This is a genomic window from Entomomonas moraniae (assembly GCF_003991975.1).
Taxonomy (GTDB): Bacteria; Pseudomonadota; Gammaproteobacteria; order Pseudomonadales; family Pseudomonadaceae; genus Entomomonas; species Entomomonas moraniae.
Map to the genome: position 1 here is coordinate 1554428 of NZ_CP029822.1, position 55360 is coordinate 1609787.

Below are 55360 nucleotides of genomic sequence, written 5' to 3' on the forward strand. Positions count from 1 at the left end.
ATTTTCAGGCCGCTTTGATGCCAACACCTACTTACTAATGACCAAAGCACTTGACTACTTTGACCCAGCATCTAAGCATCAAGGAGACCTCGCGAAAACCTTATCAGAGGTGACAGCAAATTTTTATTTAATTTCTTTTACGACCGATTGGCGCTTCTCCCCTGCACGCTCTAAAGAAATTGTCGATGCGCTTATTGCAGCTGACAAAAATGTGAGCTATATAGAAGTCGATGCACCACAAGGTCATGATGCATTCCTCATAAAAATCCCACGTTATCAAGAAGCACTCACCACTTACTTGCAACGTATTGCTATTTAAGGGAAATAAAATGCGCGCTGATTTAGAAATTATTCAAGAATGGATCCCCAAAAATAGTCGTGTTCTCGATCTAGGTTGTGGTCATGGTGATCTATTAGCCTATTTACAAAAAAATAAGGCCGTCAAAGGGTATGGCTTAGAAATTGATCCTGATAATATTAATCACTGCTTACAACAAGGTATTAATGTTATCCAACAAAACCTAAATCAAGGTCTAGCCAATTTTGCTACCCAAAGTTTTGATGTTGTAGTGATGACCCAAGCGATACAGGCCGTTCACTACCCTGACAAACTACTGCAAGAAATGCTCAGAGTTGGCAAAACCTGTATTATTACCTTCCCCAATTTTGGTCATTGGCGTTGTCGCTTATACCTAAGCATCAAGGGTAGAATGCCCGTCTCTAAGTTTATGCCCTATACATGGTATAATACACCTAATATCCATTTTTGTACTTTTAAAGATTTTGAAGCACTTACCAAACAACTGGATGCTAAAGTACTACAACGCTTAGCGGTTGATAGTCAACACCACAACAGTTCCTTAGCAAGGTTATGGCCAAACTTAATGAGTGAAATTGGTATTTATCAACTCACTTCAAACCACTGATTTATAGCGAAACTGATAATGACTAACCGCCAACCACTCGTCCTAGCAAGCCATAATAAAGCTAAACTAGCAGAACTACAAAAAATGTTAGGTGACCACTTTGAAGTGTACTCCGTGGCGGAGTTTTCTAGCATTGAACCAGAAGAAACGGGACTAAGCTTTATTGAAAATGCTATTTTAAAAGCGCGTCATGCCGCAAAAGTGTCAGGCTTACCTGCCTTAGCTGATGATTCAGGTCTTGCAGTTGATGCCTTAAAGGGAGCCCCTGGTATTTATTCAGCTCGTTATGCAGGAACTGGAGGTGATCAAGCCAATAATGAAAAACTACTTGATGCACTTAAAGACGTACCCGAGGCCCACAGAGGGGCACAGTTTATCTGTGCGCTAGCATTAGTTCGTCATGAGCTAGATCCCATTCCCATCATTTGCGAAGGTATTTGGCAAGGTAGCATCTTATTTGCCCCCCAAGGTCAAAACGGTTTTGGATATGACCCATTATTCTGGGTTGAGCGTGAACAATGCTCAAGTGCTGAATTAAACCCCGAGCAAAAAAACCAAATGAGCCACCGAGCTAAAGCCATGGCATTACTAAAACAACGTTTAGCTATTTAATGACTTACACCGTATTACCTCCTCTTTCACTGTATATTCATGTGCCTTGGTGTGTACGTAAATGTCCTTATTGTGACTTTAACTCTCATGCGCAGCAAGGTAACTTGCCAGAACAAGCTTATATCCAAGCACTATTGAATGATTTGGTTTTAGAGAAAGAAGCAGCAAACAACCGTCCTATCCAATCTATTTTTATCGGTGGAGGCACGCCTAGCTTATTGTCAGCCAAAATCTTTGAACAACTGCTTAACGGCATCAGCCAACAGCTTAATTTAGCCTCTGATATTGAAATCACCCTTGAAGCCAACCCCGGAACAGCTGAGCAGCAAAAATTTGCTGATTACTTCAAATTGGGTATTAACCGGCTCTCTATTGGTATACAGAGTTTTCACAGTACACAGCTACAAGCATTAGGGCGTATTCACTCTGCCCAAGAAGCCATCAAAGCTGCTGAAATGGCACATCAAGCAGGATTTACACGACTAAATCTCGATTTAATGCATGGTTTACCTGAACAAACGCCCGAGCAAGCACTAGCTGATCTAAAACAAGCCATTGCTTTGCAACCTGATCATCTATCATGGTATCAACTCACTATCGAACCCAATACAGCTTATTGGTCACACCCTCCTACCCTGCCAGAAGATGAAGATCTATGGCAGATACAAGAACAAGGCCAAACATTACTAGCTGCACAAGGTTTTAATCAATACGAAGTCTCCGCTTATGCAAAAACACCTAATGCACGAGCCAAGCACAATCTAAACTACTGGACATTTGGTGATTTTATCGGCATTGGAGCCGGTGCTCATGGCAAAATAACTCGCCCTGACAAAACCATTTATCGTAACTGGAAAACGCGTACGCCCAAAGACTACTTAAACCCTGATAAAACCTTTCAGGCAGGACAACGCTCATTAACAATAAACGAACTACCTATCGAGTTTATGATGAATGCCCTGCGTTTAAAAGAAGGGGTACCAACCTCTTCACTGACTGAGCGTACCTTCCTTAACCTAGCAGACATTAGTAAAGCTTGCCAACAAGCACAAAATGCTGGGCTACTAGCCAATATGGATGAACGCATCCTTGCGACACCGAAAGGCTTTTTATTTTTAAACAATCTTCTTGAATATTTTTTAGACTAGCCTATGGATACATTACTCGACTTTATTGCAACGCTCTCACGTTGGTGTGATAAGCACCTAAACCAAATTACCCTTGCCTTAGTAGCTGTTCTACTGGTGTTATTTGGTCTTACTCTGGGTAAATATATACAGCGTGTTATTGGTCATATGAATATCGTTCTTAGGGTAATTATTCTTGCCATCGTTTACATGATTGTCTTTGGGCTTATTATTAACTTCGTTCCTGATTTTATAAAACAACTACTCAGGTACTTGAACTATTACAGTTTAGCTCCTATATTACTACTCATTATCGTTTTTATTGGCATGATTGCCGACAAGCGCTAATACCAAAAACCGCTTGCAGTTACCACGTTTTCTGTTACTATATAGCGGCTTTTTTCGTGCGGTACTTAATTTTTGTATAAACTGATTAAGTGGCGGCACACCTACTCTGAGGAAAACTACATGAAACCAGATATCCACCCAAAATACGAAAGCATTAAAGCGACTTGCAGCTGCGGTAATGTAATCGATACAGCTTCAACTTTATGCAAAGACATCACCATTGATGTTTGCTCTGCTTGTCACCCATTCTATACTGGTAAACAAAAAGTATTAGACACTGGTGGTCGTATTGATCGTTTCAAACAACGTTTTGGTGGTTTCGGTAAGAAATAAACCAATCTTTGTTGGAATTTTAAAAAAGCGTCTATTAGACGCTTTTTTTATTTAAATCTGTACTATAATAATAAAATTGCTATTTCTTCTCTTAGGAGTCCTTCAAAATGTCTACCATAACACGTAGTGATTATGACCACTATATTGTACCTGTTTATGCCCCCGCTAACTTTATACCAGTACGCGGACAAGGTTCAAAAGTATGGGACCAAGAGGGGCGAGAGTACATTGACTTCACCGGTGGTATTGCAGTTAATGTATTAGGGCATGCGCACCCTGCACTAGTAGAAGCATTAAATACCCAAGCTAATAAGCTATGGCATGTTTCCAATCTATTCACTAATGAACCTGCCCTTGAACTGGCTAAAAAGCTCACCGATGCTACATTTGCAGATCGTGCATTTTTCTGTAACTCGGGTGCAGAAGCAAACGAAGCAGCACTTAAACTAGCACGTCGTTACGCTTACGATAATTTTGGTGAAGAAAAATTTGAAATTATCTCGACCCTTAATAGTTTCCATGGTCGTACCTACTTTACTGTAAGCACTGGTGGACAAGAAAAATACTCCAAGGGATTTGGCCCTAAAATCGAAGGAATTTCCCATGTTCCTTATAACGACTTAGCAGCTATGGAAGCCGCTATTTCTGAAAAGACTTGTGCCGTCATCCTTGAACCTATCCAGGGCGAAAGTGGTGTTTTACCTGCCGAACAAGCTTATCTTGAAGGTGTACGTGCACTATGTGATAAATACAACGCACTGCTCATTTTCGACGAAGTACAAACAGGCTTAGGGCGTACGGGTAAACTCTTTGCCTATATGCACTACAATGTTATCCCTGACATTTTGAGTAATGCAAAATGCTTAGGCGGTGGTTTTCCTATCGGTGCAATGCTAACCAAAGAACACATTGCCAAGCATTTCTCAACAGGAACACATGGTACAACCTATGGTGGTAATCCATTGGCCTGCGCCGTTGCTAATAAAGTAATGGACATTGTTAATACACCTACAGTACTAGAGGGTGTCGAAAAACGTCACCAACTATTTGTACAAGCATTAGAGCGTATGGGTAAACCTTATGATCTTTTCTCACAAATTCGTGGCAAAGGGTTACTCATTGGTTGTGTATTAACCCCCCAATGGAAAACTCGTACTTCAGAAATCATAAAAGCGGCCGCACAACATGGCCTGATGATATTACAAGCAGGGCCTGAAGTCATACGCCTTGCACCAAGCTTAATTATTGAAGAAACCGATATACAAGAAGGTATAAACCGCTTCGAACAAGCAATTAAACACCTTCTCTAAACAATTAAAGAGACTATTATGAACGAAACTATTACTTTATTACTCGAAGACGCTGAAGGCAAAACTCAACAAACTAACTGTAGCCGTTTTGCTATTATGCTAGAAGGAAAAGAGCTTTGGGTGCAAAACATTGGTGGTCAATTATTTATTGGTACGGATGTCGCCGAAGATGACCAAGAGTTCACCAACCTTGTACTACGCCCCTTAGCCACTAACTTAATTAGCCTACAAATTGAAATGGAAGTGATGGAAGAAGGTGCGGCAATAACTGAAGATGATGATGACTGTTGTGGTGATCATGGCTGCGGTTGTGGCGGACACTAATAAGCATTACTCTGTATAAAAAAGGCGTTTTAAAAACGCCTTTTTTCTTCAGCTATATAAACCGACTGCTATTACTTAACTCTGTGTTTACATTATCTCTGATAACGTTAAATATCCATCTTATGACATTAAAGACGACGTGGTACAGCAGCTAGTTATTCATAGTAAAGTTCTATTTTTTTGGAATAGAAAAAAGGATTTAAAGATGTCTATAAACCAAGTTTCATTAGTAATTTTCTTTTTTATCTAGCTTACACATTTTCTTTCTATCTTAGATGTGTTAAAAAAAATAAAATATGTTTCTATCACGCGTTAGCACTGCAACATTATCAATGATTCCTCTTGTTAATATTCTCTCGACCATATGAGGGTGTATATATAGATGGCATTGAAAATGGTGGCAAGCTACTATCTATGAATTAATAATATTATCACTATACTTTACAATGAAGGCTTATGGACCGACAACATTCAATATTTCTTACTGATAATATTTATAATATAAATACCAATTCTAATCATAAAAACAAATATTAAAACTAGTTAAACCACTTTGGGTACTTAAAAAACATCTTTTCTTTAGCAAAACATTAACTGTAATTACAGATAATATAAAAGAGACTTTGCATCTTGATAGTTTCTTAACGCTTTTCCTAAAATACTTATAGTTTTTTAAGCTTAATGTCTTTCGTAATTTCCTCTTAGTGTACAGTAGAATTTTATATTATTTCTTGTATACAAAATTCAGATTTAATCGCTATTTTTTAGTTTTCGGATCCATAGATAAATGATAGGTGTTGTATAAAGAGTTAATAGTTGAGATACGATAAGCCCCCCTACAATAGTAATCCCGAGAGGCTGTCTTAATTCAGCGCCAGCGCCTGAGCTTATAGCTAACGGAATAGCGGCGAAAAGTGCAGCAAGCGTAGTCATAATAATAGGCCTAAAACGAAGTAAGCAGCCTTGTCGGATAGCTTCGAGCGGTTTTTTCCCTTCTAATTCAGCTATTAGGGCAAAATCAACCATCATAATTGCATTCTTTTTCACAATGCCCATTAACATTAAAATACCAATGATACCCATGATAGAGAGACTTTGATTAAAAAATATTAACGCTAAAAGAGCACCTAAACCAGCAGAGGGTAATGTAGAAATAACCACAATGGGCAATAAGGTACTTTCATAAAGCATACCTAATATGATGTAAATAGTAAGAATAGCCGCAAGAATAAGCCATATTTGTGAACTAAGGGATTTCTGAAACTCTTGTGCACTCCCTTCAAACTTTCCTGAAATTGTGTCTGGCTTTCCTGCTTTAATCACAGCATTATTGATCGAAGTAACCGCATCACTTAAGGCATAACCTTGCTTTAAGTTAAATGAGATAGTAACCGAAGGAAATAGCCCTTGGTGGTTGATGGTGATAGGTGCCAAGTTAGAAACAAATTTTCCTAAAAGAGAGAGGGGAACCAGTTCTGTACTGGTGGATGATTTTACATAGAGATGGTTTAATGCATCAGGTGTCATCTGCCATTGTGGTGAAAGCTCTAAAATCACATAGTATTGATCCAGCTGAGTAAATAGTGTGGCTACTTGTCGTTGCCCAAACGAGTCATAGAGCGTATTGTCTATATCTTGGACAGAAACGCCTAATCGAGAGGCCATATCTCTGTCAATTTGTAATGTGATTCTATGCGCAGAGCTTTGTTGGTCTGAGGTGATGTCTTGTAATTCAGGGAGTTGTTTAAATACATCTAAGATGATTTTACTCCATTTATTAAGATCGTCCGTATTAGGTGTCTGTAAGGTATATTGGTATTGTGTCTTACTTATTTTCCCCCCTATTCGTAGATCTTGCCTTACTTGCATAAATAATTTTATCCCTGTTATTTTATCTGTTTCTTTCTGAATCCTTTGCATAATTTGGTTAGCATTAGTTGGGCGTTCACTATAAGGTTTTAGATTAATCATAAAACGCCCTTGGCTCAGTGTTGGATTTGGGCCAATCCAATAATCAACCACATCGACATCCGTATCTTTCTGGATAATATTGCCTAATACTTGCATTTTTTCTTTCATATCACTGAGAGATACATCAGGTGCTGCTTCAGCAACCCCCATAATCAGACCAGTATCTTGTTGTGGAAAAAAGCTCTTGGGAATCGCATAATACAATGAAATAGTAGCAATTAAAGTAATAATAGTGATAAGCATTGTTAAAGTACGATGCTTTAATGTGCAATTTAATGTGATTCGATAAAAGTGCAATGCTTTATTAAAGAGATCTTCCGTTTTTTGATAAAGTTTGCCGTGAACTTGTTGCTCATTACTTTTTATGATTAAACTACAAAGCATTGGTGTTATTGTGAGGGAAATAATACCTGACGCGAGAATAGCAATAGCTACCGTAATAGCGAACTCTCTAAAAACAAGCCCAATAACACCACTCATAAAAATAATAGGAATGAAGACAGCCACCAATGAAAGAGTCATTGATAGAATCGTAAATGATACCTCTGCAGCCCCTTCTATGGCTGCTTGCATTGGTTTTCTGCCCTGCTCTATATGACGCATAATATTTTCCATCACAACAATGGCGTCATCCACGACAAAGCCTACAGCAATACTGAGCCCCATAATTGATAGATTATTTAAGCTATACCCCAATAAATACATCACACCAAATGTCATGATTAAGGAAAGCGGTATCGTTATAACAGGAATAAGCGTTGCTGTTAAATTACGTAAAAATACAAAAATAACGGCAACCACCAGCAAAATAGAAATAATAAGGGTAAATTGAACCTCATCAATGGCAGACATAATAGTTTGGGTACGGTCACCCACAATTTGTACACTCACATCTTTTGGAATTTGCTCTATGATGCTAGGTAGTTTCCCTTTAATAGCTTCTGTAACGGCAAGTACGTTAAAGCCAGGTTGCTTGTGAACATCTGCAATAACGGTAGGTTGTCCCTGTAACCAAGCTGCTTGCGTTGTATCTTCTACATCATTAATGGCAGAGCCAACATCTTTAATTCGAATGGGCGCACCATCTTTATACGCAATAATCAAATCATTGTATTGGTCAGCTTGCATGATTTGATCAGTGGTATCTAAAGTAATTGTCTGGTCTTTTCTGTAAAGTGTTCCTTTAGGAATATTAACGGTACTATTATTGATAACTGAACGTATTTCCTCTAAAGTCAGTCCATGAGTTGCCAACTTATCAGGATCAATACGAACTCTAACAGCAGGACGCTGCTCGCCGTGAAAATCGATCATACCAACACCAGGAACTTCTGATAGCTGTTGTGCTATATAGTTATCTGCATAAGTATCCAATTCAGCAAGTGGTCTTGTTTTTGATGTAAGAGCGATGGATAAAAATGTTTGCTCCGCAGGATTGACCTTTTTAAAGGTGGGCGGATTCGTCATATCCTTAGGTAGTTTTCCGGATGCAGTGTTTATAGCTGTTTGTACATCTTGAGCTGCCGCATCAATATTACAAGATAAATCAAACTGCAAAGTTATTTGGGTAACGCCTAATGAGCTTGAAGAGGTCATTGAAGTGACTTGTTGTACACTCGCAAAAGCTCTTTCTAAGGGTGTGGCTACTGATGTTGCCATAGTTTCAGCACTTGCACCCGATAGTTTTGCTGTTACTTGTATCGTTGGTAAATCAACTTGAGGAAGTGGCGCAATAGGTAATTGAAAGTAAGCCACAATACCCAAAAGCATTAACCCGCAGGTGAGTAAGATTGTTGCAATGGGACGGCTGATAAAAAGATTAGAGAACTTCATTATTGACCTACCTTCACCGCAACATTATCTTGTTTTACTATGTTAACAACGCTTCCTTCTGTTAGACGGTATTGCCCAGAGGTGACGACTTGGTCAGTCAATTGAAGACCTTTTGTTACTTGCCGTAAATCCCCCATCGCTGCACCAAGCTCAACATTACGGACATGTGCCTTTTGGTCTTTATCTATCACATAAACAAATGGTCCCTCATTACCTTGCTGTATGGCTTGTGCGGGTATAATTAGTGTTTCTTTATCTGTTCTTAAGAGCAGCTTTACACTGATCAAAGTTCCCGGCCACAGATTTTGTTGTTTATTATCAAAGTTAGCTTTTAAGGTGACCTGCCCACTATTACTCGATACTTGGCTATCAATAAAGGTTAATTTACCAATGGCGATAGATTTATCGGTATTGGGTTGTAATGCAATCACTTCAACATTATTTTTTTGATTTGCTAATAAAATAGCTGCTAAATTATTTTGAGGAACAGTGAATTGAATAGAAATCGGGTCCATTTGGGTAATGGTTACGAGCCCTGTATTATCAGACGCATGAACAATACTCCCAACATCTATAAGGCGCTGCCCTGCACGTCCATCAATAGGTGATTTAATTTGTGTAAAATTAAGCTGTATCTGTGCTTCATCAATAGCTGCTTGATCTGCTTCAATGGTGGCTTTCAAAGTAGCTACTTGGGCTCTATAAGTATTAACATCTTGTGAAGGACCAGCACCCGCTTGTGCTAATTTACTGGCACGATTATAGCTAATTAATGCATTATTTAATTGAGCTTTGTCTTTTGCGGCAACCGATTTAGCTTGATCAAGTTGAGCTTGGTATATTTGCGGATCAATCTCGGCTAACAGATCACCTTTTTTGACCGTATTCCCCTCTTCAAAATAAGTTTTTTGTAACTCACCATCGGCTCTGACTTTTATCATAACAGTATTAATGGCTTTAACACTACCGATCGCTTGTAACCAGATGGGAACATCTGATGCCTTAACCTGCACTACATTGACCGGCGTCGTAGTTACGGTGGTTGCTTTAGGCGATACGTGCATTTTTAGAAAAATAAAATAGCTACTGATAATTATTATAAAAATAGTTACAAACCACTTTTTATGCTGTGTGATAGTCGTTATCATCGTATGACTGTTTTTAGTTGCCATGTACATTATTCCTAAATAGATGTATTACTATTATTAAAACCACCACCTAAGGCTCTAAAGAGATTGACGCTAGACTGTAATACTAAAAGTTTGGTTTGTAGCGCAGTGTCTTGTGATTGGTAAAGCGTACGTTCAATCGTTAAAATAGTTAAGAAATCTGTATTACCAAGTCGATACCTAATACGTGCCAAGTTAGCTGCTTCTTTGGCTGATTGTTCTGCTTGTAGATCAATATGATATGTTTGTTGTAGCTTATCTAATGCCACTAGCTGATTCTCAACATCAACCAGTGCTTCTAAGATAGTCTCTTTATAAGTTGCAACCAACTCCCTACTGTGTGCATTATCTACCTTCAATTGTCCTGTCAATGCGCCACCTTCAAAAATTGGCATAGTAAGTGTTCCAGTTAAATTCCAAAGAGGATTACCATTCATGACGTTATTACCCAATAATGAAGTCAGTGATACGTTGGGTAAAAAAGCAGCTCGAGCCACACCAATATCAAAATTGGCTGATTTTAGACGTGCCTCAGCAGCCGCAATATCAGGCCGATGTGTAATAATACCGCTTGGAATAGCAGTTTTGGGATGAGGTAAATGGATAGATGCCAACCCTTTTTGTTTTATCAAAAAAGTTTCGGGGGTTCTCCCTGTTAAAATAGCAAGTTGATAAAGTGCTTGTTGGCGTTGTTGTTGTAGCGTGGGAACGGCTGATTGGAAGGTCTGCATAGCATTTCGTTGTTGAGCAACCTCCAAGTTAGACGAAGAACCAAGAGAAGCCTGTGTTTGGATCAATGTTAATGTTTTTTCAGAATCAGAAGCTATTTTTTGTGCCAGTTCAATCCGATCATCAAGGGAAAGTATTTGAAAATAAGTATCAACAATTGTGGCAGACAATGTAATTTTCGCCGTTTGATAATCTAATGCTGTTGCTTTAGCTAATTCATTTGATGAATTAAAAAGTGCTTGATTTTTACCCCAGAAATCAATTTCATAACTAGCAGCACCTGTCCAATCCTTAACATTTTTTGTACTATCTTTATCCCTTATATAACTTCCGTTAATACCCAGTGTTGGGAAACGACTAGCTCCTGTCACTTGTGCATTACCTAATGCCTGACCAATACGATGTGCAGCCGCTTCTAGAGTAAAGTTATTGCTTAAACCTTCTGCTACAAGGGTATTTAGTTCATCTGACCCAAATGCTTGCCACCAAAGATCTGAAACCGTTGTACTGGTTTCAATAGCCGGTGTATTAGATAACCATGTGTCAGCTAGTAAAAGTTTTGGCGTCTGATACTTAGGCGTTAACGAACAACTGGCTAGTAGAATAAAAGAGAATAATAAACTGATATGTAAACATTTTTTATGATAAAACTGATTCATGATAAGCAGATAATATGAGTAAAGTAGTATTTATTATAAAAATAACTTTGTATACATCAGTTCATGTGTTTATAAATAAAAGTTTATATTTGTTTTATCATCATGTGATCTATTTAAACCAGTCCCTTTAAAACATAGTCAGCATATATCTCGGTTCTTTATGTTCTCTTTTCCAAAGTCTTTTGAATCGCAATTTTATTGCCAACATACCTTGGTTTGGCGGTCTAGTTGTAATCTCTTAGTAATCAGAGCAAATGATTATTCTACTAGCATTTGTATCCATAGGGCTTAAGTGAATAGCCTGTTATCTTTATACTTGTTGTTAAGAACCCATCTATTTTGACAAGGGTATATCCTTGGTATAGCAGCTCTTAGTTTCATAAAGAGAAACAAAATATTTATCTAAAAAACCACACCATAGGTTAAAGATAGAATTTCTCCTTGCTGCGTAGCTATATCGATAGCGATTTAAAATATATAAGCAAGCTCTTACTCTATTTGTAATCAAGGATAAATAAAATAGCTTCTAGCTCATCATTAAATATTAAGTGATTTCTATATTTTGTAATTTAAGTTTTTCAATATTTGCTATAGGACTAACAGAAAACTACCCCTCACTCTTTTATAACCTTGCTGTATACTAATGATGCAATTAGTTCTCATCTTACTATTGATAAAGTAACTAATTATAAGCACTCATCCCTAAAAAAAGAAAAGTGAGAAGCTTTAATACTGGCTATAGGTTCGCCAATAAAATCTATATCATTAATAAACTTTTTAATAAATACAGCCTAGCTCTTAGCACTTCTTTTAGTTGACATAACTTCTTTTAAATAATGGATTAAAGCTTCATACGGCGTGTGTTTATCAGCAACTATTAAGCCTTTCTGTGAGAATTTAATAATTCAGCTTTTCGCATAGCCACTCTTTTTGTCGCCACCAATTGGTAAAATATGGTTAAATTTAGTCAAAAACAGTAAAAATAGCAAGCAATAAAAAACCCTATAATCTTGATTGCTCTTGATTTACAGGGTTTAAAGCTAATTAAAGCTTTTTTTATATGGTGCTGAAGATGATCTGCAAACTAATTTCTATTAATATATACAGCCTAATATACACCTATTGCAGCTCAATGCTTTTAATTGGTTTTTCTTCTACCATCATACACTAAAACCCTTTACAAGCTCCGCTTTTTTGGGGCATATTATGGGGCATGATGCCCTAAAAAAGAGATTTCCTCTAAAATGCCAAAAAAAGTAGCCCCTCTAACAGATACTAAAATAAACAAATCAAAACCAAAAGACAAGCCTTATAAATTATCTGATGGCGAAGGTTTGTATATTGAAATATTCCCCAATGGGTCAAAGTTATGGCGAGTTAAATATATACTTAATAGTAAAGAAAAACGAATAGCACTAGGTGACTACCCTACTATATCACTTGCTTATGCTAGAGAGCTTAAACAACAGGTTAAGTTACAGGTAAAAAAAGGAATTGATCCCGTACTTAATAGAAAGATAGAAAAAGAAAGATCAGTCACTAATAGCTTTGAATCAATAGCAAATGAATGGTATGAAATTAATTCTGCTCGGTGGGCTGAATCAACAAAGGATAAAATACGGCTATATCTTGATAAGGATATATTACCTTTCTTTAAGAATAGAGAAATCGAAGGAATAAAACGAATTGAGTTAGTTTCTTTGGTTAGAAAGTTCGAAGAACGAAAAGCGTTCGAACCAGCAAAGAAAACGAGACTTTGGCTTAATCAAATATTTAGATTTGCTTTAGCTAAAGGTGTTGTTGATGTAAACCCCGCTACCGATCTTGATGTTGTGGCTATTCAAGCACCAAAAGTAAAGCACATGCCAAGCGTTAATTTTGATAACCTTAAAGAGCTACTAGAACATGTAAAACAAACACCATGCTCTGCTCTTTCTAAAGCTGCTATCTATCTTCTTACTTTAACAGGATTAAGACCAGGGGAGCTTCGCATGTGCAAATGGGGTTATATTGACACAGATAATAAAAGCATAACTATACCTGCCGATCTTACAAAAACTAGAAAACCTCATACAGTGCCATTGCCTAATCAGGCTTTAAAAATATTAGAAGAAATAAAGCCTGTATCATTTCATTATGAATATGTCTTTATTGGTAGGGACTTAAAAAAACCTTTTAGTGATATGACTATTAATAAATGTCTAAAAATGGCAGGTTACAAAGATAAGCAGACTGGTCACGGCTTCAGGCATTTACTATCAACTGAACTAAACAGTAGAGGTTATAATCACGACTGGATAGAAAAACAGTTGGCCCATGGAGATACTGACAAGATCAGAGGAACATATAACCATGCTTCTTATTTAGATCAGCGACGTGTAATGATGCAAGAATGGGCTGATAGTATCGACTTTGATTTTAAGGTGTTTTAATGGAAAAACTAATATTAATTACTGCCCTTCTCACCTGCAATCTATCTTTTGCTAATGACATTTATTGCAAAGTGGTAGGCATTACGGATGGCGATACAATCAAATGCTTAACTGACAATAAAAAGCAGATTAAGGTTAGGCTTTATCAGATTGACGCGCCTGAGAAAAAACAGGCTTTTGGTAATAAATCTAAACAGGCTTTGTCTGATCTAATATTCAATAAGCATGTAGAAATAAAAGCACGTGGGCAAGATAAATATAAAAGAACCTTAGGGACGGTTTTCGTAACTGAGCTCTCTATTTTTTATTGCAAAGCAAAACAAGAAAAACCGTGTGAATCTAAAATAGATGTAAACCTAAAAATGATCAATCAAGGAATGGCATGGTACTACCCTTTTGCCAAGAAGAATGAGCAGTACAAGCAAGCAGAAGAACAGGCCAAAAAGAATAAAGTAGGCTTATGGGCTGATAAAGCACCCGTAGCGCCTTGGGAGTTTAGGAAGAAGAAAACCGCCATCAAATACTGAAATATTGCTAATAAGCACAATATACTTTAGGCTTAAAAATACAAAGCTAGATCACATCATAGGAAATGGGAAAATAGAGCATGAAAAATATTACTTTCTTTATATTAGATAAATATAACAACACTGAAAAATATGAACATATAGAGGGCCCAATTTTCGAGAACAAAGATGTTGGATCCTGTCATCTTGCCATGAAATTTGAAAGAGAAGATAACGAAACTTTCAGAGCGCAATATCCTCTAGAAGATATATTAGATGAGTTCACTATCCAAGTAGAAGATACTTTAGATGAATTAAATGATGCATGTGATAATTCTAAAATAGAATACTTAGAATTAAGCGGTTCTTTGGATGAAATACGCAATGCCTATTTTCAACTCAACGGTAAAAGGGCATTTAACGAAAAATTTAGAGATGATGATGGAAAATATTATTTTCGATTAGTTATTGAGTAAAATATAATTAGAGTGATCTACTCTTATTCAATCAAGCCTTGCTCATGCAGGGCTTTTTATTTCGTTTTTTAAGCGAATGAACATTGTAAGCTACTACACCAAATATTTGCTCAAGCGGATCGGTTAATCTGACGGGCTTTACTGTTTCATTGGGCGCCACTAGATATAGTGCATTGTCTCTACTGTGCACTCGACGAATAACATGTTCACCCTGGTAAATAGCTACCACAATATGATTGTGTTCAGGCTCTATTGATCTATCTATGATAAGTATATCGTTTTCGCTAATACCTATACTCTTAACAGTTACCGAGCTTCGTGCATAAAAGGTTGCGGCTGGGTTGGTGGTTACATAGTCTGTTAATTTTATGCTTTGGACATATGCGTTGGTTTCGACTGGATAACCAGCTCTGACACTTTCTAAGGCTAACGGTATCGATATTTCACTGTCTGCAATACTGCCTAATATTTCTACTTCATTCATAACATAATTATATAACATTTATAATTATGTATCTCTACGACATTCTAAGAACTTGACACTCTTCTCTTAATAGGTAAATAAACGATCTTTTGAACTAGCCCTAACCTACAGGGCTAGTAACTCCCCCTACCAAACACCCTAACAGCCCAATACATGATTAGGCGCTTCCATTTCGGAACGCCCGGCACTTTCTATTCTACTCTCCCGCCTTAAACGAATAACTATGCTTTTGATAACTGACTAAGCCATCACGCTCTGCTTCAAGTTCAACCTTCACCCTTGTTTCACCACTATTGCTATAAGGCTCAGTCGGGGGTATAAAGTTCGTTGTATACAAGGCTTGCTTTGTAAATAAAAACTCATCGAGTTTGGCCTGTAAAAAGCAGCTTGGCTCTGGGTTGTTATAATCTCGCCCAATAGCTGTTTTGCCATACCTTGAAAAATCAAAAACAAGTTTATTACCTGTCCGCTCTGCATCTAAAACACCATTTAAAAACAAGCGTATCGTGCCTTTACTGCGCGTAATAGCCACATGGTAGCGTTTACCTGCCTCAATTATTGTATTGGATAATATCGAGGTGTAGCCGTACTCATAGGAGCTTTCACGGCTGCCTAGTCCTATTTTTGAGCTAAGCGTTGAATTAGGGCTGTTTTCACCCCACAAGTTAATAAAACATGCTCCCGCACTCCATGAGCTATAGCCATTAGCAATAATGGTTGCATAACTATTAGTCAGCGAGGTGGGTTCTATCCAAAAACTAAAAGTAAAATCATCTTCTGCACCAATGGATAAGTTTTTATTATCGGTGGTTTGGATAAACCGATTGTTGTCGAATATTGCTTGCTGATTAAATGGCTTATCAGGTGAGTTTTCAAAGGTTACGCCATTATTTGTCCATACAGTGCCCGCTTCATCGATAATGTTGTTATCAAAATGCAATAAGCTTTGATGTTCGCTGATAGTTGTTAGAGTAAACGAGTAGTCTTTGGCAGTTAAGCCTTGCTCTTTTTTATATAGTGTATCGTTTAGATAAACCGTTAAATTATAACGCGTATTGGCTTCTTCCCCAGTATCAGTAGCAGTTGTATCAATCAATTTATCCGCTTGTAATAAACGATGACGGCCTGACCATGTAATATTGAGAGCAGCTGCATTAACTTTTTCAGGATACGCTGCACCATTAATTTTAAGATTGCCCGGCGGATAAGGTCGTCCTTGTCTGGCTTGAACATTAATCGCCTTTGTTTCAGCTTGGCTTTGTTCTAGGCGTTCTCTAAAAGTATTGGGCAGTAGTTTTATTTCGACATTATTGTTGTAGCTATACTCTACGCCGTCGGTTGTTTCTGAGCTGTCAATAAACCAAATCATTACCCCTTTACTATGTTTAGTCGGTACAGTATCGACACAACCACGCCCAAGGGTGATTTGGTTATTAGCGAGATCAAGTCCATCAATACGAACGATCTCGTCATCAATCAGTGCCGCACTACCAATTTCAACATCCTCTAAGAGTTGCCCATCTTGAATATGGATAATCGTGTCAAAATAGCCAATATCACTGGCAATTAAGGCAGTTGCACACCATGTACCCGTATCATCCGCCTCACTAAAGCTAGCCGATCCTTTAACTCGGCTCACAATGTCGTAGCTATAACATTGGTTTGCAGGTGATTGTGCCACAGCATAAATAAAGCTTGAGCTGCTATCAATTTTTTCTAGGTTCGCAGGGTCTACGATAGACACGAGATCACGGTAAGTTGCTTCAAGTAATCGACTATAAATGATAGGTACAGGCGGTTGTGGTTCGGGTCTATTGGGTGCATCGGGTATCGGCATAAAGGCCACTTTCGGCGTTGAGAATACGTCTTGTACTACGTCCATTGTAATTGAGCCATCCGTTAAGAAGTTTTCTTTGCGTTTGGTGGCACGCACAACCAAATCAATGTTATTAGCACGGTATTTAGTTTTTATTCTAAAAGGTTGACCATTGACTATGTCGTAAGCTCTGCGATCTAGTTTGATAGAGGCACTTTTAATACCACTGGTTTTAGCTTTTAGATCGCGGTAGGCCACACGGGTCGCCAGTTCACCGATTGGAATACCTAAGTATTCGTTGGTTTCGGTGTTTCGCCCGATTTGCCCTTGAGCAACCGCCGGGTTGGTTGCATATGCTGTACGCTCTTGAAAAGTAATCGCATCATTAAATTTAACAATGATTTGCGAGGGAACTTCAGTATTATTAGAGGTTTGTAGCTTAATTTCAAGTAACCCGGTATCTTCATCAAACACAGGTAAATCTTCCACGGCGTAATCATCACGAATAAGGCGAATAGTATTTTTGCCTGTTTTGGGGTCAGTTCCGAGTACTGCATCAATATGACTGCAAACATATTCACGCAACTTTTTTAGATCGTCGGTGGCTTTCCATTCAAAGCATAGGCCAAAGCCTTCATTGTAGAGGGTGTCTGCCACTTGTTTATAAGCCTCATCATCCATCATGGCACGCGGTATGCCTGCGCCCCATGTATTGCTAATATAGCTTTCATAAAGGATGTGGGCAGGATTCATGGCTTTGATTTGCCCGTTAGCAAGGCTTATTTCGATGGTCTCAGGATAGAACGGCATATTATCAGGCCATCCTGATTTAATACGCCGATAGTAAAAATTCCAAGTTTTAGGATACCAGTTCATGGCAGCGAGCATGCCACTAAACACGGTGGTGACAGTGCCACGAAAGGCAGGGATTTTATTGCCTAAATAACGGGTTAAGTTGCCGTTTTGTCCTTGTTCCGCACCACCAAACATGACATCAAGTGTTCCACGCACCCCGCCTTCCCCTTTTTTACCGCCAAATAAATTATATTTATCAATAAAAATCGAGCCATTTTGTTTAATGGAGCCAGTCCATGCGGTTTTATCGCCAATATTAATTTGATAAAGCTCGTCCATAGCAAGGCCAATGCCTGAGTGAACCGTACCATTGTATTCATAACCGATCACGGTTTTCTTACTACCCATGCCCATGTTCGTTCTCCTGTACTTTTTTTACTAAAGCAATCGCCATCTCATTATGAGTGGCTAATAAGGTGTTTGCTTCGATGCCTTGAGCAAGGAAGTCTTGCCAGTTAAGGCCGTATTCTTTAAAAAATACCCTTGCCCCTTTAGCGCAATAGCCCTGTGCTTTTACATGATCGATGGTAATCATCATTTTTTTCCGCCTTTTTGTTTAATGGCTTTGGTATAAAAACCACCACACCAGAAAACAATATAATCCTTGGTTTTTACTTGCCCAAAGGCAATAGCTTTGCTAGTGCCTTCTTCGCAGCGTGGCATGTCATCGGCATTCATGGCCTGCGGTTTGGGCTTTTGTGTTTTTGGTTGAGTAAATAGGCTAATGGCTACCATCACAACCGCTATAATTGCTGTAAACATAAAGTATCCTTAAAATATCTGACTACCATCAAAGGGTGACCAGCCTTGTAGATGGTCGAACGCTTGGCGGTTGAGTGAGTTATCGAATTTATTAGCGCAGGCATCAGGCGAACCGTTGCACCCTGCATAGAGATTAATCGCTTGGCTTTGGTTAAGTCCTTGCGTACCGCCCCATAAATGGAGGGTTGTGCCTGTATGCTGCTCGATATAACGGCGGTCTAACTCGCCATTGCTGTCGGTGTATTCAATAAAACCACCACTAAACCATCCGTCAGGATGATTTGCGGCCTCGCTCACGGTCACGGAAGATACAGCGATTTGTTGCAGAGCAGCTCTAACCTTGTAAAGTTCTTTGTTGACCTTGCATTGATGGTCATAAATCATTGCCCCGCAGGTGCGCGAATAAACCAAGGTGACACCCGGACGATTAGTCATGGTTTCGTTAGGGCCTGCGGTAATTTCAACGGTGGCGGCTGTTTTTTCGGTCACAGTCACTACCACGCCCCAAAATGACGGAATCACTTCGTCGGTTTGTAAGTGGGTATTAGCCACTTCTAGAGTCAGCCGTGAACTAGGGGGCATGTTGTCAAAAAGGCGTGCGATTTCAATAGTTGCCGGGGCGGTTAGGGTAAAGTTATCACTGATACCGCCATCACTGACAATAATCCCACGATCGCTAATACCGCCCTTGATGGTTTTGTATTTGATGTTATTGCGGATAATGGTCTCGCTACTGGTGTTGTAGTCCCAACGTACTGCTCCCAGTTTGAACGTATAAAGCCGTATCGGGGTACGGCTCGCTAAAGATTGTTCAATTTGTTTATAGTTCATTGTCACGTACTCGTTTAAAGGTTAATTGACTCGCTGCCAGTCCTTCGCTGTCGGTAACATGGCTAATTTCTACGCTATCACTGTTACTACGGCATAAGCGCATATAGCAAATACGGCGAATATCGCTTGGTTGTAGCTGCTTACCCAATGGGCTATCCATTGCGAGGCGTTCTTTACCGTCTATCGCTTCGCTGTCGATAATCTTTCGGAAATAATGCGTACCGTCATTTAAATAAATCACGAGGTGTTTTTTATCAGCGTCATTGCTTGCAAAGCGTTTGTAACCACAAGGAGCTATCACAAGTACTGGCTCGGTAGCACTAACGATGTCCACCACGGTTAAATCGTCCGCATGGCTCGGTATCCAAGCGGTTTTTTGTTGACCATTTAAAAAGTAAATAAACTCTCTAAATTGGCGTTGTTCGGTTCTGCCCATGCCTAACCATCGGTAGCTCTGCACTAAAAAGCTATAGGTACTTTTATCAAACATTGACGGCAAGGCCATTTTATTATCAATGGTTTCAAGCAGGCGTTGGTATTGGCTTGTTAAATCATTCGATTCTTCAGGTTTCATCATAAACACTGGGAAGCCTAGATAGGTTTCTTCGGGTGCAACGCCCTTAAAAGGGTTGGTGTCATCAATGAAAAATGTAATAGAGGCCAGCTGTAAGTTATCGGTTTTACGGCTAAGACTGGGCTGTTTAGCAAAGTAAGCTGATTTTGCGGGATAAAGACGTGTTCCTTTTTTCCAGTCGGCCTGTAAGGGGCGTTTCAGCGTTAAGCCATCTTCACTGATCGCCGATACTTCGGCGATCTCGTAGGTGGTAAAATCACGGTATAATAAAATAAGGCCACCTTCACTAAACTCTATGTCTTGTGTGGTGCAGCCAATAAAGTTATCGCCTTGTTGAGCCGCTACGTTTAATGTCTGGATATAATGCCATAAAGGGATTGCCCAGTTACGCGCTCCCCAACTCATCATATTATTAAAGTATTGGCGTTCGTTTTGGTGAAGTATAAAGTCTGCTTCAAAGGTGCGTCGTGGCGTTAAGTAGAGCGCGCTACGTTGCTCAAAGCCTGACTCACTGGTCAGTATATCGGTTGACCATTCTAAGGTTTCGGTAATGCCGTCTTGCCAGTTGGGCATAAAGGCAAAGGCGACAATGCGGTCACCTGTAATGATGATACTGGGGCGTTCCTCATCAAAGGCAAAAACTATACTGTCATCAATGACGCTCGAGCCGTCAGGGGTAACGGTGAGTTTATAGGTTTGCTCTTCGAGTGCTTGGTAATCATACGGGGCTTTTTTACCCTCTAATACTAAACCCTCACTTATGCCTGCAATGGCGGTGAGCCGCTTTTGGGTAAAGTGGGCATTCCACACATAAAAGGTCACTTCTTGAGTACTGGCAATATTGCCTAAATCGAGCTGACTGGGTGAAATGTGAATGCGGTGGTAAAAATCATCGCTGTAGCTTGTGAGTAGGCTTGCGTTAATCACTCGGCTTGGTTTATTTGAATTATTGCGAACAATAGTACCTGACAGCATTGGCTCAGCAAGAGAATGCGAGTAAGGATGCCACCCACTTGTAATCTCATACACCCCACCCGATAGATTAGGATTATCAATCCCCCCTTGAGGCGCAGTGAGTTGTACGGCTATTTTTTCGGCCATTTACTCCCCCTCATACAGTACGGCAATACCGAATGTGCCGCTGTGTCTCAAGGTGTCATAATTTGAGCCGTTGTAACTCTCTCCATCGCGTGCGGCAGTGTTCTTTTTAAGCCATGGATAGACTTTGTACTTAGTATCGCCCAAGATAATAATTTGCCCCGGTTCGTAGTTGTCTATGCGAATGTAACGCGCTTGTTTTAAATTGCCCACGATAACCAACGTACTGTTGTCTTTGTGATAAACCGCAGGCGTGATAGGCAGTAGAATGGCCTCACCGTTATAGCTATTAGGTTGTCGATTGAGTAACGGGGCGGTCACCAACGTTGCACTGGCTTGACTGGGTAGGGTTGCCCATGTGCTAGCGGTCATACTACCAACCCCCTCGCCACTGACTGACCATTCATTACCATCTAGCCCATGATGAATAAAACTTCTAACCTGTTGCCCTTGGTTGCTTATAATCCCAGAGGGGGTCATGCTTGAAAACAGCAAGCTAAAGTGATGCCCGTTTTGTCCTTGGTTGTTAATATTGCGTATATCCGAGAAGTTATCACCGCCCGTTCCGATACCGCCATACCAGTTACCCGTCCCCGTTATCCCTGCTACGGGGCTTTGCCCAAAGGCAATGTATGACCAGTTATCGACATTGTAATTAACGAATAAATAGACTTCTTTATCGAATACATGTAAATGATAAGTCAATGGATAGCTAATGGATTGAGCAACACCTGCCAATGAGGCGGCTAATGTATTTTTACCATTTAATAGTATTTGGCCTGTTAATGCGCCGTTTGCTAGACCTGTTCCGCCAATAACCCGTAAGCCGTTGCCACTAATCGACACGTCCATCACGCAATTGTTTTTGTAGATCAGACTACCCGATACCGTCCATCCGTTTTCAGTACAGCCTGTTTGTAAAGCGGTTAATAGTGCATTAGCGGTGCTTGCGGTTGCTGTGTAATAACTCATGCGTCTAACCTCATTGCGTAGTAATCATTCACCCCTGTTCGTGATACATCTTGACCGATCACCCATGTAACACCATCAATGATAAGGGTATTTTCAACGGCATTATCAAAACCTGAAATGTGAGCAATACCCTCTAATTCGCCATAAATATTGTTGCTGTCGGTTAAAATAAGGCGCTGTAAGGTGTAAGCTTCATTGCAACTTCTTAGGTACTTTGAGCCGACTAGATTAGTATTTACCCAAGGCCAGACTTCAGGCTGTAGCCATACACCGCTATTAAAGAACAGTCTAAAGTTAGCCCGATTGCCTTTGTAGGGCATTGAATAGTTGGTATCTGAAAAACGGGTAGCACTTGCTCCATTTAGCATGCCACCGCAGACTAAGGGCAATGGGTATTGATTAGGTAGCGCATAGGGTAAACATTTACCACAATAGAATGATTCATACACGGGCGTACCGACACGCAATAAACCTGTGATGCGTTGAGGGCTGAGACTAAGCCAGTAATCAATGCGGCGGTTATGAGTAGGCACACCACTAAAGATAACATTGGGCTGTGTCGTAATGGAGTTGCCTGCTACATAACCAATGGCTGTTCCCATTGCTATGTTGTAGTAATCGGCGGTTTCGCTTTGATAGGTGTAGAAGCAGAGGTAGATTTGTTCTTGTCCGCTGTAACCTTTGCCTTTGATGATGAGTTCGCGGTTGGCTTTGGTGGTGTCGTAACGCAAAACCTCCCAACCGTTATTGCTTGTAAAATCATGTATGACTTCTAATAGATTGTAATGGGCTAACTGTCCATTACTATCATCTACTGTTCCGATGATGTGCGGCATTGATGTCTCCCGACATTAATTTAGTTTTATTTAGAACGCGTTTATTATAACAGTTCTTAATGCTATATTTAGAGCTTCATAAGACAATTCAAGGATTGATTATTTTTTTGATTTCCAAATAAAAACCCTCACTAGGAGGGTTTGTTTATTGATTGCTACTTTAAATTAACTTAATCAAGTAATGCTTCCCAGCCCATCCTCAAAACTAAAATTAATTAGTTACCACTTGCACTCTCTTCTCACTTCTTGTAATGCTTTATCTATCCCAGACAAATTGAAGGTAATAGTTAGGTCGTTATCATTATAAGGCGATACTCTTGCCACCATTATTTTAGACTCAGAAAGCTTCTTTAGGAAAGCGACTGGGGACGATGGATAAAATGATGTCGTGTTATCATTCGATATCAGCCATCTTTTGGTAAAGGCTTTTTCATCTCCAATCCTAACAGTTACATTATGATTACTTGTTCCTATAAAAGTTTCCCAGTCTATATATAGATCTGTTTTGTTGTTTGAGCATGTTATAGCTAAATATATAGGCTTTCCAAACCTTGATACTCAAGTTGGCGATGGAAGATAAGCATAAAAGGTTTTAGTGTCATCAATTTGGTCAGTTGTAACTCTATTTACCCATAAGCCCTTAGGGTTAATAGCATTGTCAGCAAAACAATTAATAGAAAACCCCAAACATAAACAGGCCAGTACAAGTTTTTTCATATTACTCTCCCATAATCTCATTATAACGACGTTGATACTCAGCATAAGGCAAGTTCTGTTGTTGAAGAGCTTCTATTTGTTGTTGCTTGTTTGAAGAATTGCCCGCTGGTTGCGCATAATTTCTTTGTGGTTGTTGATTGGTCGCTGAGTAACCTCCACAACCGGGCAAACTTTTATCAAGTATTAAATTTCCTTTCACTGAAATACTTATAGAGCCAAAAATAAAAACATATTGATTATAATAAATAACAGCATCAGATAAGCCTACCGCACAACTATCCTTTTCAATTGCATTATCTACAGCTTCTTTTAAATTTGGCTGTCCAAGTGGGAAAATTACAACAGGCGCAGTGCTAGCACCTTTTACCCGAGAACCTATCTCTAGGTTTCCTGAATTTAAATTAAAGTTTTTAGTACTCACAACCGTTAAATCTGCAATACGGGTAGAACATCCCGTAACCATAAGCGCAACTAAACCAGCAACAACTACTTTTTTCATAACCCCATCCTTCCTATTAGTTTATGATAGGATAACGTATTTTGTAACAACTTTAAATAAATGAGAGGGCAGTAATTCTGCCCTCTATATTTATCATTAGAATTGCAAAATCTGCCTAACTCTCTGGTTATTTTCTGTTAAAAATACATAAAAACTATCTTGCGTATGCTCGTTATTTAAAAGAGAATTACCAACTTTGTTAGGATCATCAATAACATTAAGCATCATGTTGTTTTTAACAGTAGTACTGTTGGTATTTTCCATAGGTGCAAGGTTAATACTTGGCAAACTAGGCGCAGAAGGAGCAGGAACTCCAGCTAATCCACCTGTTGAATGGTGAACACGGTTAAGATCATTAACAGCCCCCCAACCTCTATTGTTGAGGTCTTTCATAAAGTCTAACATTCCCGGCTGTTTTACCACTTTAGCGCGAGTTACGAATTCACCATTAGAGAGCATTGCAGGGATTGAGTCGCTCGTACCTGTTCCCTCACCTCTTACATGTCCACCAGTTGCAAAGGCTTTCATACTGGTAAGTACCATCATTAATGCAGAGAGCCCAATCATTGCGGCAGAACCAAAGGATGCGACAGAGGCCGCCGTTGCTGCTGGTGTCCATGATGCTGTTGCACTCGCCGCCGCCGCTTGTGTCGTTGCCTGCGTAGTTGCTGCCGAAGATACCGCAGAAGCCGTTAATGAAGCATCTGCTGCTGTTTTAGTTGCTTTTACGGTATTGATAGCCCCCACTGCTTCGCTAGCTTGTTGGGTTACATTGCCAAATAAACCACCATCACCGCCTAGTCCACCATTCATTGCCCCCATGCTACTAAATGCACTACTAATAGCCTGAGCCGCTGTCATAGCCCCCTGTTCTATTCCCATTTGCATAGCCATAGCACCTTCTTGTGATGCTATGCTGATAGCCACTGCTTGCGGTGAGTTTTCGTCAATACCTACTGCTACCGTATCAGCCCCAAAGCCAAACATTGAGTTGAGACTATTTAGCCCTCCCATAATGCCGTCAGTAGCTTGTTGTGCTATGTTCTGAGTAATGACGTTGAGTATGTTTGATGCAATGCTGTCTACAAAGTTTTTAAGGGCTTCTTGCAGGTTCATTGTGCCTCTGACTAAGCCGTCAATACTGGATTGGATGCCATCTTGTAGGCCATTTCTAAAGGCGTTTTCTAGTTCGTTTGTTGTCGCTTGTAATTCGATCAAGCGTGTTTGTACTTGGGTTAAATAGTCTGATGCTTGCTGCCCCATTTCCCCCTCAAGTTTTGACATTTGTTGAAGCTGAGGAAGCATTCCTGAAACAGATTTAGCTGTTTTTTCATGCAGTTCAGTTAGTCGTTTTTGTGCTTCGTATTGGGTAATAATGCCAGCAGTAACTTGTGCTTGTATCGATTGCTCTTGTTGGCTTTGATAGTTAAATAATTTATCTATCTCTGATTTAATACTATCCATTTGTATCTTAAAATCATTAACTCTTTCTACCTTAGGCAATAAAGATAATCCCTCTGTATTGCCGTTCTTCTCAAACTCTTTACGCATTTCTGTCAGACGGGCTTTTAACTCAAGTGAAGCCGCGCCAGCTTCGTCACCTAATGAACGCAATAACTCTATCTGTAATTGAATATTGTCATTAGTATTAGCCATTGCTTGGCGTTCTTTTTCGTCAGCATTGATGATTTCTAATGCGGCTTTAGCTCTTATCAGCATTTCTCCTGAAAGATTTTTTTCTGCTAATTCTCTTTCTCTGATCTCTTGGGTTGTTAGTTTGAGTTGTGCTGCTTCTTTCTCAAGATTTTTAAGATAGTTTTCTTTATCATTTCCTGATTTTGCACTTCCCTTGCTAGTCTTTTTAGAGTCTGAATAAGCCTTTTGTTGGACGATCAGATCAAGCGCCTGTTTTTTCTGCTCGTCACTCAGCGTACTAGACTGTACTTTATCGGCTTTTTTGTCGAACTCATCCATTCGCATTGTGCGTGCGCTTTCTTTGATATCTTCTAACATTTTAAGATCATTTAAGTTATCAAGCTTGGCTTTTGCGCCTTTTAACTTGTCTAGTGCATCATTAAGCTTGGCTAGTTCTGCGGCTGCCTCTCCTGATTGTCCACCTAAGTCTGCTATCTTTGATTCAATACTGGCAATTGCTCCATCTAATCCTAGTCCTGATTGATATTGTTCATCTAGGCTTTTGGTCAGTTTTTGTATTTCACTGTTAAGATTATTAGTTTCTTCTTTAAGTTTTACTTTGGCATTACCTGATTCTTTTGATGACTTAGTATCATCATCAACACGATTTTTATAAATCCCAAGAGCATCTGACAGGTTATCAACTTCTTTTTTTGCATCAGCGATTCTACTAGAGTAATTACGTAAACTATCAGTTGCGCTCTCATATGCTGGGCTTATCTCATAAAGCTCTTGTATATACTTCTCAGCTCCATCGCCACCGCTTTCAAATGCCTTTCTTATCTTGTATAAAGCTTCTTGTGCTTTTGTAGCTTGATCTTCGCTGATATATCCCTTGTTACTCTGTGTTGATAATGCATTATTCCAGTAATCAATTAAGCTTAGTGCTTTGTTTACCTCTTTCTCTAATGTTAAATTTTGTTCTTTAAGTTGTTTACTTAAATCCATTACGCCTTTTGCGGCCTGCTCTGTATTTAACTCTTTTAATTTTTGTTTTGCTTCCTCCGCAGTGCTTCCAAACTTATCGAGAGTTAATCGTGCCTGCTCCGTATTATCTCTAAATAATAACCAACCAGTTGCAACCGTAGCAACAACACCTAATAACCCTAATGGGCCACCACTCATCAATCCTTTTAAAATACCAGTAGTAGCTGCTAGCCTCTTTTGTGCTGCTTCGTGCGCTAGAGTTGCCGCAGTTAATTGTGACTGGTTAGCGGTAAGCCCTAGTTGTGCTTTAGTTTGCGCGAGAATTGTCGCAGTTCTTGCTACATTTGCTTTCGCTGCATTCCTTTCCGCTAACGTATCTGCTATTTTTGCATAGGTACTAGCTACTGTCGCTTTTGTTGAGTCATAAACTTTTGCTGTATAAATCGCCATTGCTCCTGCCGTTATAGAAGCAAGAATCTTACCCACCCCTTCTAAGTTGTCGGTTAGTAAATTAATGCCACCTACTAACTTATCGGTTGCACCTGTACTGTCATCTGCTGCTGAAAGGTAGCTTGATAAGTTATTCGTGAATCTTTGCATAGCATCATTCATTGTCGTAGGCATATTTTCAGCTAATTCATTTTTTGACTCTCTAACCCTATTAGCCGCCTCAATAAATGTCTGAGTCATTAATTGCCCTGACTCGGCAAGTTTTTTCACTTCTGTTTCTGAAACTTCAACACCACCTCTTACCTCTGACAAGTAATCGGCTATATCTCTAACAGCCGTTGGCATTGTATTAACAATAGCGCGCCATTCGTCACCACTCACAACGCCTTTCGTCATGGATTTACTAATCGCATTTACAGCCGTAGCAAAACCTTCTGCACTGGCTGAGTTGACGGTTAAACTTGAACTTACACTGTCTAAAAAGTTTAGGGTATCATTTGTTGTGTAACCTAATTCTTTCATTGCTGAGTTAGTGCGAATAAATAATTCTTGTTGCTCTGCTAGTGGTTTATAGGTTCTATTAGCTGTCTCCATAATGCGAGTTTGTACTTCTTGGAACTCTTCCTCGCTTTCTGTAGCCATTTTTATACGGCTAGCCAACTGTCCATAATCGTTAGCCATCCTTAAACCTATACTAAACCCTGCTATAGAGAGAAAAGAGGCAACTAACCCAGCAACCCCCGTCCTTAAACTCGCAAATGATTTATTAGCTTGATTGGCTGAACTTGCAGCTGTATTACCGAATTTAACCGCACTTTTCTCTGCTTCGGTTATTTGTTTCTCTAGCCCTGTTACTTTCGTAATTAAATCACGTATGTTGTTTCTTGCGCCGTGACTGTCTAAGAACTCGCCAAAAGTGCCATCTGTTTTGATGACTGTTTTATCTAGTTCTTCTAATGTAGATTTTAAAATCTGTAGTTGTTTTTTTGCCGCCTGAACTTCACTGGCATCTACAGGTATTTTAATTCCGTCTGTCATTTCATTTCTCCACGCCTCACGGCGATAAGTTAAAAAAGGGCGCGAACGCCCTAGGGTTATGCTGCTATTAATTTCATTGTTAGTTGTGTTAAAAAGCTCTATAGTTAGGGCTTTAACTTAATGATCTTGAGCTGGTATAACCACTTATAACGTGATCGTGTAGCTTTGCGCCAAAATCAGATTGCAACATCCTACTAACTTCAAGTAGGTTATATTCTTTGTAGTATTTATAAATCCATTCCATGCTATTAATTAAGCAAGATAGATTGGTTTTATTTACGGTTACCTGTCTGCTAGTTGATATTTCTTTGGGGATATACTCACCCTCTAACGCTACCTTGTGAACATATTCTACAGCTTGAGATAGTTGATCTTGTAGTAAATCTTCGATAGAAGCAACATTAAAGCGTTGATGAACGATAGAGTAAGCCTCTGAGTAAGTAATAGCTTTCTTGCTTACTAGAAGATTAACGGCATCTCTTAACGGTGTTCTTTGGTCTACTGTGGTTTTAGTTTTCTTTTTAACTTCGCCAGTAGTCCAATATTCGAATAATACATCAAAACATTCAAGTTGATACTGTTCTAGCTTTTCTCTTAGTTCTGGTTTAACTCGGTTAGTATCAATTCCAAGAAGCCAGCCGTTGAGCATTGATAAAGGCAGGCAAGTATATTGCTGTTCACCACTTCTAGAGGGTATTGTTATCATGACAACACCCCTACTCAATACATTATGCCTCTGAATTCTCTTGAACTGCCCAGTCCAACTTAAACCTATATTTTCTACTATAGGCTTCATAGCTACATAAGGTTTACTTTGGTAACTTAAAACAGCGATAGATTGATTATGAAACGATACGGATTGAATTTCTGTTGCTTGTAATGTAATATTATTCATAACTATATTCCTATTTGGTTGTGGGGATTAGTTTCTACAAGGCTTTAGGTGTTGACGCACTTAAAGCTTTTTTATTTCTCGCTCGCATTATTTTCTCTCCGCTCTTTCTCCTCTTTTGCCATTTGCAATAAAAAAGAATTTAATGATCTACCATCATCTTTAGCCCATCTTTTTAATGACTCCATAATCTCTACAGGAAACCTAACTTGTGTTCTTACTATTTCTTTTTGCATATAATCTTCCTTTTTAGTGACACATTGTCACTATACAAAATATATTAAATAGTGTCAATATAGTGACATGAAAAAAGACGATATATATAGATCACAATTTAGACTGCCTTATTCTCTTTACGAGAAACTTAAGGATTCTGCTGATAGAAACAATAGATCGGTTAACGCTGAGCTTATTGCTCGACTAGAAAATAGTTACTCAGCACCAAAAGAAACTTCAATTTCTAGTGCAAACCTACTACCTGAAAACTTTATAGAATATCTTAAAAAAGCCATTATGCCGCAGTCTCATAACGAGAATACTAACACTGTAAAAGTTATAGACTTAGAGAAAAACATCGCACGAGTTATACAAGGATCAGCGGTAAATTATCTTGATGTAGATTTTTCTTTGCCATTTGATGAATTAAAGCCACTGTTAGTATTGGCAATGTCTGCTCTCATAGAATCTAATCCAAAATTTAGAAAGTGGGAGAAAAAACTGTGGGATTTTCATGAAGGGGGGCATCATCTATGTTTTATAGAAATAGATGTTGGCGATCCCAATATACTTATTATTACTGACTATCAAAAAAATCTATAAATATCTCCTAAACATATCTGACAAATAAAACCCCTCATTTAGAGGGGTTTTATACATCAAAATTTCAATAATGCATTTTTCCATTTTGTTAATCTATGAACACTCTGTTATTGCCGATTATTTTGCTTTACAACAACTCTGTAAATTGATTCAATCATAGATATAGTTGCGGCCATAATAAAAGCACCTACGATTGTGGATATACAAGATAGTAATGAGTAATAATTAAATACTCGTTCCGTAAAGCCATAACGCGTAACCTGCTCTATAGTTTTATTATCCCAAAAAACGCCAATAGATATAAATGCTGTAATTACGAAAACAAACCATACAACAAAAACTAACCAAGTCCATCTGCTCTCACTCATAACAACCTCATTCAGAATTATTTTTTTAATCGTCCTCCATAAATACTAACTCACCTATGATTCTTATTCAATACGTGCTTTTTCTGCATCCGTAGCGTCTACTACGATTTTAATTCCGTCTGTCATTTCGTTTCTCCACGTCTCACGACGTTAAGCTAAAGTTAAATATCCTTATAACTGCTAGGTCATCCGTCTTTAAATCTACCCATTATAAATAATACAATTCCAATAAATATCAATACCCCCCCTAAACTGCCATAAGCACCAGCAATTGCCATAAACATACCTATAACAATCATCATAAACCCGATAAACTTTGCCAAAGCTCCTGATGATGTGGTTTTTGTCGTAGCTTCTCTCGGCGACTCTATTTCATTTATTGGATTACCGCATTTAGGACATGCAGCAGCCTTATCTGATACTTCATTACCACATTCTGAGCATTTAATTAAAGCCATTCAGTAGCTCCTTGTGCGTTTGGTTTACTGATACAATATTATCCTAAAATATAACTCTGGACAAACCCTATACAGCTAATACCAGCCATATTTTCATAAACGATTTAATTAGTTAATATAATCAATTATTTTTCTAGATGCTGTTTGTTTAGCAGTTAAATAAAAAAAAGGCAAGCAAAGACGGCTGGGAGAAAGCAACCGTCTTTTTTCGGTAGCTAACCTAGCTTGCTGAATTGAAATGAATAAAAGTTGATCTCGTTTATTATTTATACTAATAGTGCAACCTCCTATATGTTGTTTTTATTTTCTGAGGTCTTTTACGATCTTAGCGGTCTCTTTACCGCCATTTGTTCCCACGCTTACTACGGTTATATCGTCTGCCATTTTGTGCCGTTCTGATTCACCTAGTGATTGGGTATAAAGTTTTAGTTGGCGTATGGTGAGTTGTTTTGTGTCGTTTAGGCTAAAACCATTTTTTAGTAAGTAGGTGATGTTGTTGGTCCATGCATGGTTGTTTTTATTGGTCGTGTTACTGCTTGGTTCTTTGAAGAATTCAAACAGTCCATGTTTATTCACTTCCCACCATACCCCCAGTAGTACTACTCCCTCCTCCTCTGTTAGTTGACTTATGTCTTGTGCCGTTAGATTGCATGACTGGCTGACCAGGAAAGCAACCTCAGCTTTGTGTTTTAATAGTAGATCTTGAGCTTCTTCGAATCCTGGAATATCGGTGTATTTTTGTTTTAATGCGTTGATAATAGGTTCAGCTACACTCAATAAGCGCAAAGCTTCTAGAAAAGAATATTCTTTTATGGTGATTAAGCGTCCTGCTATTTCAACAGAACGCTCAGGAAAAAGAATTTCTAGCTCATGAACGTCATTTTTCTTTACAGAAGAACTTCGTTTTTTGGCCATAATTATTCCATTGTCAGAACTTGCATATATCCACTTAACTGATCTTTGCCTGTTTTTTGTGAGTCGATTAAAAGCGTACCGGTTAAAGGTAGCTCGCCAAAGGTTTCATTAATCAAGCCAAAATTACTGGTTGGGTCAAATTGAACACGGTACATTTCAATGTAGGTGTTTTTACCTGTTAGGGTGTTAATCCCTTCAAAGACTAAGCAGCGCTCAGGCGGTTGGATATTGGCAAATGGATAAAGTGCTGTTGCTTCAGATGATTTATAGCTCGCCTTGAAGGGCTGTTTGAATGTTTTGGTGTTGAGTATTTTAATATCGCCTGATATATCAGAAACGATTTCATAATCAACGCCTTCTTTTAATGTCACGGGTGTTGCAGTTGAGTCTTTGATGATTAGATCTGAGATAAAATAACCATCTAATACAACCGTATTTCCATCAACCACTGTCGGGAATTCTTCATCAGCAATTGTTTTAGCGTCAACTTTAACTTCTTTAGCGTAAAGACTTAGTGCTAATGGTTCTGGTAACCATTCTGTTAATGTCATATTAAGGCTAAAGGTTTTGCCTGTAATGATGGTGCCGTAATCAGCTCGTTGTCCTGAAAAAGACTCTTTCATTGTTTCTTTGTCAACGGACATTTCAATACTGGCTTCTTTTACGTTGCCAAGCCATGTTTTTGTTGTATTGTCTAAACTGCCGTCTGCTTTACGTTGAATAGTTGAGAAACGGCCTTGTAAACTAAATAGTTTATTTGTTTCCATAAAATAGTCCTCTTTCGCCTCACGGCGGTAGTTAAAAGTTAATCGTTGCTTTGTAGTAAATTGATAAGTGAATGAGGTTGTAGTTTTCTTTTTGCAATATCTGGCTGTATTCAACACGCCTTACTGTGAATGATTGATTTTGATAAGCAAATCGTGCATGAGGTCCTAGCTTTGCTTTAACCTGGTCAGCATCTTCAAGTAGTTTGGGTGCACCAGTATCGAGTGGGTGGTTGATGTCTATCTGTAGTATTCCGCCTAGCTTCTCTACAGTTTGCAGTGGTTCAGTTGTGGTGGGGATGTGTTTTATTTCGATCCACGGTGCATCTGGAGGCGGTTTAAAGAGCTTGCCTTCATACTTGATTGGATAGGGTAAAATGCCTTCAATCGCCACCATAAATGCGCTGTTCAGTTCTTTCAATTTTGACCTCGCAGTATCAGGTTAAATCGGTCAACACTACGCCTTATCCATCCAGCTTCAATTTGTCTTGAATGACCGTATTCTAGTGGAACAATATAAGGCACGTTGTTGATGATGTAGAGTTTTGTCCACTGTGTAGGTAATGTGGGTGTTGTGGGTACGCTAGTAGAATGGATAATTTCGTTATCGGGCGTTTCAACAATTCGCCAATTAGCCCTCGCGGTTCCACCTACATAACCTTTAGGGTGATAACCACTCAGCCATAAGCTAGGATTACCTACCGGCGTATTTTTTACAAGCTCACCGTAAAGTTCTAGTACAGCGGCGTTTGCTCTGTCTTGCATTTGGTTGCTATAGTTGTCTATTTGAGCAGAGAGGCTGTTATTTCTTACAGCCATAAATTACCCTCCCCGTAACTGAATGGACCATGTGATATTGGCAGGGTCTTTGGTTACGTTAATGACGGTATAATCTTCGATTTTGTCATTAATTTGTGGGGTATTGGTAACTTCTGCTTGTAGTGCTGTGAGCTTTTGGTCAGTGGTTAGAATAGATTCACCATCAACTAAAGAGAGCGCATAAGAACCAAACACGCCGCGTCCAGTGTATTTGGTCACTATATCATCTGATTCACCCGTGATAGGATTATAATTACCCTTGGTAACCCTAATCCCTTCAAACTCGGTCACAGCATCAGCAAGCTTGTTATCGAAAGCTTTGCTCAGAGCTTTAGTGATTTTGTCTTTTAGCATGATTGCACCTTATTAAGGAACTTTATTAAGAATGCTGACTAATCCAAAGCTTTTAAGCCACGGCCTGAGTAGATCATCTGCTATTAGCTCTCCCTTGGAGATTGTGACAGCATTACTAGCGAGCGTCTGACTGTACGAAACAGTATCAGCACTCATTGATTCACTCAAAACCCCAGTTTGTTTGTCTGCATAGATGCCACCCTTACCGATCTCGTAGGCGATCTCATAGCCTGCTTCTTTCCATTCATTAGGGATGGGATTTAGATTAGGAAGCCCTTTGTTAGATAACCACAGATTAGCCAGCCGTACACAACGCTCAGGTGTTTCTTTGACTGCCCAATCTGTATTGCCGAAGTAGTCGGTAGCACCCTGAACGTTGATGTAGTCCATTATGCACCGCCTGCTTCTTCTAACAGTTTTACGAGATCAGCCTTCTTAGCATTATCAGGAAATTCTATGCCTTTGGCTGTGAGAATTTCTTTGAGTTGATCTACTTTCATGTCAGAAGGATTAATAGGGCCGCTTTCCTTTTCGGCTCCAGTGCTTACTTTAATGCCGACAGCCTCATAAGCTTCTACAATATTGGGATAATCACCTTCAATAATAACCTTTGTAGCCTTTTCAGGTTTATCAAAATACTGTGGATTACGATAACTTTTATCTTTTTCAAAATTTGAAGTTCGTTCTGTATAAATTAGTTCCATGCTCATGTCCAAAGCCCCTACTTAAAGGGGCGTTTATTAATGTTATGGTTTTGTGCTTAGATCAATCAATACGCCTGCAGTGGATTTGTTACTCGTAGCGTATTTAGTCCAGTTAGCAGACGAGCCTAATGCAGCAAGATTAGGATTAACCCCCGCTGTTTCTTTCCAGCTATAACCTAATACGTCTAGGTTAAATGTTCCTTCGGCTCGGAAACCCATCGCAATGTTTTCTTGGTCGTTAATAGAGTAACTACAAAAACCAGGTAATTGTGATTCAGTAACTGTAATAGCGCCTGTCTGTAATCCAAAAATACTATCGACAGGAGCTTTATCTGTAACTAATACAGGTTTGCCTAGTGTTCCTGGCTGACCACCATAAATAACAATATCTGCTTCGTTGTAGATTTTGTCAGTAATCGCTTGATCTACTAGATCAAAGTAAGTCGTACTGTCCATCACCCATAAGGCAATGCGCGCTGAACGATCTCCAAATTTACGCATGCCTTTAGTTAATGTTTTCTTACCGTCCTTTGCTATACTAGCGTTAGCAACCATGTCTGCATTTGACATGATAGAGGCTTTCAGAGAAGCCATCGCATACTCAATATAACCCTCTAAAACCGCATCTGCATAATCTTGACCGACAAGCATGGAAAACTCTTCAGGGCTACGAGCGCGCCTTTTAAATGCTTCATCAGTAGTTTGGTATGGGCCATATTTAAATGGAACTTTTACACCAACCATTTCGCCGGGGCCAATCTTCTTTGCTGTTACCTTGGCATCTGAATTAACGTCACGATGCTCAACAGCACCACCAATTTTATAAAAAGCTCTTTTACGTAGATCACCCTCAATCAGCTCATTGTTTAAAATCACTGCTCCACTAGATGAAACATTAAAGATTTCAATTACATCTTGAATACGCTCAAGATAGGCGGTTTGTGCTAGGTCATTATAAATAACCATATCTGTATTAACGGTAGTTGTCATTAATTATTCCCTCATTATTTAGGTAGTTTTAAATATGCTTCGCGTCCGTGATCTTCGATATACTGTTTTATATCCACGGCACTCATTTTTGATCTACTCAATTTAGCCTTGCCATTACCTGAGCCGGGCGCCCCCCTCCCTGAACGATAGGAAACCAGTGAGGCGCTTTTTCTCGCATAGCTTCTAGCCATGCTTTTGTTGTCAGAGGATTGCCTTTGGCATCTAACCCTGCTGATTCGGTGGGTATTACTTTGCCTTCATCATCGACGGTAAATAGATCACGACTACGATAAATAGCGTCATCAATCGCTGATGGGATAACACCTAATGCGGTAGCCGCTGCGCGTATCTCATCGGATAGCACGCGACCTTTGAATTTGTTGGCGAAACTCTTAGCTTGCTCTGCTTGCCCTGATAGTTCTTGGTATTTCTTTTCGTAATCTTCTTTCATGCGCTCAGTGCGTTGGAGGACTAATTCGTCAAGCTTGCCCTCTTCAATTAGCTTTTTATCAGCTATTTCTTGTTGTTTCTTTAAGGCTTCCCTAGCAGCTTCTGGGTCTAGGTCAGCATAAGAGCCTAGCTTTTCTTTTAGTTGCTTTTGAAGCCCTAACAGCTCGCTATTTTTAGCTTTTAAACCAGTTACACTACTTTCAAGCTCTGACTCAAACTTACTGTTTAAAGCTTTTGCTTGATCTTCGTTTACTTCTATTCCTAACTCTTTGAGTTGCTCTGCTGTTAATGGCATTGTTGTCCCCTTGGGTGTTGTTGTTTACCTTTTTTCAGGCATAAAAAAACCCCACTTAAGGGGTATTAATAAAATAATGCGCTCTTTCGTGACGCTTCACAGCGATACTAGGAGCAAATAATGCGCCCTTTCGTTCTATCTCACGACAGTACTAGGGGCGACTTAACTTTATAAGCCTGCTCTTTCAAAAGCTAGCGGCTCTAACTCTCTCATTCTAGCCAGTGTAATTGGTCTGAAGTTTCTGTCTATTTGTAATTGTGCAAATCGCTCTGCACTCAAACCACCATCACGGAATAATTGACCTCTTACTGGTCCTAATGCTTGATCTTGAAATGTACTGCTCTGTCTCTGTAGCCATGAGTAATAGGTAAGATCGCCTGATACTTGCCCCGTTTCACTCGCTCTGGTTGTTCCTTGACTAAACAGCCTAGAGAGTCGAGTGACGGGAATAACGACACTCCTACAGTTGTAATGAAGAGGTGGCCTAGGACCTTCTCCCTGCCTAAAGATTTGACCATCTAACGCTGCACAAGTAGAGGTAGTTCTTCGATCAAGTGTAGATACCCACTGCACACCCTCTATAGCGGAATCATTAGCCTTATAAAGAGTTTCCTTTGCGACTGTAGCCGTATGACCAATTAACGTTCTAACAGTTGAATCAATGCTGTTACGGCTTACATTAAGTATGCCATCTGTATATTGATTGGCTTTAGTTCCTCTAATCGAGGTGATGATCTCAGCATTAGATTTGCCTTGAGCAACGCTTACTTTGATAGCATTAATTAACCGCTGAGATTCAATCGGTATGATATTAATTGCTTCATTAACAGTCTTACCAGCTATCGAGCCACTAACCTGTAAAGGAATGACGGCTAGAGAGGATATCAAGGTTGTTTTAGCGATGCTTTTAAACTTCTCGCCTAATGTCTTAGTAAGATTTTTTTGCTCAAATTCAGCTTCATAGAGAGCTATATCAGTAAGCTTATGACTAACTTTTTCTGCCATATCTTCTAGTATTGTTTGTATTTCCTTTTGGGCATTCTTTAAAAACTGTTGATATCGTTTTGGGGTCAGTTCTGTTAGCTCTTGCCTGGTTAGAAGCTCTCTAATGAGTTTGTCCAGTTGTCTGTAGTATCTTTGTAGGTCTTTTATCTCCCCCGCTTTTAGTTGTTCTAGTAGGACAGCGTGACGAATGGCAGTATCTCTAAGTTGTTTCTGGCTCATCTAGCTGTAATCCTTCGTTGTCTTGTTGCTCAGCGATTAGCTTTTGTTCTTCTTCGTAGGTACGTTCTGTTATTTTTCCTGTACGGATGTAATCCCAGTAGGTTGTCATGCTGATTTTATTAGCCAGTGCTGCACTGAGAAGGCTTGTAAGAATTGAAGCATCTACACCCGCTGCTCTAAAGTCGATAGTAACGCTAAAGATGTCTTTTTCTGTTGCTACGTGGACAACTTCACAGATGTATTTGAGGGCTTGGTTGATTGCGCTGACTGCAACACTGACAACAGAGTGTAATGTAGCATATTGGTCATTTTGTCTGGCTTGTCGTGCTTCGCCCGATTCAACACCAATATCAATTACCCTTGCCCCTGACTCTAAAGCAGTATTTTTTAAGTCGCTCATGGCGATACGGTTGCGCTCAATACCATTACCTGATATTTCTAAATAGCCACAGTTGCCGCCCTGTGGTATTTTCCAGACCATATTGGCCCCTGAATATTCTATTTTTTCTTCTGCACTTAAACCACTAACCCAAGGTTGAGGGTGACAGGTTAAATGAAGATCGTGGTAATAGTCGGCACTGATCTGGTACTGTTTTACTGCACACTTTGCCATAGTCCATAGGGGTATGGGGTCTATCTCTGGGCTGGTATCGGTTGAGCCAATAAAAACAAAGGGAATGTAATCTACTCCATTAAGAATATTTTCTTTTGTCTCTACCGGCTCACTTAATGTAGCATCTTTAAAGATTCTTACTCGATACTTGCCCTGCTCGTCCAGGTCTAATACTCGGTAAACCGTTTCTGTATCGTGGTCAAATTCATCATTCGTGTCTTTTAGCCACTGTTCAGCTAAAACAACCAAGGTTAAATCCTTACGTCCGTTGTTGTTGGTTGATTTCCAGTTGATGATAGAGAAGGCATCATAATAGGCTAAGTATGGCTTCCCTTCATGGTCAACATCAACAAGAAGCCCTTGTCTTCCGTAGCCTAATGAGTTTTCAACTACACGATTGAAGAGTTGTTTGAGTCCAAAACCATCCGTGGTTGCATTATTTTCTAGGTCTTTTAATTTAGTTGGTAGTTCAATACTGGCTTCTAATCGAGAAACCAAGCCAACCATTGATCTTGCACCATCAGAAGTGAATGATTGAAAGTCTGCTCTTGCTAAGTAGGCTTCGTATATTTCTGGTAGGTTAACTGCTTTCTGCCCTGCTGTTTGTGGTAGGTACTTTTCCCGCTTTTCTTTAACGGTCTCTTCTAATACATCACGCATTAGCTCCCATTTAGGTAGCATCTTTACGTAATCAGGGTGTCTTGTTGATACAGGCATAATTAATATCCAAATCCTGGTATTGTTTGGGTTGTAAGTTTTCTGCTAATAACAGGCCATTCATAATCAATACAATAACCAATAGCTGTGGTTATATGCTGATATTGATTAGTTTGATCCTCTTGAAATGTGGAGCCTTTCTGAAGCTGAACAGTAGACAGCCCTTTATCACACCATTTCGCAGTAACAGGATTAACGAATAAGCTAATATGCCCGTCTGCCGTTTTTATCTTAGCTCTAACTGCGTTCTGTCTATCTTTAATTGCAGGGTGCGCTTGTTTTACTTTTCTTGTGTAAGTCCATCCATTAGCTTTTAACACGCCCTCAATATCAGTATAGTCCGATGCGTGCCCATGTTTCTCACCTGCTTTACCTGCGGGATCACCATAAATTAAGACGTGTTTATTTTTATGGTCTTTGTATTTTTCAACAAATTCTAGTGCCGATTGCTTTGATACAGCGCTTGTAAGCACTATTTCATCTAATATGTACAAGCAATTATCTCTTTTAACTGCTATTGCTGAAGATAACGGAGTGAAATTCTGGTCATGCATCCACATCAATTGCTCATGAGGTTTTATTAGCTCTCTAGTGTGGTTACCTGTGCTGTAATCCTCATAAATCCGACCTGTAGCACCAATAAAATCAGCTTCATACTCTTGCTTATACTGCCTGGTGCTCATCTGTCTTTTAGCTGCTGCTATTGTTTCAACTGGAAGTATGTCAGCACTTTTCCAGTGAAAATAACCCCACTCTGGATCGTTAGCACTTTGCGCATATTGGGCCATATCATAATAATGATTAAGCCCATCGGGAACGCCAATAAGCCAACACCAAGCCTTATAATCTGGTCTAGTAGGATTAAATGTATCTAACGCTGGCCTTATATTTGCTTCCCATGCATCTGCTTTAATATCTGCAATTTCATCTATCACTCCACCTGACCAGAATACACCCTCTATACGTTCCGGCTTATCTAATCCTATTAACTGTATATTTGTGCCGTTATCAAGAAATATTGTTAGTTCGGTCTCCGATGGAGCTTTAGTGCATAAGCTAGAAAAGCAAAGCTTCTTCATGTCTTGCCAGTAAATTTTTTTAACTTGGTCTCTAGTGGGGGCCGCGATAAAATACATTTCATTGGGGTTTATCATCCCCATTTTTGCAACAAACCGCTTAGCACGCTCTGTTTTGCCTGAACGCCTACCAGCAGGGACCACTGGAAATCTAATTCCATTAGATACAGCGTTAACTAACGCCCTTTGTACGTCATGCTCTTTTAATTCATACCACCTGTCCAGTTCTCTTTTTGTTTGCAGTGCTATCATACTGGCAATCTTTCCGCTAACTCTTTAAGTACATCAACCATTTTAGATTGGTCGTTATTCTCTTGTTTTTCATTGAATGCACTAACCGCGACATGCTTACCTAATAGCTCAAGGTTTTTTAATTTGTCGGGCCATTTGATTTTTTTAACGAAAGAAGCTGTATCAACATCATTAGAAAGTAGCTCTTGCACATCTACGCCACTTATCGATTGTCGCCATACTTTAGGCCACTCTTTTATGGGTAGTATGCCTCCTTCATTACTCAGTATATCCGCCACGTCTAGCTGGTCTATTTCAACCAGTCTATTAAGCACATAATCAGCATTTATCTTGGTTCTTTCTGTTCTTTTATCCATGGCTTCTTTTATTGCTTCTGCAACTATGGTTTTATTTAGTAGTTCCATACCTATAAAAGATGCTGACCTTACTGAATAACCCGCCCTTATAGCCGCTTGTGTTGCATTTAAATCTATCAGGTATTCTTTGACGAATAGTTTTTGTTTGTTGGTAAGTTTTCTCATAATGGTTCCTATCGCCTAACGATAAGAAATAGGTTCTTAGTTAGTTTATTCACTCATAACTTATTCTTTGTGCTGGTCTTGCCATAGTGTTAATTCTTATACTTTAGGGTTTGTATCAATTAAGCGCCTTTCCAGTTCTGTTTCAATAGAGTTAATCGCTATTGTTAATGCTAATTTCGCGCTTTCTATTTCATTAGTTGTGTAGCTTGTTATCCCTAATAGATCATCAAATGCTTTTTTGTATCTTATTAGATGCTTTAATCAGTCTTTTATCATTTTTGTTCATCTTGCCAACTCCTTAAACTGTCTACCTGGTCAGCACATAAATTAAGCTGCTTGGTTATCTCTAACGTACATTCGAATAGCTCACCGTTTGTACTTGGTTTGCATTCTTGGATTGAGTAACGTGTACATGGAGTTATTACTGGCGGCTTGATATAAACCGTCTTTACTTCGGTTACTACTTGTTTGTTAGTACAGCCCATTAGGGAGCTTACTATCAGCCCAGCTATTAACAGGTGGATTAGTCTTTTTCGCATTCTTGAACCTTTCTAGTTCTTCCATAGCCTTTTTACTGGTTATGGTTCTTTGTTCTTCAAGCTGGGTTATGTAGCTTCTGTTTTGTTCTGCTTGCTTCTCTAGTAGATCAATAGAGCCTTTTAGGTTTAGGTTAGTCTTTATAACTGTATAAAGCTGACCATTCAGATTGTCTATCTCGTTTAATGCATTGTCTCTATCATTGCGTAAGAGTAGGCAGTAGATAATGAGCAAAGCGCATATAGCACCTAAGCCTATAGAAGCGTATTTAGTGATAGTGTCCATTAGCTAACTCTAGTTTTAATTGCGCCTTTGAGGCGATTTCATTAATTTTGCTTTCTAGCACTGGCTTGCTGTCTTGCCATTGTCTTAATGTTCTACCAGCATAACTCGCTATACTCTGCTCTTGCTTAAACTGAAGCATGGCTTTATTGAGTATTTCCATATAGGAGTTATTGATATTGCTTATCTGTTCGTACATCCAATCAAAAGCATTAATATAGGCTTCTTTTATCTTCGCGGCTTTCTTACCAGTAAATCCCATAACCAAAAACATAAAACCTTGGAAATCCATTTCATATACTTTTGATTCTTTGGTTGCTCCATTACCAATAGCAATGCTTTGAACATGAGTGCAAAAATGCGCTAATGTAAATTCCTTTGAGCAATCAAGCATTCTTATCGATCTTAAAACGCTTTTATGGTCTCTACCAAAATATTCAGCAACCTTTAAAGAAGTTGTAATTGGTTTACCCTCTTTTTCAGATCCCATTTGATCAAAGTTGAATGTATTTAAATTTGTCATGTTTCCACCTATAGAATAATAGTTAAGTTCGCACAGAATTAACGGTTAAGAACTTAGGGAAACATCCGCTATTCTCTTAACTATTATTCTGTAAGTTTCTTTTGATTGCCCATGCGAATAGGCATAAAAAAACCGCCTCAAAGGACGGTTTAAACTGGTTGTGATAATTATTTGATTAGCAGCTCAAAAGGCTCATTATTAAGATCGGTCATAAACTCTTTTAGCGCTACCCTGCTACTTGTAACAACTGGCTGATTATTTAGATTGCCTTTAGCTTTTCCTAACAGAATGCAACCTTGTATGTCTGTTCTGTAGCCTTTCTCTATATCACCACCATAATTACCCGCGTGGATTAGAATAGCTATCCTATTAGGAACGCCACAGACACCATAAACTTTCCCAAATTTAGCACTATTAACAATCCTGCATTGATATGAACCTTTAGGAATACATGACACCTGACGTTTGTTGTCTTTGTCTGGTAGCTCTAATGTATAGAACGTCTTTCCATCGGGTAATGTTATTGTTCCAAACGTGCCATAATCTCTCGATTGTTCTCGAGTTAATGTTAGTTTCATTTAATATTGTTCCTGTACCTAAAAATCTGAAATAACAAAACAATAAGCAGCATCAATGCTGGCAGATTGGGCTGCGCTACTTTGTAACTTGCTAAATGAATAACCCACCCACTTATAGCTATTAGCTTAAATGCATTAACATAGGTATCAATGCATCGCTCATGACTCCTGAAGAAGTCGCGCGCATAAAAATATAAGACGATGAGTAAGATTATGATTGTTAGATTTACTATTAATTGGTTAATTGTCATCATTGCCGCCACCATATCTTTTCTTGATGACTTCGGATATCAGTCCAAATAGTTTTCCATTGCTTATTACATCGATTATTGCAAATATAATAGGTAAAGATATTGCCGATGCTAAACAAGCTATAGCGCCCTCTGTCTTGCTAAAACCCTGCTTAACTAATTCTAAAGCAACATAATACCCAACTACCCATGCAGTAAAAAAACATACGAATTTTTTAAATGGTCTATGTTGAGGTGCTGCAACAAGATAGATAATAGAGCCTATGAGCGCCCCCCATATAGCCGCCGGATGAACACCAGATAAAAGGCCAATGAAAGAGAACCCATATATTCCTAACGTCCAAGTTGATGTGGTTTGTATGGGCATAATTAATTCTTTAGTTTTCAGGCATAAAAAAAGCCCCTGCGGATTAGGCTAGGGGCTGTGTTTTTGTTTAACTTTATTTAGGGTGCAAAAAATAATTATGGTAATTATGCTTAAAAATATCCTCATTGTCAATATTTAACTAATAATAAATAATTTATTAGCATGAACATCTAACTTTTATTATTTTTAAGCAACTTTATCATACTCTAGCCTTATGATTTTTGATACTGGTTCTAGCGCTTTAGAATCGATATAAGCACATGAATTTAATAAGGCATCATATATATATTGCCAGTCTCTAACCCAGTTGTGATTGGAGATATGGACGTTTTTTTCATCCTTTAAAAACTTGCATATGTAGGCGGAGTTTTTAAAAGGACTAGGATTACCCATAATCACATGGAAATATTCAACGATAGCGCACAATGTTAATTCCTTGACTTGCTCCCACTTCTTATCCGTTAGTTTTTCAGCCTTGAAGTTATACCAGAAGTTATCAAATACAGCCTCTTGTGCGCTTTCTAGGTCGTCTTTATTGCGCATAGGCGAGTATATCCAGTTACCAAAACCCTGGATATTTTCAGGTAGCATGGCAATAGCATTTTGCACCCTGCCTTTTAGCCACGCATCCATGCATAGCATTAGGCTGTTATTGACTACGGTCTTTTGAACGGTAGTACCTAACAATAAGAATTGATCTACTGTGTTTTCTTTACCTGTATAGTATGCATCATGCCATGCTTTGCGCGCTGTCGTGTATTTCATGTACTACCCCTCAATTACTTCTAAAACTTGTTTTATTGCTTCGCCCTTGCTAACCATGCCTGTACTAAACCTTAAAACCTTCCACCCTAGCTTTGCGGCTTCGTTATACTTCTCTAAATCCTTTTCGTAACCGCTTCCCCGTGTATGACGACCATTGGTATAGGTTCCCCCTTCTACTTCTACCGCTAGTTTTCGTTCTGGGAATGCAAAGTCAAAACGCCATCTTCTTGTGTCGTGAAATCTGAACTCGCGCTCTGGTGTTAGCTTGTGATCTTTAAAGTGCATCATTAACGTTTCTTCGCCTTTACTTGCCACTACCCACCTCACACGCTTTCTTAGCTTTCTCAGCACTAACAAACCCTGTTATAAACTCGCCTTTAGGATTTGATGCTCTGAATTTTTCTCCGTATTTAGCCACCTTGTATCCTTCCTCTGAAACGATGCACCAGTCGCTAACTTTGGCCCATCTCATTCGGCACCCCACGGACTACCAGTCTCTAGCCAGCGATCACCGCACATATACACTTCGCCATCGTTTCCATTCTGTCCTATGATGTCCATGCGCTCCTCGTCAAAAGCTTCGATTAATTCATGACTCTTTCTGTCTCCTCGGCTACTGTTTAGTAATGGCTTTTGATCTTGGTTTAAGTTCCATTCGTACTCTTTACCGCACTCTGAGCATATTTTTTTGTTCATGCTTGTAAGCTTTACAAAGTTATTGCATTCGTGACTCATACCTTAATAACCCCCTCTTTTCGCAATATAGCCTGAGTTCTCATAACCCCTTCCAAGTGACATAATCGAACAAATTCATTCTCCAAAATACGTGTACGACGATCTATTTCATCGTGGCAGCTACTACACGCCCAAGCCCCTTGCATATCATCAGGCTTTATTCCAGTTCCGCACGTACCAGCCATACGATAATGAGCGAGTACAGTTGTTTCTGGGTTGTGGTTGCAGATACCGTCCAGCCTTACTTGGCATTCTCTGCCCTTAGCTAGTTTTCTTAGGTCTGTCATGCTGCCTCACTCCAATAGATAAAGTCATATTCTCTAGCACTCCATTTGATGCCGTTTTCAGCACCGAATGAATGCATAAGCTCTATTAGGTCGCTCATTTCTTTTACAGTCATACGGCTTGTTCTGCGGCCTAATAAGACAATTCCGCCACTAATTCCCTCGGCTACTCTCATTTCTTGATGTAAACTGGCAGTTAATAGGTCTTTCCAGTCAGTAGGGGTTATCTTTTGAAGGACTCCATTAACAACCCACTGTTTTTGATTTGATAGGTCGGTCAGCATGGCCCACATCTTAGAGTTTTGTTCTAACGTTCTTTTAGCTTTTGCAGGGCGAACGATAACTTCTACTGCTTCATTAGTAGCTAATTGAGTAGCGAACAAATAAGCTAGTTTGAATACGTTTTTAGTCTTGTCTAATGAGTCTATGATGTAATGTTTTTTGTTATTTGCCATCACTTCACCGCCTCCAATATCGCCTGATACTGTTTAGCTTTAGCAAGGTCTTTTAGAGCATCTTCATGAGTTCCTTTTTGACCAGCTCTGAGCTTGTATTTTAGGATGTTGCCTTTTAAATATCCTCTGTACTGCTCATCAGTCATTACAGCTCTCATAACATCTAAGGCTTCTAAGCCTTCGTATATTTGATAGTGTTTTGGGTTTGTTATATCATTCATGCTCTAGCCTCCTTTATGGCTTTTTCCACTTCTTCAAGCGAAAAACCATGTTTTAAGCCATATCTATAACAGTTTCTTTCATTTACTAAATTGGCTAATTCTTCTTGCTTGATAAAAGAATATCCTTCTCTAGCCTCCTTGATAAAAGTCATCCAATGAGTGTCTGATCTTTTGCCTGACTTATGGCCAAATACTGGTTTATTGTCCGTAAGGGATAATATTTCTTTGACTGGTATTTGTATTTCGTTCCATTTAAATATCAGTACGCCATTAGGCTTTAGTACTCGAAAGCATTCGGCGAAACCTTTTTTTATATCTTCTTGCCAGTTTTGGCCAAGCTTCCCATATTTGAGAGCAAGCCAGCTTTTATCACCTGCCCTGACTAAATGAGGTGGATCAAATACGACTACGCTAAAACTATTGTCATTAAATTGAAGGTTACGGAAATCTAGCAATACATCTGGATTAATCTCCAAGGCTCTACCATCACAAAGGGTATGTGACTCTTTTCTTTGATCACCAAATAAAACACGTTGGTCTTGTTTATCGAAATAGAACATGCGTGATCCGCAGCAAACATCTAATACTACATTCATGCTCTAGCCTCCTCTGAATCTTTATCTAGTCGATCTCTGTTATCTACTGAACATGCCCAAATATATTTAGATGCGTCATATGCGCCCTCAATACCTTGCTTTGCTAACTCTTCAAGATGAGCTTCAAGAGACATTAACTCTAGCTCTGCTCCAAAATCAGTACGCGTTTCTAGCTCTGCAATAAATTCTTTTACCTGTGCAATACGCTCTTGAATGGTCATGCTCTGGCCTCCTTTGTTCTGCTGGAGGTCCAGTCAAAACCTATGGCCTCTCCGCCTTCTCTGAGTCGGTCCACTACTCGATCACCTAGGTAATTTGGTAATTCAGATGGCCCATGATTTGAGATGATGATGGTTGGTAGCATGTTTTCGTAACGGTCATTGATGATGTCGAATAGGGCCGTTAATTCAAATTCGCTAGACTTCTGTACACCAATCTCGTCAATGATTAATAAGTCAGGATCTGAAAATAGTTGATAAATGTCTAACTCTCTTGTATCCGAATTGTTAAAGGTGGATCTGATAAGGCGTAAAACATTGCCTACTGTCGAATAGAGGGCCGTTCTTCCCTGCTCTCGGATAATCTTGTTGGCTATGGCATTGGCTAGATGAGTTTTTCCCGTACCAACACCACCAAGAAGCAATAAGGATTTACCAGTCTCGTAGTTTTCGTTGAACTGGTCCGCATATCGTAAGCATTTTGCGAGGGCCCTTTTCTGACCTTCATTGTCGGCTAGGTAGTTTTCAAATCCTTTGTTTTGAAAGCGTGGCGGTATGCAGGCATTGCCTAGACGCTTTTCGATCGATACTCGTCTAGCTTCGATAGCCGCCCGTTCTTGTTCGGCTCTGTTTTCTGCATCGCGTTTTTCTTGTTGGCATTGTTCACAGGTGGACCATCTGTCACCATCGCGTAAACAAATTAAATTGGCTTTGTACTCACCATGCTTTTCACAGGTCCTAGTCTCAGTATCTAAAATCGTGAATAGTTTTCTCACTGTGTTCATCAGAATTTAACCTCACCGTTAGGGCCAACTTCAAAGTTAAAATTACTAACATTCGCCTGCATGGATGGTTTGCGGTCGGGGAACTGTCGAATATTATTTTTTGGGTTTGGGAATAAGCCCTGCCAACCGCAAGCAATTGATTTTTTGATAACGTCATCTGGATTAGGACAGTTAACCAGATCAACAGCCTGTTGTTTACACATGGTTTCAGTTAGAGGCTTTTTGATCTCAGACCTGTACTTAACCCACATGGACCATGTTTCTACAGATACGTTTTCAGGTTTAGCTAGCAATGGATTAAATTTTTTATTACTGGACTTGGTTTTTTTTGTATTATTTTTTTTAATATCTGTATCTGTATCTGTATCTGTATCTGTATGGTTCAACGTTTGTTTAACGTCCGTTGAACGTTCGTTATTAGTATTAGCTGAACGAGCTTTAGCAGAACGCTTTCCAGCATTAGATGCTTTAATGGATTTTTCCCTTACCGCATCTAAATCATGTTCAATACGATTATGTTTCCACTCTATACAATCGTTATGCTGAATAATTACGAAGAATTCTTTCAGTTGTTCCGATACTTCTAACCATTCATTAATAGTTAGTCGAGCAATAGATGCTAAACGTTTGTTGAGCGTTTGTTCATCCTTTGCTTTGAAGGATTCTCCACGCTGCCAGTAATTAAACATTAATAGTAAGTAGGCTCCATTTTCCAAAGTGGTTAGATGGGCCGTGTCAGCTAAGTAATCTGCTGTATATAACTGAATGTATGGTAGTGCTGCCATTATGCTACCTCTCCTAATCTGTTAGCCCATAGCTCACTAATCCAGTTAAAGCCTTTAGGGGTTATTTTCATTTGTGTGTATGAGTGGCCTGTTTTGGTTACATCAGTCTTAACAATAAAACGGCCTGAATTTACATGTTGTTGCTTTGGTGTCATCGTTCCGTTTGTGATGTAGATGATCCCGTTTTCAATCAGGAATAATTTAAGTTCAGGCTCTTTAGCATTTAGTAACTTAGCCACTTGTCTAAAGTTGTAATTGCCTTCTGCTTTTACGTAGTTGTCTACAAAGTCAACGGCTGGCTTTTGTTGTTCTATGATTAATTTTTGCTTATTATTTTCTTCCACTAAGTCAGCAGCTAAACGCAAAGCATCGGGTAAGGTTTGAGGAACATTTAAAAATATTCCATTTAACTTAGCTAAAACCATTCTTCTTACTTTTTTAGATTCGCGCATAGCTACCAGCATGCACATATCTTTAGTTAACTCAAAAACAACTGACTCCGTATTGTTCAAATTTTGTACTACAAAACTTTTGTAGTTAAAATCTGATAGCTCGTCAGCTACTCTTGCGTGAAAAACATTAGAGCGAATTGAGTTTTCGCCCTCTTGTTCTCTTACATTATTAATAACGTCTAGTAACTCTCTACTTGACATTGTTACGTTTTCGTTTAATATTAGGTTCATTGTTTGATACTCCTTTATTTAAACCGCACGCCAATGCGGTTTTTTATTGCTTGAAAATTGTTAAAGCGACTTGTACAAACTTCTCAACTGCTTTGTGAGCTTCTGTTTTTTCATTTAATATTTGCTTTTCTTCCTTACGGTCAATCACTCCATCATCTTCATAACTGTTTGCTACAGTACTTAATAAACCGCTTAAAGCTTTTTGTAGTTGAGACTGGATAACTAATAAATCTTTATTCTCATGTTCAACATCAGGCAGGGTTATAACTACAGCATGATGACGAGCCGCCATTGCTTCTGTTATATGTGAAGTTTCACTAATAGACTCAATCATTAATGCTTCATGTAAAGCCAAAGATTGTCCTTTCTTTTCGTAAACACGATTCTCTAAAGCATCTACTGACATACCTAAAGCCGCAGCCATAGCTGACCAGCCACCTTGATATGATTTAATTGCTTTTTGTACTGCTGCTCTCATTTCACAAACTCTCTATATTTTCGGTGGTTTATCTTTAAGCGTTCACAATGGATAATTTGCTCATCGTTAATTACTCAAGGATTTAATATGGTTTATGCGGCTTCAATCTTTTTTGATGGAACAGGCCTTCTTTCTTCAGCCCTAAGAACGTTGTTCTCTTCATCAATAAATAAAATGATGTTTCTATCTTTTCTATACATCAAAGAAACGGCACTTTGATTAACACCCAAACCTTCAGCAATTTTCACTTGTGAACCTAGGCCGTTATCTAGGTAATCTTTTAATGGTATTTCTTTCATTTTGGATTCCTTATGCCCCAAATAATAAATAGTAGCAATGCTAATATATATCAACGAAATAAAAATAGCAATGGTGTTTGCTCAAGTATTAGTAAAGCTAATATCATTGGTGACATGAAAAGAAGAGAACTTACAGATGAAGAAAAAGCTGAAAGCTTGCGTCTAAAATCTATCTATGAAGCTAGAAAAGATGAAGCTAAGGCATCAGGAAGAAAATTAAATCAGACAGATATTTCTGAGCAATGCGGCTGGTCAAATCAAAGCGCTTTTAGCCAGTTTGCAAATGGGCGCATACCTTTAAATCTTGAAGCACTATTGAAACTTTCTAGCGCATTAAATTTCGATGTCTCAGAAGTAAGCCCTCGCCTTGCAAAATTAATCAACAAACCATTGCTAAACAAAAAGCAAGATCATATCGAAGTAATTGGAGATATTAGTCCTTGGGATGACAACACCCCTTTAGATGATGACGAAGTTGAAATACCGCTAATTAAAGATATTCAATTAAGCGCAGGATGCGGACGTATAGCTTCGTCAGAACATAACACAGGTAGAAAGCTAAGGTTTGATAAAAAGACTCTCATCAAGCAAGGTGTAAGCTTCAATTATGCGCTTTGTGTCCCTGTATCGGGTAATAGCATGGAGCCACTAATACAAGACGGTTCTGTAGTCGGAATAGACACAGCTAACACTAATATAGTAGACGGAAAAATATACGCTGTTGTTATTGAGAACGAACTAGCAAGAGTTAAGCAATTGTATAGACTACCCAATAACAGGGTTAGATTACGCTCATTTAATCGTGACGAGTACGAAGATGAAGAATATAGCCTTGACGATATTAGAGTGGTAGGTAAAGTATTTTGGTCATCAGTGCTATGGGATTAGCACAGGGTTTTGATGATAGATGGAGATTGTAATTACAACTTTTTGCTATGGCGTAAATATTTTTATTCTATATAATAAATAATAGATTTTTTTATAGATATTCAAACAGGTTCTTATGGGGCAGGCTCTTATAAACCCAAAAATGCTTACATGGTCTCGCAATAGAGAAGGCTTAAGCGTGGAACAAATGTCTATTAAATTTAAAAAAAGCCAAGAAATGATTTTAGAGTGGGAACAAGGAGTATCTAAATTAACTTTTAATCAGGCTATGGAGTGGGCTAGGTATACACACACACCGTTCGGATATTTATACTTAAAAAATCCTCCTGTTGAAACCATCAATATCCCTGACAGAAGAACTATTGATGGTGCTAAAAAGAACATCAGTCCTGAACTGCGAGATACAATTAATGATGTACTCATTAAACAAGAATGGTATAAAGATTATTTGATAAAAAATGATCTTATAACTGAGAGCGTAGTAGGTAATTTTACACTTCAAGATAATTACAATAAAGTTGTTAGCGACATAAGAAAAAAATTAGCTATAGAGATACCTCCAACTAAGGGAAAGTGGGATGATCTATTTAGAGATATTATAAAAAAAATTGAGTCTTTAGGTGTTCTTGTAATGCGGAATGGGATAGTAAAAAATAACACCTCTAGACCTTTGAGTGTTGAGGATTTTAGAGGCTTTGCTATCTATGATGAAATTGCCCCTGTAATCTTTATCAATACCAATGATGCTAAATCAGCACAGCTATTTACTCTTATTCATGAATTAGCTCATTTATGGATAGGCAGCTCCGCCATATCTAACTTAACAAACATAAACGATAATGATAATGAAGAAACTTTCTGTAATGCCGTTGCAGCAGAATATCTTGTTCCTTCAGATTTATTCAAAAACAAATGGGAAAGTTTAAGCCCCGATAATATCGAAGAATGTGCGCTAGAATTATCTAAGTATTTCAGAGTTAGTAAGTGGGTGATTGCCAGAAGAGCATTAACCTTATCTTTAATTTCTAAGCAAGAATACCAAGAGTATATAAATATTATTAATGATAAAGTTAAATCTTCAACAAATGGAAGCGGCAACTATAACAAAATGCAAAAAGCACGTGTAAGTAATACGCTAGCAAGAGCGGTTACTTCTGAAGCATTAAATTCTCGGATTTTATTGAGTGATGCCTATGATCTTATAGGAATAAAGCCTAGCAACTTAGCTTCTTTTGCCGAAAAGGAGTTAAATAATTAATGTATTTAATTGACTCAAATATATTTATAGATGCACAGAATAACTACTACAGGAGGCAGTTCTGCCCTGCCTTTTGGGATTTTATTGATGCTCAGTTTGAAAAAGGACATTTTCGAAGTATTATAAGTGTATATATTGAACTTCAAAAACAAGATGATAATGTCGCAGAATGGATCAAAAATAGAAAGTCATATTTTCTACCTATAGATGATGAAACAACACAAATTAACTTTGCTGCTATAAACTCATACGTAGAAGACTATTATTTACCAATAAACCCAGACAGGGCGCGAAAGCAAATAAATAAATTTGCGGATGGTGCTGATCCATTTTTAATCGCTAAAGCCTTGACTCTTGGCGCAAAGATCATTACACATGAAAAATATATTAAAGACCCCAAGTGTTTTACCCCAAAAATACCAACTATATGTAAGGAATTTAATGTCGAATGCGTGAACCTTTTTGATTTTCTTAACAATTCAGAAAACCTGTTCATTCTCAACAAATAGTGCTTAAGCCCTCCCAAGGGCTTTTTTATTGCCTGCCATATTTACCCCTCCTTACCTAAAATATTTAAAAATAAATTCCTTTTTAGATCAGACAGATACAATAAGATATTAGCAATATTAATAATAATATTAGCATTGCTATTTACATATAATAATAGCAGTGCTAATATAACCCCATCAAAACACAAAACAGGGTTATCAAAATGAACTCAGAACTAATCAACCAAAGAAACTTAGAAGTTGCTCAGTTTGCATTTGATAACGCTCAAGAGAAGTTTGATAAACCTGAACTACCAGATTACTTAATCGAAAGAAAAGTAAAGCCATATGCTCATGAGCTAGCAACTACTGGTAAATGTGAAGCACTAGGTTTTACAGATGATGAGGAACCAATGGACGAATATGAAGCTTATACATTGGCTTATAACACGGTTCTTGAAGATCACTTATCTATGAATGATGGGGAGTTATAAAGATGAAAATCATACCAACATACCAAAAAAGAGCATTAGCAGAGCTTCATATCAGAGTCGAGGAGTTAAGACCTGAGTACTCCACTACTTGCGAATTTAGAAAATACGAGTTTGAAAGCCGTATTTATGATGAGAACGATATCGTTTTATTAGGATTTCATGTAGAGCATTTTTCAATAGAACTTGGGGCAGGTGCTACTAATTTGGACGCATACCAAAAGAAGCTAGCCGCATTAGTAGATCAGCTAGCTAGTGAGGCCGCCTAAATGAGAATCACACTAGACATTCTTTTTATATTAACTGCTGTATCAGCTATAGCTTTAAAGGTGGCTTAGATGGGCGAAACAATATTAAACGTAACTTGCGGTGCTTTATTTAGTGCAATGGTTATCTGGTCAATTGTTAGTTGGGCAATGTAGCAATCTTCACCAAGCGCATTATGCAGTGCGTTTGCTAAAGATGGTTAAACAACAGGAGAAAGAAAAATGAACGAAACAGTTGAAGAAACGCTTAAAGGACTTAACAGAAATAGAAGCCCTTTTGATTAGTTAAAAGCTATACAAGGTTAAGCGGCTATCTACCTTTAAATGATAGCTCACAGTGACAAGCAGAAAGCTTTGAGCTTCCCACTGGTTCGGTGCATAAGGCCGATAAGATAGGAATGATAGCGGCAAGATGCGCGGTTATCAGTAGCTAAGACGAATGGACAAACTTAGCATACTTATTATCAGCAACCGTATGGAGAATACGCACACTTTAATGAATCAAAAAGTTGGAGTGTAAAAAGATAAGCAAAAAAAGCTAACACAACAAAAATAATCAATAAAACAATAAAAGATTTATATTTTTTATTCTTTAATAATTTAATAAAGAATATTAAAAAGACAATTGTAGTTATTGCAAAAAAGGCAAAAACAATCGCTATACCCAACATACTTAACCACCTTTGAAGTTTAGGGGCGATTTTACATTTAAACATTAAGTTAAGAAAGTTAATTAACAAAACAATCCTATACAGGGTGGTTTTATTAGTTAATTGAATAGTATGAGTTCAGAAACCATTCATTCACAAATGATAAAACAATTCTTGTGCAAATATATCACCTATATATAATGAGGAGAAACATGAATGTATGAGGAATGGCTTATGGATAACCTACCGAGCAAATCTTCTGTAAAAAAAGCAGGTGAGAGATTATGCTATTTTCTAGAAAATGATCTAACCGACGATAGATTAATAGATTATGACGCAGATAAAGACATAGATATTATTTCAATGTGGAGAACATTGCATGAAATACCAATGAAAATACTAAGAGGTTCTCTAAGAAGCAAACTAACAAGAAATACACTATATAAAAAAAGCACCCTTTCTAGAAGATTAAAGAGGATGCCATCAATAATAAATAAATTAATCAGATTCAAAGGAATGTCCGCATCCAGAATGCAGGATATTGCAGGCATAAGAATAATTTTAGAAAATATCACTCAAGTTAACAGTTTTAGAAATGAATGCATAAAAAGCTATTTTGTAAAAAAAAATCTCTCTTTTGTCTTAGTCGATGAAGATGATTATATCCTTACACCTAAAGATGACGGCTATAGATCAGTACATCAAATATATGAATATACAGGAAAGAAACATCCTGAACTTAAAGGTTTTAAAGTAGAACTGCAAATCAGAACTAATTTACAGCATGCTTGGTCAACAGCCGTAGAGACATTTGATTTACTACACAAATCAAAAATAAAAGCTGGAAAAGGAGACCAAAGCCACAGAGCTTTCTTTAAGTTATGTAGTGCAGCATTCTCAATTAAAGAAAACAAACAAATAACCTCTGATCTAGCAAACTTATCTGAGGTTGAAATACACAATAAAATAAAAAGCTTAAATACTAAGCTAAAAATTCTGGATAAATTAGCAGGCGTATCTGTTGCAACAAAACATATAACATCAAATATAAAAGTAAAAGATGAGTTTCGTGATGCAAAATATTTTTTGCTCGTTTTAAATCTAAAGACTCGACTTTTAAATGTTTCTCCATTCAAATCTTTAAAAACTGCTACTGAACATTATTCAAAAAAGGAGGCAGAAGCTAATAGAGCAGATAGTTTACTTGAAGTAGTTTTAATTTCACTTGATGACATTAAAAAAATTAAAAAAGCTTATCCTAATTACTTTTTAGACAGCTCAGCTTTTATCAAGGAAATAACAAAAATCATTGATAATATCTAAGTTCTTATTAAGAAATTTAGCCATGCCAAGGACGGCAATTAAAACTTATACATCAAATAAGCAGCAGAAAGAACCATAATATAAATTGATACTTTGCGTAAAGAACCTTTGCAAAAGCAGAAAAATCCTAACGACACAACAAATAGACATACAGCAAATAACATATCCATATAAAACACTCATTTAACTTTCACCCAATTCTACCTATAAGAAAGCAATTTAGCCAGATCAACCTGTATCTTCTGACCTTAGACACGCTGGTTAGATTGCTTTCTTATGGGGTAATTAAAGAGGTCAATAATGGTTAAACGCAATTGCAAAACTTGTGGATGCGAATTTGAAGCAAGACAGGCAGACATCAATAGAGGCTGGGCTAGATATTGTTCAAAGTCATGTAAAGCATTAGGTCCTAAAAACATTAGGCATTACAAAGCAATAACTAATGCTATTCGTTTTGGCAATCATTCAGGCTTCGCTAATAACGGAAAAGGCGATTTATGAACAATGATGACGATAGTTACACAATGGGCGACATATTTAGAGATTGGTCAGAAATAAAGAAGAAAAAGAGGCAATCAAATTTAGCCTATTCTACCAATCTACTTATTGAGCAA

At 38.5% G+C, this 55360-nt stretch carries 71 protein-coding genes (2 of these 71 cut by a window edge); 20 read left to right on the forward strand and 51 right to left on the reverse strand.

Annotated elements, in window-relative coordinates; translation table 11 throughout:
* From metX to DM558_RS07375, 8 genes are all read left to right on the forward strand, one after another.
* Positions 1-319: the 3' end of a homoserine O-succinyltransferase MetX gene (gene metX, locus DM558_RS07340; RefSeq protein ID WP_127163111.1), read on the forward strand. The gene continues 824 nt to the left of window position 1, outside the view; the window shows 319 of its 1143 coding nt (coding positions 825-1143); its start codon lies off the left edge, out of view; it ends in the stop codon at positions 317-319.
* A gap of 10 nt (positions 320-329) precedes the next feature.
* Positions 330-926, forward strand: a complete 597-nt coding sequence (metW, locus tag DM558_RS07345; protein WP_127163113.1) for a methionine biosynthesis protein MetW — start codon at positions 330-332, stop codon at positions 924-926.
* An 18-nt stretch (positions 927-944) separates the two neighbouring features.
* The gene (gene rdgB, locus DM558_RS07350) at positions 945-1538 is read left to right on the forward strand and encodes an RdgB/HAM1 family non-canonical purine NTP pyrophosphatase (protein WP_127163115.1); all 594 of its coding nucleotides are present in this window, start codon (positions 945-947) and stop codon (positions 1536-1538) included.
* Positions 1538-2686, forward strand: a complete 1149-nt coding sequence (gene hemW / locus DM558_RS07355) for a radical SAM family heme chaperone HemW (protein ID WP_127163117.1) — start codon at positions 1538-1540, stop codon at positions 2684-2686. Before rdgB ends, hemW begins: the two co-directional genes overlap by 1 nt.
* A 3-nt stretch (positions 2687-2689) precedes the next feature.
* The gene (locus DM558_RS07360) at positions 2690-3013 is read left to right on the forward strand and encodes a DUF3392 family protein (RefSeq protein WP_109702293.1); all 324 of its coding nucleotides are present in this window, start codon (positions 2690-2692) and stop codon (positions 3011-3013) included.
* Positions 3014-3133: 120 nt separating this feature from the next.
* Positions 3134-3346 carry a 50S ribosomal protein L31 gene (rpmE, locus tag DM558_RS07365; RefSeq protein WP_109702292.1) on the forward strand — a complete coding sequence of 71 codons (213 nt, stop codon included), beginning with the start codon at positions 3134-3136 and terminating at the stop codon, positions 3344-3346.
* A 107-nt stretch (positions 3347-3453) separates the two neighbouring features.
* Positions 3454-4656 carry an aspartate aminotransferase family protein gene (locus DM558_RS07370; protein ID WP_127163119.1) on the forward strand — a complete coding sequence of 401 codons (1203 nt, stop codon included), beginning with the start codon at positions 3454-3456 and terminating at the stop codon, positions 4654-4656.
* 18 nt (positions 4657-4674) lie between these two features.
* Positions 4675-4980, forward strand: coding sequence for a topoisomerase II (locus DM558_RS07375; RefSeq protein ID WP_228411837.1), 306 nt, complete (start codon positions 4675-4677; stop codon positions 4978-4980).
* A gap of 750 nt (positions 4981-5730) precedes the next feature.
* Here DM558_RS07375 and DM558_RS07380 read toward each other — a convergent pair.
* From DM558_RS07380 to DM558_RS07390, 3 genes are read right to left on the reverse strand one after another with little or no spacing between them, the layout of a single operon-like run.
* Positions 5731-8784 (reverse strand): efflux RND transporter permease subunit, encoded by a 3054-nt coding sequence (locus tag DM558_RS07380; protein ID WP_127163121.1) that lies wholly within the window; start codon positions 8782-8784, stop codon positions 5731-5733.
* Complete coding sequence (locus DM558_RS07385; protein ID WP_164731419.1) at positions 8784-9956, reverse strand: efflux RND transporter periplasmic adaptor subunit; 1173 nt, start codon at positions 9954-9956, stop codon at positions 8784-8786. Before DM558_RS07385 ends, DM558_RS07380 begins: the two co-directional genes overlap by 1 nt.
* 11 nt (positions 9957-9967) lie before the next feature.
* Positions 9968-11341: an efflux transporter outer membrane subunit gene (locus DM558_RS07390; protein ID WP_127163125.1), complete on the reverse strand. Its 1374-nt coding sequence runs from the start codon at positions 11339-11341 to the stop codon at positions 9968-9970.
* A gap of 1244 nt (positions 11342-12585) precedes the next feature.
* On the opposite strand from DM558_RS07390, the gene DM558_RS07395 reads away from it, so the two are divergent.
* The 3 genes from DM558_RS07395 (at position 12586) to DM558_RS07405 (ending at position 14755) form a co-directional block, all read left to right on the forward strand.
* Positions 12586-13773: a tyrosine-type recombinase/integrase gene (locus DM558_RS07395; RefSeq protein WP_127163127.1), complete on the forward strand. Its 1188-nt coding sequence runs from the start codon at positions 12586-12588 to the stop codon at positions 13771-13773.
* Positions 13773-14300, forward strand: a complete 528-nt coding sequence (locus DM558_RS07400) for a thermonuclease family protein (RefSeq protein WP_127163129.1) — start codon at positions 13773-13775, stop codon at positions 14298-14300. Before DM558_RS07395 ends, DM558_RS07400 begins: the two co-directional genes overlap by 1 nt.
* Positions 14301-14380: 80 nt before the next feature.
* On the forward strand, positions 14381-14755 hold the full coding sequence (locus DM558_RS07405; RefSeq protein WP_127163131.1) for a hypothetical protein: 375 nt from the start codon (positions 14381-14383) through the stop codon (positions 14753-14755).
* 31 nt (positions 14756-14786) lie between these two features.
* Here the strand turns inward: DM558_RS07405 and DM558_RS07410 are convergent, their stop codons facing one another.
* The 14 genes from DM558_RS07410 to DM558_RS07475 form a co-directional block, all read right to left on the reverse strand.
* On the reverse strand, positions 14787-15257 hold the full coding sequence (locus DM558_RS07410) for a LexA family protein (RefSeq protein WP_127163133.1): 471 nt from the start codon (positions 15255-15257) through the stop codon (positions 14787-14789).
* A 178-nt stretch (positions 15258-15435) separates the two neighbouring features.
* Positions 15436-18264 (reverse strand): LamG domain-containing protein, encoded by a 2829-nt coding sequence (locus DM558_RS07420; protein ID WP_127163135.1) that lies wholly within the window; start codon positions 18262-18264, stop codon positions 15436-15438.
* On the reverse strand, positions 18251-18448 hold the full coding sequence (locus DM558_RS07425; RefSeq protein ID WP_127163137.1) for a hypothetical protein: 198 nt from the start codon (positions 18446-18448) through the stop codon (positions 18251-18253). Before DM558_RS07425 ends, DM558_RS07420 begins: the two co-directional genes overlap by 14 nt.
* Entirely contained in the window at positions 18445-18672 is a 228-nt protein-coding gene (locus DM558_RS07430; RefSeq protein ID WP_127163139.1) for a hypothetical protein, read from the reverse strand. The genes DM558_RS07425 and DM558_RS07430 overlap by 4 nt, the downstream gene beginning before the upstream one ends.
* A 9-nt stretch (positions 18673-18681) precedes the next feature.
* A complete protein-coding gene (locus DM558_RS07435) occupies positions 18682-19503 on the reverse strand; it encodes a phage BR0599 family protein (protein ID WP_127163141.1) in 822 nt (273 codons plus the stop codon).
* A complete protein-coding gene (locus DM558_RS07440; RefSeq protein ID WP_127163143.1) occupies positions 19493-21178 on the reverse strand; it encodes a hypothetical protein in 1686 nt (561 codons plus the stop codon). Before DM558_RS07440 ends, DM558_RS07435 begins: the two co-directional genes overlap by 11 nt.
* Positions 21179-22147 (reverse strand): hypothetical protein, encoded by a 969-nt coding sequence (locus DM558_RS07445; RefSeq protein ID WP_127163145.1) that lies wholly within the window; start codon positions 22145-22147, stop codon positions 21179-21181.
* Complete coding sequence (locus DM558_RS07450; RefSeq protein WP_127163147.1) at positions 22144-22983, reverse strand: hypothetical protein; 840 nt, start codon at positions 22981-22983, stop codon at positions 22144-22146. The genes DM558_RS07445 and DM558_RS07450 overlap by 4 nt, the downstream gene beginning before the upstream one ends.
* A 219-nt stretch (positions 22984-23202) precedes the next feature.
* A complete protein-coding gene (locus tag DM558_RS16030) occupies positions 23203-23520 on the reverse strand; it encodes a type VI secretion system-associated protein TagO (RefSeq protein WP_127164836.1) in 318 nt (105 codons plus the stop codon).
* Positions 23521-23541: 21 nt separating this feature from the next.
* A complete protein-coding gene (locus DM558_RS15635; RefSeq protein ID WP_164731420.1) occupies positions 23542-23700 on the reverse strand; it encodes a hypothetical protein in 159 nt (52 codons plus the stop codon).
* Position 23701: 1 nt separating this feature from the next.
* Positions 23702-24199, reverse strand: coding sequence for a hypothetical protein (locus DM558_RS07460; protein ID WP_127163149.1), 498 nt, complete (start codon positions 24197-24199; stop codon positions 23702-23704).
* Between the two features lie 96 nt (positions 24200-24295).
* Positions 24296-28309: a tape measure protein gene (locus DM558_RS07465; RefSeq protein ID WP_127163151.1), complete on the reverse strand. Its 4014-nt coding sequence runs from the start codon at positions 28307-28309 to the stop codon at positions 24296-24298.
* Positions 28310-28421: 112 nt separating this feature from the next.
* Complete coding sequence (locus tag DM558_RS07470) at positions 28422-29204, reverse strand: phage antirepressor N-terminal domain-containing protein (protein WP_127163153.1); 783 nt, start codon at positions 29202-29204, stop codon at positions 28422-28424.
* Between the two features lie 71 nt (positions 29205-29275).
* Complete coding sequence (locus DM558_RS07475) at positions 29276-29437, reverse strand: ribbon-helix-helix domain-containing protein (RefSeq protein WP_127163155.1); 162 nt, start codon at positions 29435-29437, stop codon at positions 29276-29278.
* Positions 29438-29504: 67 nt separating this feature from the next.
* Between DM558_RS07475 and DM558_RS07480 the strand changes: the two genes are divergently transcribed.
* Positions 29505-30020 carry an Arc family DNA-binding protein gene (locus DM558_RS07480; RefSeq protein WP_127163157.1) on the forward strand — a complete coding sequence of 172 codons (516 nt, stop codon included), beginning with the start codon at positions 29505-29507 and terminating at the stop codon, positions 30018-30020.
* Positions 30021-30127: 107 nt separating this feature from the next.
* Here DM558_RS07480 and DM558_RS07485 read toward each other — a convergent pair whose 3' ends face one another.
* The 34 genes from DM558_RS07485 to DM558_RS07640 all read right to left on the reverse strand — a co-directional run bounded on the left by DM558_RS07485 (position 30128) and on the right by DM558_RS07640 (position 49382).
* Positions 30128-30388: a hypothetical protein gene (locus tag DM558_RS07485; RefSeq protein WP_127163159.1), complete on the reverse strand. Its 261-nt coding sequence runs from the start codon at positions 30386-30388 to the stop codon at positions 30128-30130.
* Positions 30389-30573: 185 nt separating this feature from the next.
* Positions 30574-30846, reverse strand: a complete 273-nt coding sequence (locus tag DM558_RS15810) for a zinc-ribbon domain-containing protein (protein ID WP_228411838.1) — start codon at positions 30844-30846, stop codon at positions 30574-30576.
* A 300-nt stretch (positions 30847-31146) separates the two neighbouring features.
* A complete protein-coding gene (locus DM558_RS07495) occupies positions 31147-31761 on the reverse strand; it encodes a DUF6631 family protein (protein WP_127163161.1) in 615 nt (204 codons plus the stop codon).
* Between the two features lie 2 nt (positions 31762-31763).
* Positions 31764-32528, reverse strand: a complete 765-nt coding sequence (locus DM558_RS07500; protein WP_127163163.1) for a phage tail tube protein — start codon at positions 32526-32528, stop codon at positions 31764-31766.
* A 31-nt stretch (positions 32529-32559) separates the two neighbouring features.
* The gene (locus DM558_RS07505; protein ID WP_127163165.1) at positions 32560-32946 is read right to left on the reverse strand and encodes a phage tail terminator-like protein; all 387 of its coding nucleotides are present in this window, start codon (positions 32944-32946) and stop codon (positions 32560-32562) included.
* Positions 32943-33344 (reverse strand): hypothetical protein, encoded by a 402-nt coding sequence (locus DM558_RS07510; protein ID WP_127162722.1) that lies wholly within the window; start codon positions 33342-33344, stop codon positions 32943-32945. The genes DM558_RS07505 and DM558_RS07510 overlap by 4 nt, the downstream gene beginning before the upstream one ends.
* Before the next feature lie 3 nt (positions 33345-33347).
* Entirely contained in the window at positions 33348-33698 is a 351-nt protein-coding gene (locus tag DM558_RS07515; protein WP_127162724.1) for a glutamate 5-kinase, read from the reverse strand.
* A gap of 12 nt (positions 33699-33710) precedes the next feature.
* A complete protein-coding gene (locus tag DM558_RS07520; RefSeq protein WP_127162726.1) occupies positions 33711-34088 on the reverse strand; it encodes a hypothetical protein in 378 nt (125 codons plus the stop codon).
* Entirely contained in the window at positions 34088-34408 is a 321-nt protein-coding gene (locus tag DM558_RS07525; RefSeq protein WP_228411831.1) for a HeH/LEM domain-containing protein, read from the reverse strand. Before DM558_RS07525 ends, DM558_RS07520 begins: the two co-directional genes overlap by 1 nt.
* Positions 34409-34444: 36 nt before the next feature.
* Positions 34445-35392: a major capsid protein gene (locus DM558_RS07530; protein ID WP_127163167.1), complete on the reverse strand. Its 948-nt coding sequence runs from the start codon at positions 35390-35392 to the stop codon at positions 34445-34447.
* A 97-nt stretch (positions 35393-35489) separates the two neighbouring features.
* Positions 35490-36137, reverse strand: a complete 648-nt coding sequence (locus tag DM558_RS07535) for a hypothetical protein (RefSeq protein ID WP_127162728.1) — start codon at positions 36135-36137, stop codon at positions 35490-35492.
* Positions 36138-36305: 168 nt separating this feature from the next.
* Positions 36306-37361: a minor capsid protein gene (locus tag DM558_RS07540; protein ID WP_127163169.1), complete on the reverse strand. Its 1056-nt coding sequence runs from the start codon at positions 37359-37361 to the stop codon at positions 36306-36308.
* Complete coding sequence (locus tag DM558_RS07545) at positions 37342-38691, reverse strand: DUF4055 domain-containing protein (RefSeq protein WP_127163171.1); 1350 nt, start codon at positions 38689-38691, stop codon at positions 37342-37344. The genes DM558_RS07540 and DM558_RS07545 overlap by 20 nt, the downstream gene beginning before the upstream one ends.
* A 2-nt stretch (positions 38692-38693) precedes the next feature.
* Positions 38694-40019 carry a hypothetical protein gene (locus DM558_RS07550; RefSeq protein ID WP_127163173.1) on the reverse strand — a complete coding sequence of 442 codons (1326 nt, stop codon included), beginning with the start codon at positions 40017-40019 and terminating at the stop codon, positions 38694-38696.
* Positions 40016-40540 carry a terminase small subunit gene (locus DM558_RS07555; RefSeq protein ID WP_127163175.1) on the reverse strand — a complete coding sequence of 175 codons (525 nt, stop codon included), beginning with the start codon at positions 40538-40540 and terminating at the stop codon, positions 40016-40018. Before DM558_RS07555 ends, DM558_RS07550 begins: the two co-directional genes overlap by 4 nt.
* 272 nt (positions 40541-40812) lie before the next feature.
* On the reverse strand, positions 40813-41079 hold the full coding sequence (lysC, locus tag DM558_RS16035) for an Rz1-like lysis system protein LysC (protein WP_407644299.1): 267 nt from the start codon (positions 41077-41079) through the stop codon (positions 40813-40815).
* The gene (locus tag DM558_RS07560; RefSeq protein ID WP_127163177.1) at positions 41012-41362 is read right to left on the reverse strand and encodes a hypothetical protein; all 351 of its coding nucleotides are present in this window, start codon (positions 41360-41362) and stop codon (positions 41012-41014) included. The genes lysC and DM558_RS07560 overlap by 68 nt, the downstream gene beginning before the upstream one ends.
* A complete protein-coding gene (locus DM558_RS07565) occupies positions 41346-41882 on the reverse strand; it encodes a Rha family transcriptional regulator (RefSeq protein WP_127163179.1) in 537 nt (178 codons plus the stop codon). The genes DM558_RS07560 and DM558_RS07565 overlap by 17 nt, the downstream gene beginning before the upstream one ends.
* Positions 41883-42049: 167 nt before the next feature.
* Positions 42050-42460 (reverse strand): DUF5675 family protein, encoded by a 411-nt coding sequence (locus tag DM558_RS07570; RefSeq protein ID WP_127163181.1) that lies wholly within the window; start codon positions 42458-42460, stop codon positions 42050-42052.
* Positions 42461-42700: 240 nt separating this feature from the next.
* On the reverse strand, positions 42701-43078 hold the full coding sequence (locus tag DM558_RS07575; RefSeq protein ID WP_127163183.1) for a putative holin: 378 nt from the start codon (positions 43076-43078) through the stop codon (positions 42701-42703).
* A 186-nt stretch (positions 43079-43264) separates the two neighbouring features.
* Positions 43265-43843 (reverse strand): hypothetical protein, encoded by a 579-nt coding sequence (locus DM558_RS07580; protein WP_127163185.1) that lies wholly within the window; start codon positions 43841-43843, stop codon positions 43265-43267.
* 3 nt (positions 43844-43846) lie between these two features.
* Positions 43847-44158, reverse strand: coding sequence for a DUF559 domain-containing protein (locus DM558_RS07585; RefSeq protein WP_228411839.1), 312 nt, complete (start codon positions 44156-44158; stop codon positions 43847-43849).
* Complete coding sequence (locus DM558_RS15640) at positions 44148-44315, reverse strand: hypothetical protein (protein WP_164731421.1); 168 nt, start codon at positions 44313-44315, stop codon at positions 44148-44150. The genes DM558_RS07585 and DM558_RS15640 overlap by 11 nt, the downstream gene beginning before the upstream one ends.
* Positions 44312-44578 carry a hypothetical protein gene (locus tag DM558_RS07590; RefSeq protein ID WP_127163187.1) on the reverse strand — a complete coding sequence of 89 codons (267 nt, stop codon included), beginning with the start codon at positions 44576-44578 and terminating at the stop codon, positions 44312-44314. The genes DM558_RS15640 and DM558_RS07590 overlap by 4 nt, the downstream gene beginning before the upstream one ends.
* On the reverse strand, positions 44575-44865 hold the full coding sequence (locus tag DM558_RS07595) for a DUF1364 domain-containing protein (RefSeq protein ID WP_127163189.1): 291 nt from the start codon (positions 44863-44865) through the stop codon (positions 44575-44577). Before DM558_RS07595 ends, DM558_RS07590 begins: the two co-directional genes overlap by 4 nt.
* A complete protein-coding gene (locus tag DM558_RS07600) occupies positions 44862-45317 on the reverse strand; it encodes a recombination protein NinB (RefSeq protein WP_127163191.1) in 456 nt (151 codons plus the stop codon). The genes DM558_RS07595 and DM558_RS07600 overlap by 4 nt, the downstream gene beginning before the upstream one ends.
* Positions 45317-45538 carry a DUF3310 domain-containing protein gene (locus DM558_RS07605; RefSeq protein ID WP_127163192.1) on the reverse strand — a complete coding sequence of 74 codons (222 nt, stop codon included), beginning with the start codon at positions 45536-45538 and terminating at the stop codon, positions 45317-45319. Before DM558_RS07605 ends, DM558_RS07600 begins: the two co-directional genes overlap by 1 nt.
* The gene (locus DM558_RS07610; RefSeq protein ID WP_127163194.1) at positions 45535-46134 is read right to left on the reverse strand and encodes a class I SAM-dependent methyltransferase; all 600 of its coding nucleotides are present in this window, start codon (positions 46132-46134) and stop codon (positions 45535-45537) included. The genes DM558_RS07605 and DM558_RS07610 overlap by 4 nt, the downstream gene beginning before the upstream one ends.
* On the reverse strand, positions 46131-46355 hold the full coding sequence (locus tag DM558_RS07615) for a hypothetical protein (RefSeq protein WP_127163196.1): 225 nt from the start codon (positions 46353-46355) through the stop codon (positions 46131-46133). The genes DM558_RS07610 and DM558_RS07615 overlap by 4 nt, the downstream gene beginning before the upstream one ends.
* On the reverse strand, positions 46352-47137 hold the full coding sequence (locus tag DM558_RS07620) for an ATP-binding protein (RefSeq protein ID WP_127163198.1): 786 nt from the start codon (positions 47135-47137) through the stop codon (positions 46352-46354). The genes DM558_RS07615 and DM558_RS07620 overlap by 4 nt, the downstream gene beginning before the upstream one ends.
* On the reverse strand, positions 47137-47922 hold the full coding sequence (locus DM558_RS07625) for a YdaU family protein (RefSeq protein WP_127163200.1): 786 nt from the start codon (positions 47920-47922) through the stop codon (positions 47137-47139). The genes DM558_RS07620 and DM558_RS07625 overlap by 1 nt, the downstream gene beginning before the upstream one ends.
* Positions 47922-48605, reverse strand: a complete 684-nt coding sequence (locus DM558_RS07630) for a phage antirepressor KilAC domain-containing protein (protein WP_127163202.1) — start codon at positions 48603-48605, stop codon at positions 47922-47924. The genes DM558_RS07625 and DM558_RS07630 overlap by 1 nt, the downstream gene beginning before the upstream one ends.
* A gap of 43 nt (positions 48606-48648) precedes the next feature.
* A complete protein-coding gene (locus DM558_RS07635) occupies positions 48649-49083 on the reverse strand; it encodes a YmfL family putative regulatory protein (protein WP_127163204.1) in 435 nt (144 codons plus the stop codon).
* A 92-nt stretch (positions 49084-49175) separates the two neighbouring features.
* Entirely contained in the window at positions 49176-49382 is a 207-nt protein-coding gene (locus tag DM558_RS07640) for a Cro/CI family transcriptional regulator (RefSeq protein WP_127163206.1), read from the reverse strand.
* A 12-nt stretch (positions 49383-49394) separates the two neighbouring features.
* On the opposite strand from DM558_RS07640, the gene DM558_RS07645 reads away from it, so the two are divergent.
* The 8 genes from DM558_RS07645 to DM558_RS07680 all read left to right on the forward strand — a co-directional run.
* Entirely contained in the window at positions 49395-50270 is an 876-nt protein-coding gene (locus DM558_RS07645; protein ID WP_228411840.1) for an XRE family transcriptional regulator, read from the forward strand.
* A 115-nt stretch (positions 50271-50385) separates the two neighbouring features.
* A complete protein-coding gene (locus DM558_RS07650; protein ID WP_127163208.1) occupies positions 50386-51528 on the forward strand; it encodes an ImmA/IrrE family metallo-endopeptidase in 1143 nt (380 codons plus the stop codon).
* The gene (locus tag DM558_RS07655) at positions 51528-52037 is read left to right on the forward strand and encodes a DUF4411 family protein (RefSeq protein WP_127163210.1); all 510 of its coding nucleotides are present in this window, start codon (positions 51528-51530) and stop codon (positions 52035-52037) included. Before DM558_RS07650 ends, DM558_RS07655 begins: the two co-directional genes overlap by 1 nt.
* A 203-nt stretch (positions 52038-52240) precedes the next feature.
* The gene (locus DM558_RS07660; protein WP_127163212.1) at positions 52241-52510 is read left to right on the forward strand and encodes a hypothetical protein; all 270 of its coding nucleotides are present in this window, start codon (positions 52241-52243) and stop codon (positions 52508-52510) included.
* A 2-nt stretch (positions 52511-52512) separates the two neighbouring features.
* Positions 52513-52776: a hypothetical protein gene (locus tag DM558_RS07665; RefSeq protein WP_127163214.1), complete on the forward strand. Its 264-nt coding sequence runs from the start codon at positions 52513-52515 to the stop codon at positions 52774-52776.
* Positions 52777-53639: 863 nt separating this feature from the next.
* On the forward strand, positions 53640-54746 hold the full coding sequence (locus tag DM558_RS07670; RefSeq protein ID WP_127163216.1) for a nucleotidyltransferase family protein: 1107 nt from the start codon (positions 53640-53642) through the stop codon (positions 54744-54746).
* Positions 54747-55046: 300 nt separating this feature from the next.
* Positions 55047-55247: a hypothetical protein gene (locus DM558_RS07675; protein ID WP_127163218.1), complete on the forward strand. Its 201-nt coding sequence runs from the start codon at positions 55047-55049 to the stop codon at positions 55245-55247.
* A protein-coding gene (locus DM558_RS07680; RefSeq protein ID WP_127163220.1) for a hypothetical protein crosses the window boundary here: on the forward strand, positions 55244-55360 show its beginning. It continues 198 nt past the right edge of the window; the window shows 117 of its 315 coding nt (coding positions 1-117); it begins with the start codon at positions 55244-55246; its stop codon lies off the right edge, out of view. Before DM558_RS07675 ends, DM558_RS07680 begins: the two co-directional genes overlap by 4 nt.

Excerpts from the sequence above, each read along its gene's own strand:
- DM558_RS07635 (WP_127163204.1), bottom strand. The coding sequence starts at position 49,083 with ATGAGAGCAGCAGTACAAAAAGCAATTAAATCATATCAAGGTGGCTGG.
- DM558_RS15810 (WP_228411838.1), bottom strand. The coding sequence starts at position 30,846 with ATGGCTTTAATTAAATGCTCAGAATGTGGTAATGAAGTATCAGATAAG.
- DM558_RS15640 (WP_164731421.1), bottom strand. The coding sequence starts at position 44,315 with ATGAGATGGGCCAAAGTTAGCGACTGGTGCATCGTTTCAGAGGAAGGA.
- DM558_RS07480 (WP_127163157.1), top strand. The coding sequence starts at position 29,505 with ATGAAAAAAGACGATATATATAGATCACAATTTAGACTGCCTTATTCT.
- DM558_RS07440 (WP_127163143.1), bottom strand. The coding sequence starts at position 21,178 with ATGGCCGAAAAAATAGCCGTACAACTCACTGCGCCTCAAGGGGGGATT.
- DM558_RS07360 (WP_109702293.1), top strand. The coding sequence starts at position 2,690 with ATGGATACATTACTCGACTTTATTGCAACGCTCTCACGTTGGTGTGAT.
- DM558_RS07465 (WP_127163151.1), bottom strand. The coding sequence starts at position 28,309 with ATGACAGACGGAATTAAAATACCTGTAGATGCCAGTGAAGTTCAGGCG.
- rpmE (WP_109702292.1), top strand. The coding sequence starts at position 3,134 with ATGAAACCAGATATCCACCCAAAATACGAAAGCATTAAAGCGACTTGC.
- DM558_RS07435 (WP_127163141.1), bottom strand. The coding sequence starts at position 19,503 with ATGAACTATAAACAAATTGAACAATCTTTAGCGAGCCGTACCCCGATA.
- DM558_RS07545 (WP_127163171.1), bottom strand. The coding sequence starts at position 38,691 with ATGCCTGTATCAACAAGACACCCTGATTACGTAAAGATGCTACCTAAA.
- DM558_RS07540 (WP_127163169.1), bottom strand. The coding sequence starts at position 37,361 with ATGAGCCAGAAACAACTTAGAGATACTGCCATTCGTCACGCTGTCCTA.
- DM558_RS07530 (WP_127163167.1), bottom strand. The coding sequence starts at position 35,392 with ATGACAACTACCGTTAATACAGATATGGTTATTTATAATGACCTAGCA.
- DM558_RS07500 (WP_127163163.1), bottom strand. The coding sequence starts at position 32,528 with ATGGAAACAAATAAACTATTTAGTTTACAAGGCCGTTTCTCAACTATT.
- DM558_RS07625 (WP_127163200.1), bottom strand. The coding sequence starts at position 47,922 with ATGGCAGCACTACCATACATTCAGTTATATACAGCAGATTACTTAGCT.
- DM558_RS07650 (WP_127163208.1), top strand. The coding sequence starts at position 50,386 with ATGGGGCAGGCTCTTATAAACCCAAAAATGCTTACATGGTCTCGCAAT.
- DM558_RS07400 (WP_127163129.1), top strand. The coding sequence starts at position 13,773 with ATGGAAAAACTAATATTAATTACTGCCCTTCTCACCTGCAATCTATCT.
- DM558_RS07460 (WP_127163149.1), bottom strand. The coding sequence starts at position 24,199 with ATGAAAAAAGTAGTTGTTGCTGGTTTAGTTGCGCTTATGGTTACGGGA.
- DM558_RS07615 (WP_127163196.1), bottom strand. The coding sequence starts at position 46,355 with ATGACCATTCAAGAGCGTATTGCACAGGTAAAAGAATTTATTGCAGAG.
- DM558_RS07550 (WP_127163173.1), bottom strand. The coding sequence starts at position 40,019 with ATGATAGCACTGCAAACAAAAAGAGAACTGGACAGGTGGTATGAATTA.
- DM558_RS07420 (WP_127163135.1), bottom strand. The coding sequence starts at position 18,264 with ATGGGCATGGGTAGTAAGAAAACCGTGATCGGTTATGAATACAATGGT.
- DM558_RS07520 (WP_127162726.1), bottom strand. The coding sequence starts at position 34,088 with ATGGACTACATCAACGTTCAGGGTGCTACCGACTACTTCGGCAATACA.
- DM558_RS07630 (WP_127163202.1), bottom strand. The coding sequence starts at position 48,605 with ATGAACCTAATATTAAACGAAAACGTAACAATGTCAAGTAGAGAGTTA.
- DM558_RS07430 (WP_127163139.1), bottom strand. The coding sequence starts at position 18,672 with ATGTTTACAGCAATTATAGCGGTTGTGATGGTAGCCATTAGCCTATTT.
- DM558_RS07405 (WP_127163131.1), top strand. The coding sequence starts at position 14,381 with ATGAAAAATATTACTTTCTTTATATTAGATAAATATAACAACACTGAA.
- DM558_RS07470 (WP_127163153.1), bottom strand. The coding sequence starts at position 29,204 with ATGAATAATATTACATTACAAGCAACAGAAATTCAATCCGTATCGTTT.
- DM558_RS07575 (WP_127163183.1), bottom strand. The coding sequence starts at position 43,078 with ATGCCCATACAAACCACATCAACTTGGACGTTAGGAATATATGGGTTC.
- DM558_RS07600 (WP_127163191.1), bottom strand. The coding sequence starts at position 45,317 with ATGGCAAATAACAAAAAACATTACATCATAGACTCATTAGACAAGACT.
- DM558_RS07640 (WP_127163206.1), bottom strand. The coding sequence starts at position 49,382 with ATGAAAGAAATACCATTAAAAGATTACCTAGATAACGGCCTAGGTTCA.
- DM558_RS07610 (WP_127163194.1), bottom strand. The coding sequence starts at position 46,134 with ATGAATGTAGTATTAGATGTTTGCTGCGGATCACGCATGTTCTATTTC.
- DM558_RS07595 (WP_127163189.1), bottom strand. The coding sequence starts at position 44,865 with ATGACAGACCTAAGAAAACTAGCTAAGGGCAGAGAATGCCAAGTAAGG.
- DM558_RS07395 (WP_127163127.1), top strand. The coding sequence starts at position 12,586 with ATGCCAAAAAAAGTAGCCCCTCTAACAGATACTAAAATAAACAAATCA.
- DM558_RS07580 (WP_127163185.1), bottom strand. The coding sequence starts at position 43,843 with ATGAAATACACGACAGCGCGCAAAGCATGGCATGATGCATACTATACA.
- DM558_RS07560 (WP_127163177.1), bottom strand. The coding sequence starts at position 41,362 with ATGGACACTATCACTAAATACGCTTCTATAGGCTTAGGTGCTATATGC.
- DM558_RS07670 (WP_127163216.1), top strand. The coding sequence starts at position 53,640 with ATGTATGAGGAATGGCTTATGGATAACCTACCGAGCAAATCTTCTGTA.
- DM558_RS07570 (WP_127163181.1), bottom strand. The coding sequence starts at position 42,460 with ATGAAACTAACATTAACTCGAGAACAATCGAGAGATTATGGCACGTTT.
- DM558_RS07370 (WP_127163119.1), top strand. The coding sequence starts at position 3,454 with ATGTCTACCATAACACGTAGTGATTATGACCACTATATTGTACCTGTT.
- hemW (WP_127163117.1), top strand. The coding sequence starts at position 1,538 with ATGACTTACACCGTATTACCTCCTCTTTCACTGTATATTCATGTGCCT.
- DM558_RS07410 (WP_127163133.1), bottom strand. The coding sequence starts at position 15,257 with ATGTTATATAATTATGTTATGAATGAAGTAGAAATATTAGGCAGTATT.
- DM558_RS07525 (WP_228411831.1), bottom strand. The coding sequence starts at position 34,408 with ATGAGCATGGAACTAATTTATACAGAACGAACTTCAAATTTTGAAAAA.
- DM558_RS15635 (WP_164731420.1), bottom strand. The coding sequence starts at position 23,700 with ATGAAAAAACTTGTACTGGCCTGTTTATGTTTGGGGTTTTCTATTAAT.
- lysC (WP_407644299.1), bottom strand. The coding sequence starts at position 41,079 with ATGCGAAAAAGACTAATCCACCTGTTAATAGCTGGGCTGATAGTAAGC.
- DM558_RS07515 (WP_127162724.1), bottom strand. The coding sequence starts at position 33,698 with ATGCTAAAAGACAAAATCACTAAAGCTCTGAGCAAAGCTTTCGATAAC.
- DM558_RS07475 (WP_127163155.1), bottom strand. The coding sequence starts at position 29,437 with ATGCAAAAAGAAATAGTAAGAACACAAGTTAGGTTTCCTGTAGAGATT.
- DM558_RS07425 (WP_127163137.1), bottom strand. The coding sequence starts at position 18,448 with ATGATGATTACCATCGATCATGTAAAAGCACAGGGCTATTGCGCTAAA.
- DM558_RS07380 (WP_127163121.1), bottom strand. The coding sequence starts at position 8,784 with ATGAAGTTCTCTAATCTTTTTATCAGCCGTCCCATTGCAACAATCTTA.
- DM558_RS07495 (WP_127163161.1), bottom strand. The coding sequence starts at position 31,761 with ATGGCCAAAAAACGAAGTTCTTCTGTAAAGAAAAATGACGTTCATGAG.
- DM558_RS07620 (WP_127163198.1), bottom strand. The coding sequence starts at position 47,137 with ATGAACACAGTGAGAAAACTATTCACGATTTTAGATACTGAGACTAGG.
- DM558_RS07450 (WP_127163147.1), bottom strand. The coding sequence starts at position 22,983 with ATGCCGCACATCATCGGAACAGTAGATGATAGTAATGGACAGTTAGCC.
- DM558_RS07445 (WP_127163145.1), bottom strand. The coding sequence starts at position 22,147 with ATGAGTTATTACACAGCAACCGCAAGCACCGCTAATGCACTATTAACC.
- DM558_RS07535 (WP_127162728.1), bottom strand. The coding sequence starts at position 36,137 with ATGCCATTAACAGCAGAGCAACTCAAAGAGTTAGGAATAGAAGTAAAC.
- DM558_RS07590 (WP_127163187.1), bottom strand. The coding sequence starts at position 44,578 with ATGAGTCACGAATGCAATAACTTTGTAAAGCTTACAAGCATGAACAAA.
- rdgB (WP_127163115.1), top strand. The coding sequence starts at position 945 with ATGACTAACCGCCAACCACTCGTCCTAGCAAGCCATAATAAAGCTAAA.
- DM558_RS07605 (WP_127163192.1), bottom strand. The coding sequence starts at position 45,538 with ATGAATGATATAACAAACCCAAAACACTATCAAATATACGAAGGCTTA.
- metW (WP_127163113.1), top strand. The coding sequence starts at position 330 with ATGCGCGCTGATTTAGAAATTATTCAAGAATGGATCCCCAAAAATAGT.
- DM558_RS07565 (WP_127163179.1), bottom strand. The coding sequence starts at position 41,882 with ATGACAAATTTAAATACATTCAACTTTGATCAAATGGGATCTGAAAAA.
- DM558_RS07510 (WP_127162722.1), bottom strand. The coding sequence starts at position 33,344 with ATGGCTGTAAGAAATAACAGCCTCTCTGCTCAAATAGACAACTATAGC.
- DM558_RS07485 (WP_127163159.1), bottom strand. The coding sequence starts at position 30,388 with ATGAGTGAGAGCAGATGGACTTGGTTAGTTTTTGTTGTATGGTTTGTT.
- DM558_RS07555 (WP_127163175.1), bottom strand. The coding sequence starts at position 40,540 with ATGAGAAAACTTACCAACAAACAAAAACTATTCGTCAAAGAATACCTG.
- DM558_RS07655 (WP_127163210.1), top strand. The coding sequence starts at position 51,528 with ATGTATTTAATTGACTCAAATATATTTATAGATGCACAGAATAACTAC.
- DM558_RS07375 (WP_228411837.1), top strand. The coding sequence starts at position 4,675 with ATGAACGAAACTATTACTTTATTACTCGAAGACGCTGAAGGCAAAACT.
- DM558_RS07645 (WP_228411840.1), top strand. The coding sequence starts at position 49,395 with ATGCCCCAAATAATAAATAGTAGCAATGCTAATATATATCAACGAAAT.
- DM558_RS07665 (WP_127163214.1), top strand. The coding sequence starts at position 52,513 with ATGAAAATCATACCAACATACCAAAAAAGAGCATTAGCAGAGCTTCAT.
- DM558_RS07385 (WP_164731419.1), bottom strand. The coding sequence starts at position 9,956 with ATGGCAACTAAAAACAGTCATACGATGATAACGACTATCACACAGCAT.
- DM558_RS07390 (WP_127163125.1), bottom strand. The coding sequence starts at position 11,341 with ATGAATCAGTTTTATCATAAAAAATGTTTACATATCAGTTTATTATTC.
- DM558_RS07675 (WP_127163218.1), top strand. The coding sequence starts at position 55,047 with ATGGTTAAACGCAATTGCAAAACTTGTGGATGCGAATTTGAAGCAAGA.
- DM558_RS07660 (WP_127163212.1), top strand. The coding sequence starts at position 52,241 with ATGAACTCAGAACTAATCAACCAAAGAAACTTAGAAGTTGCTCAGTTT.